Raw genomic sequence first — 56,137 nt, 5'->3', positions numbered from 1 at the left:
GAGGACCATCCCGGCCACCCCGGCGAGGGCCGAGACGAACTGGCCGACGGTGAGTTCGGCGGTTCCGTACCCGATCACCGCCTCCACCCCGGCGAGCAGTGCCATCACCCCGACCAGGGTGCTGGCGGCGACGAAGCCGCCCAGCCAGGGTGAGCGCCGGTGCGGGGCCGGTCCCGCCGAGCGGAGCCCGTGCGCGAGTGCCGCGGCATACTCGGCCGGCTCGCCGAACGCCTCAACCGGATCCGCCGCCGCCTCGGCCGGATCCGCGGTTGCCTCGGCCGGATCCGCGCCCGGCTCGGCGCAGTACGCGTCGACCTCGGCCAGCGCCGCGCGGATCTCCGCGCCGGGTACCCCGCGCCGCCGCGCCTCGGCCGCGAACGCCGTACGCCAGTCGTCCGGCGCGGAACTCCCGGGCATGGTCGGGCTCAGCCGGCCAGGGCGTCGCGCAGCTCGCCGGCCCGCTGCCGGCCCATGCAGAGCGGGCCGGTCAGCTCCAGCCAGGAGCCGTCCCGGAAGGTGACCCGGAGCCGGGCGCCGTGCAGCCGGTGCCGGCGTCGGCGCGCGCCGCTCACCTCGGCCCGGGGCACCGACCAGAGGGGCTTCAGTCTCGCCGCCGCCACCGGCGGGGTCGGCTCGCCGAACGGCCGTATCTCGGTGGAGGGGGCGACCGAGAAGACCACCAGCCGCCGGTCGGTGACCACGGCCAGCAGCTTGGCGTCGGTCGGCACGGCCCGGACGTAGCCGGCGGCGACCGAGTCGAGCCGGCCCCGTGCGGCGCGGCCGAAGAAGAGCCGGATCAGCCAGTCGGTCGGACCCCCGCCGCCGATGTTGTCGATCGCCTCAAGCCCGCTGAGCGCCACGTTGGCCAGCCCCATGCCGGCCACCGCGGCACCGTCGCCCGGGGTCGGCTCCGGCGGTCGGGGCGGCGGGTCCGGCGCCAGCCCGTGCGGACGCTTCGCCTCGCTGAGCGCCAGGACCGCCTCGCCCGGTTCGAGCCTGCTGGTGACCGCGTCCGTGTAGAGGTGGCGGTAGTCGGTGGGCACGGCTCAGCCCAGCGGGTAGTCGTCGGCGGCGTTGCCCAGCACCTCCCGCATGGAGTCCTGCAACCGCCGGGTCGCCTCCCGCTGCGCCCGCCGGATCGTGCCGGTGATCTCCGCGCCGAGCTGGTCCGGGCTGTACCGCATGCCCCGGGAGGTGATGTCGACCCGGTCGACCCGGCCGCCGTGGTCGACCGCCACCCGTACGGCACCGCTCTCGCTCTCCAGCTCGACCGGCTGCGCCTGTAGCTCCTCGATCCGCCGGCTCATCTGGGATTGCAGCCCGTCCAGGCTGTTCGCGAGCTGCTCCAGCCGATCCAGCGCGGGGTATTCCGCCACGTCGTCCTCTCCTGCCCTCGTCCGCTTCGGTGCGTCGGTGACCGGTCCGCCCACCGGCCGGTCAGCCCACCGAGTCGATCAGATTCTGCACGCTCTTGGTGTACGGGCCGATGTCCTCCCGGTAGGTGCCGTCGGTCGCGTAGTTGCGGTCCTTCTGCCCGTCCGAGATGTCGTGCATGCCGACGGCGGTGTCCAGCACCGCACCGCCCTTGCCGCTCAGGTTGACCGGCGAGACCTGGTTGAAGACGAAGCGGGGTACGCCGACCTTGAGACTGTGCTCCGCCAGGATCGCCCGCCCCTGCGCGGTACGGCCCTGCTGCTTCCAGATGGCGTATTCCTTCTTCAGCTTGCGCAGCTCCATCACCCGCTTGCGGTACTGGGTCAGCAGCGTCTTGACGTCGTCCAGCTTGGTGGCGAGCTTCTGGAGGATCCGGACCAGCTTGCTGACGATCCGGGCGCCCCGGCCCAGCGTCATCGCCAGCCGGGCCAGCCAGCGTACGACGAAGGCGGCGATCGAGGCGCCGAAGCTGAGGAACGCCGCCGCGGCGGCGATGATCGCCTCGATCAGGAAGGCGGTCAGGAACTCGAAGATCAGCTCGCAGAGCAGGTTGAACGCGTCGACGGCCGCGTTCGCCGCCTCGACGAGTACCTCCTTGGCCGCGTTCAGGCCCTCGGCGAGCTGCCGGATGGTCTGCTCGACGTTGGTCAGCCCGGTCTGGAACGCCTCCTGTGCGCTGCCGCCCCAGGCCGGCGGCTGGAGCTGGGCCCGGTCGGTCTGCTGCTGGGCGGCGATCGCGAGCACGTCGTTCGACGCGGCGAGGCAGCGTTCCGCGCCCCGCATCAGGTCGTCGGGATCGCCGGCCACCTGTTCGAGGAGCTGCTCGAACGGTGACAACACCGTCCGGGTGAAGCCCTGGAGCGGCTCCGGTACGGAGCCGACGAACTGCTCGAAATAGGTCTTGCTGCGTTCGAGCGCGACGGTGGACACTGCGCCCTCCCCCTTCGTGGTCTTCGGTGTGCCGCGCCGGTCGGGTCGTCGCGGCGGTGCCTGGTCAGCCGCCGAACCGGGCCTGCGCGGCGGCGTCGCTGTTCACATACGAGTCCCGCTCGGCGGTGACCGCGTCGGCGATCACCTCCATCACCTCGGACCCGTCCGCCAGGGCCTGGAGGCACTCGTCGAGGCACGACTCGTACTGCTCGTAGAGGGTGAACGAGGCGGGCATGATGCCAAAGGAGGAGCGCCCGACGGCGCCGTCCCGGAGCCGGCCACGGATCTCGTCGAAGTCGTCCGCGCGGGCGTAGCTGGTCTTGGAGAAGCTCTCCAGCGCTGTCGGGTCTACCGTGAACCCGTCACCTGAACCGCCAGTCATGACAAGGCACCCTAATAGATCACTTCGGTGTCATCGGCCCGGCTGGGGCGGATCGGAGCAACAATTTGGACCGGCCCGGTCGACCGGTACGCCCCGGCGTCGAGCCGGCACCCGGCGTGGTCGAATCCGGCGGGACCGGGCCGAAGCACCGTCCATAGTCGACGAACGGGGCGGCCGGATGATCCGTCGCCGAGCTACCCTCGCCGACAGTGGGTTCGTCCGACCGGGGAGCGGCGATGGTCCGGATAGCGCTGATCGGTGACGTCGGTGGCCACGCCGACCAGTTGCGCGACGCCCTGCGGGCGCTCGGCGCGGACGACGACCGGCCGGGCCTGCCCGACGACGTCACGGTGGTGCAGGTCGGCGATCTCGTCGACCGGGGCCCGCACAGCGGCGCGGTGCTGGAGATCGTCCGCTGGTATCTCGACCACCAGCCGGAGCGGTGGATCCAGCTCGCCGGCAACCACGAGGCGCAGTACCTGCCCGGCGGGACGCCGTTCTGGCCGGACCGGCTCGCCGACGCCGACGCCGAGCTGCTCCGCTCCTGGTGGGCGGAGGGCCGGCTGCGGGTGGCCGTCGCGATCCGCACCGCCGACGGCGAGGACCTGCTGGCCTGCCACGCCGGGTTGACGGTCGGCGCCTGGCGGGAGCTGGGCGAGCCGCCGGGCGCCGCGCTCGCGGCCCGGCTGCTGAACGAGCGCCCGACGCCCCTGATCTTCCGGGGCGGGGAGTTCGGGGTGGACCGGGCGGCCGGGCCGTTCTGGGCCGAGGCGGGCTGGGAGCTGCACGAGCCGTGGCTGGCGTACTACGGCGGCGGCGGGTTCGTGCCCTTCGGCCAGGTGCACGGGCACTCCCAGGTCGTACGCTTCGCCGACGGCACCTGGCGGTGCCCCGGCCGGGTACGCCAGCGCGCCACCGCCGACTGGGCCGCCCGGCACGTCCGGGTGCGCATCGGCGGCCGGACGTTCACCGGGATCGATCCGAAGCACGGGCGTACCGGCGCGCCCGGCTGGCAGCCGCTGCTGCTCGACGGCGCCCGGCTCCTCACCGGCCAGGAACTCCCCGAGGGCGGGTGACCGGGCACCCCCACCGCCGCTCGGATCTCCGGCCCCACCCGGCCGGCCCGGACACCTCCGCCGCTGTCGATACCCGCCCGGAGAAGACCGGGATTGGGGAGTATGAGCGAAAGAGGCGAATCTGCCGGGACGATCGCGGGGGAACGATGAGCGGCGCGGTACACCACCGGAACACCACGGTCGACGGCCTGGACGTCTTCTACCGCGAGGCCGGCCCGCCGGACGCGCCGCCGCTGGTCCTGCTGCACGGCTTCCCGACCAGCTCGCACATGTTCCGGAACCTGATCCCGGCGCTGGCCGACGACTACCACGTGGTGGCGCCGGACCACATCGGCTTCGGCTACTCCGCGGTCCCGTCCCTGGGCGACTTCCCGTACACCTTCGACGCGCTCACCGACGTCACCATGGGGCTGTTGAACCAGCTCGACATCCGCCGGTACGCCGTCTACATGCAGGACTACGGCGCGCCGATCGCCCTGCGGCTGCTGCTGCGCCGGCCGGAGAGCATCTCGGCGATCGTCACCCAGAGCGGGAACGCCTACCGGGAGGGATTCGTCGAGAAGTTCTGGAAGCCGCTCTTCGGGTACGCGAAGGATCCCGGACCGGAGAACGAGGCCGCCGCCCGGCTGGCCTTCACCGAGCAGGAGGTCCGGGCCCAGTACGAGACCGGGGTGCCGGACGTCAGCCTGGTCAGCCCGGACGCCTGGCACCACGCGATGGAGGTGCTCGGCCGGCCGGGCAACCACGACAACCAACTCCAGCTCTTCCGGGACTACCAGACGAACCTCGACCTCTATCCCCGGGCCCAGGAGTGCTTCCGGCAGACCCGGGTACCGCTGCTCGCGGTCTGGGGCGCCAACGATCCGATCTTCGGCCCGGAGGGTGCCCGCGCCTTCCAGCGGGACCTGCCGGACGCCGAGATCCACCTCCTCGACACCGGCCACTTCGCGCTGGAGACGCACGTCGACGAGATCGCCGGCCACATCCGGGAGTTCCTCGGCCGGACCCAGCGGCAGCCGATGCCGGCCCGATGACGTCGGCGGCGCCCGGGGCGGCCGGCCCAGCGGCCCACCCCGGACGGCACCGCAACCGCGGCGACCTGTCGAACGGTCAGAGGTTCCTGGTCTGGTTGTAGAGGTTCAGCGCGGTGTTGTCGAAGAACGGCGAGATCATGATCGTCGGGTTCACGATCCGGTCGATCCGGCTGTTGACGCCGTACAGGAAGCCGAAGTTGCCGTCCCAGTTGAGCAGCCAGCCGCCGCCGCTGGAGCCCCGGGTCATGTCGCAGGGGATCCGGATGGTCTGGGTGGCACCGGCCGACTCCGGCTGCGAGTTGCCGGAGCAGCGCAGCAGGTTCCCGCCGTCGAAGGGCGCCTCCTGCGGATAGCCGAAGGCGTTGATCGGGACGTTCAGGCCCCGGTTGACGTCCAGGCCCTGGCCGCCGAGCCGGGCGACGATGTGCTGCCCGTTCAGGGTGTTCATGATCGCCACCGCCATGTCCTCGGCAAAGTTCGAGCTGGCGGTCCAGCCCGGCGCCGGGACGAGCCGGGACGCCGTCCAGGTGCCGAACGGCCGGGGATTGGCGAGGTCGTCGTCGAAGGCGGGCACGAAGGCCCAGTTGGTGGCCAGCGCGCCGCCCGGACCACCCGGGTGGGTGCAGTGCCCGGCGGTCCAGACCGTGTCCTGGCCCTCGGAGTTGACCACCGTTCCGGAGCAGACGAAGTTGCCGGTGGGCAGGGTGAAGAAGACCTTGCCACTGGTCCGCGCCGTCGGGTGGTTGGAGGCGAAGTTCGGGTTGAGTGCCGCCGGCACCGGACCGCGCTCCGGGGTACCCAGCTCACCGGCGGCCGGCGGGATCGTCAGCCGGGCGCCCCGGTCGACCGCCTGCCGGTTCGCCTGTCCACTGTCGACGTACCGCTTGACCGCCTGCCGGTAGGCGGGTGACTCCTCGACGGGCTGCGCCGCCCGCATCCGCTCCGGCGTCCAGTACGCCTCGATCGCCTGGTGCTCGCTGGCCCCCGGCCCGTACGCGGCCCGGCCAGCCGCCCACGCCTCGGCGGTGGCACCCGGGTCCAGGCCGGGTCCGGGTGCGGCACCCGCCGGCTGGCTCAGCGCCAGGGCCGGCGCCGCCAGCACCAGGGCGACCGCCGCTGATGTTGCCCAGTTGGCCCTCTTGGGTAGGACTCTCATGGACTGGCTCCTCCTCGGTAGGCATCTGCGCCGAACCCCCGCCGGCGCCGCTACTGAGCCGAGAGTCATCGATGTCCGACGGTGCCGCCGGGCATCCTGGACCCGGTTGGACAGGACTGGACAGCGGGGCGCTCCCGGACCGACCGGTCAGCCGCGCGGATGCCCCGGCGGCCGCGCCCCGGCCCGGACCTCCGGGCGGTACGCCCCGGAGACGTCGGAGCGGACGTCCCAGCCGAGGGCGCGGTAGAGGGCGCGGCCGTCGTCGGTGGCGACCAGGATTCCGGTACGCAGCCCGCCGGCCGCCGCCCGCGCGGCGAGGGTACGCATGACGACGCTGCCCAGCCCCCGCCGCCGGTGTGCCGGCTCGGTCTCGACCTGGTCGACGATGCCGAACTCCCCGGCGGGGGCGAGCCGCCCCGACGCGGCCCTGCCGCCGACGCTGTCGTGCACCGTCGCGACGACCACCCCGGTGCCGGGCTCGGTGTGCACCCGGACCGTGTAGCCGGCGGGCGGCGCGACCGGCTCCGCGCGGAACCGCACGCTCATCAGGTGTCCGGCGATGTCCATCGTCCACCCGTCGGGCAGCGCGGCCCGGAACCCGGCCGGATCTCCACTCACCTTGATCCAGTTGCCGGGGGCGGTCAGCTCCCGACCGAGCCGGCCGAGCAGCTCGGCGTCGTAGGTGTGCAGCACGTGGCGTACCCGATGGCCCGGCAGCCCGACGTCGACCCGGAAGCCGCCGGGGACCTCGACCGGCGCGGGCGTCCCCCGGGAAACCGCCCAGCCGCGCCCCCAGGCCATGATCAGCTCAGGGACGGCGGGGTCGACCGGGAACTCGACGGTGGAGCTGGTGTCGGCGCTGCGGGCAGAGCCGGTGAAGCCGTGCGGCATGGGTGTCCCCCCGGTTGCGGGATGGCCGGTGCACCGACCTTATTGCACACTCTTGGCAATAAGGTCGGAGTGTGACCGGCCTTGCTCCCGCCGGGCCGAGACCGCGCTGCGCCCGCCCTGCATCCCGGCTGCGTCCGGCGCCCACACCGCCGGCGGATGCGCACCTTCCGGTACCACCGCCGGCGGGGACGGTCCCCGACGGAATGTGACCCCGGCTCAGAGCTCCGGCGGGGTGAGCGTGCCGATCACCGACTCCAGCGCGGCGCCGACCCGGTACATCCGGTCGTCCGCCATCGTCGGCGCCATGATCTGCAAGCCCACCGGCAGCCCCTCCGACAGCCCGCACGGTACCGAGATGCCAGGCCCGCCGTAGAGGTTGGTCGGGATGGTGAAGAGGTCCGCCAGGTACATCTGGTAGGGATCCGCCGTCCGCGAGCCGAACGGGAACGCCACGAACGGCGTCGTCGGCGAGATCAGCACGTCGGCCTGCTCGAACGCGGCGGTGAAGTCGCGGGTGATCAGGGTACGCACCTTCTGCGCCTGCCCGTAGTAGGCGTCGTAGTAGCCGGACGAGAGCGCGTACGTGCCGAGCATGATCCGCCGCTTGACCTCGGGGCCGAAGCCGGCGTCCCGGGTCAGCGACATCACCTCCTCCAGCGAGTGCACGCCGTCGTCGCCGACCCGCAGCCCGAACCGCACCCCGTCGAACCGGGCCAGGTTCGAGGAGCACTCGCTCGGCGCGATCAGGTAGTAGGCCGGCAGCGCGTACTGGAAGTGCGGGCAGGAGACCTCGACGACCTCGGCACCGAGCTTGGTCAGCGCGTCGACGGCGTCCCGGAATGCGGCCGTCACCCCCGGCTCGGCACCCTCGCCGGAGAACTCGGTGACCAGGCCCAGCCGGACCCCGGTCAGGTCACCGGAGGCGCCGGCCCGGGCGGCGGCGACCACGTCCGGCACCGGCGCCGGGATCGAGGTGGAGTCGCGCGGGTCGTGCCCGCCGATCACCTCGTGCAGCAGCGCCGCGTCCAGCACCGTACGCGCACACGGGCCGGGGGTGTCCAGCGACGAGGAGAAGGCGACCAGGCCGTATCGCGAGGTGCCGCCGTAGGTCGGCTTCGCCCCGACGGTGCCGGTCACCGCACCCGGCTGCCGGATCGAGCCGCCGGTGTCGGAGCCGATCGCCAGCGGCGCCTCGTACGCGGCCAGCGCGGCCGAGCTGCCGCCGCCGGAGCCGCCCGGGATCCGCCCCAGGTCCCACGGGTTCCCCGTCGGCCCGTACGCCGAGTATTCCGTCGACGAGCCCATCGCGAACTCGTCCATGTTGGTCTTGCCCAGCATCACCGTGCCGGCCTCGCGCAGCCGGCGCACGATCGTCGAGTCGTACGGCGGCCGCCAGCCCTGGAGGATCTTGGACCCGACGGTCGTCGGCACGCCCTTGGTGGTGAGTACGTCCTTGACCGCCACCGGCACCCCGGCCAGCGGGCCCAGCTTCTCCCCGGCGGCCCGCTTCGCGTCGACCGCGCGGGCCGCCTCCAGCGCACCGTCGGTGTCGACGTGCAGGAAGGCGTGCACCCGGTCGTCGACCGCGGCGATCCGGTCCAGGTGCGCCTGGGTCACCTCGACCGCGGACGCCTCGCCACCGGCGATGAGGGCCGCGATCTCGGTCGCGGTCATCCTGGTCACGTCAGCCATGGTGGTCACGCGTTCCCTTCCGCCGGGCCCTCACCACGGGGGCTGGGCGGCTCGTCCTCGTCCAGGATGCGCGGCACCCGGAACCGGTCCTCCTCGCTGTCCGGCGCCCCGGAGAGCGCCTCCGCCCGGGTCAGGCCGGGCACCACCACGTCGTCGCGCAGCACGTTGGTCAGCGGCACGGAGTGCGAGGTGGGCGGGATGTCCGCGGCGGCCACCTCGCCGACCCGCGCGACGGCCTGGAGGATCACGTCGAGCTGGCCGGCGAAGGTGTCCAGCTCCTCCTCGGTGACGGCGAGCCGCGACAGTCGCGCCAGGTGCGCGACCTCCTCGCGGGAGATGGCGGACATCGGTGCCCCCTTCATGCCTTGACGTCTACGCGGCTTCCGCCGTCGACTTTCCCGGCGCAGCGTGGCACGCGCGCCGCGACCCCAGCGAGTCTATTTGGCACCCCGAGCGTCGCCGCCCCCGACTCCCCCGGGCCCCGGGCCGTCCCCGGGCGCCTCCGACTTCCCCGGCCCCGGCCGTCCCCGGCGGCACCCTGCGGCCGCCGGTTCACTCCACGCTCGGATGCAGCCGGGCCGCCGCCTCCGCCTTCGCCGGCCCGCCGCTCGCCGTCACCGGCGTGCCCGGCTCGACCGGCTCGGCCAGCACGTCCCGCTCAATCGTCGGCCCGGCCACCCCGGCCGGCCGGTCCGGCCGCTCGCCGAGCTGCGCCGCCCCGTCGCCGTTGCGCACCGCCCGCTCGCCGAGCGGTGCCGCCCGGCCGTCGTCCCGCCCGGCCCGGACGCCCGAGCCGGTCCGCTCCGCGCCGGTCGGGGCGGGGCCGCCGGCGCCGACCCGGGTGGCGGGGCTGATCGGCCGGTACCGGGAGAGCCAGGTGACCAGCTCCTCCGCCGGCATCGGCCGGGCGAAGAACCAGCCCTGCGCGACCTCGCAGCCGGCCTCGTGCAGCAGCCGCCAGGTGCGCTCGTCCTCCACCCCCTCGGCGACGACCCGCAACCCCAGGGCACCGGCCAGCTCGATCACCGACCGGACGATCGCCGCGTCGTCGGCGTCGGCGACCATCCCGAGTACGAAGGAGCGGTCGACCTTCACCTCGGCCAGCGGCAGCCGGCGCAGGTGCTGCATCGAGGAGTAGCCGGTGCCGAAGTCGTCCATCGAGATCGCCACCCCGATCCGGTCCAGCCGGGTGATGGTGGCCAGCACCCGGCGCGGGTCGGCCATCAGCGCGCCCTCGGTCATCTCCAGCTGGATCCGCGACGGCGGTACGCCGTACCGGGCGAGCCGCTCCGCGATCTGGTCGGCGATCTCCCCGGTGTGCAGGTCACGGACGCTGACGTTGACCGCCGCCCGCAGTTCCAGCCCGGCGGCGGACCACTTCGCGAGCTGCTCCACCACGTCGTCGACGACCCGACGGGTCAGCAGCCGCATCACCGCGCTCTGCTCGGCGACCCGGATCAGCTCCTCCGGGTCGACCATGCCGCGCCGGGGGTGCCGCCAGCGCAGCAGCGCCTCCACCCCGACCACCTCGCCGGTGGCGATCGCGATCTGCGGCTGGTAGTAGAGGGTGATCTCACCGGCGTCGTCGGCCCCGGTCTCCAACACCCGGCGCAGGTCGGCCAGCAGGCTCAGCCGCTCCGCCGAGTTGTGGTCGGACTCGGCGGCGTAGACCGCCACCGGGTCGCCCCGGTGCTTCGCGTCGTACATCGCCACGTCGGCGTGGCGCATCAGGGTGGCGAAGTCGGCGCCGTGCTCCGGATAGAGCGCTATCCCGATCGAGCCGCCGACGTCCAGCGGCAGCCCGTCCAGCGGTACCGGGTCGGTCAGCTCCCCGACCACCCGGTCGGCGACCCGCCGGGCGTCGGCCACCCCGTCGAGCCGGGTGGCGAGGATGGCGAACTCGTCCCCGCCGAGCCGGGCGATCAGGTCCGGCGGGCGTACGGCCGTGGTCAGCCGGGCGGCGACCTCGACCAGCAGCCGGTCCCCGACGGCGTGCCCGAGGGCGTCGTTGACGTGCTTGAAGCGGTCCAGGTCGAGCAGGAGCAGCGCGAGCTGCCCGCCGGGGGCCTGCTTGCCGGCCAGCTCGGCGTGCACCGCCACCTGCTCGGTCACCTCGACCCGCAGCGCCTCCCGGTTGGCCAGCCCGGTCAGCGGGTCCTGCCGGGCGAGCTGCTCCCGTTCGGCGGAGAGCCGGGCCATCCGGGAGACGGCGTAGAGCGGCAGCACCATCATCGGGACCAGCGCCGGGCTGGTCCGGGCGGCGGCGACCAGCACCGGGGCGAGCAGCAGCAGCGAGCCGGTGGCGAGCAGCTCGAAGCCGAGCCCCTGGCGGATCCGGGTCCACCACCGCCCGCCGAAACGCAGCCGGACGGCGGTGGCGACCAGGCCGTGGTTGACGGTCAGCCAGGCGCCCGCCGCGCCGACCGCGACGAGCACGTCGAGCGGCCGGAGCCGGTCGGTCCCGCCGAACCCGTCACCGGGTACCAGCCGGACGACCGCGTCGGCGGCGACGAGTGCGCAGGCGTACTGGGCGATGTTGAAGATCGTGCGCCAGGGCGCGTACCGCATCCGCCAGCCGGAGACCAGCACGGCGGCGGCCTGTACCGCGATGGCCGGCCCCGGCCCCCACTCCAGGGCGACGGCGAAGGTGAAGCAGATCGACGGGAAGACCGACATGCTGCGCCGCTCGGCGTGCGGGCTGAACGGGCGGGCGTCGAAGGTGACCGCGAGGGCCGCCATCAGCCAGAACGCCAGCGGCAGCCGGGGCAGCTCGCCGGGGAGGGCGAGCAGCGACACGGCGGAGACCCCGACGGCCAGGCCGACGACAGCCCAGACGAAGCCGAAGAACGGCGCCGTCCGATCTGGAGGGACGGAGTTCCGCAGCGCGGCGGCCTCCATGTGACCTCCCGAACCTCTCGGTCTGGGCGCGGCGGCTGCCGCGCGACGTGCCTCCCATGAAACGCCCTGACCCGCGCCCGGCGGGAGGCGACAGACGCGAATCGGGCCTAGTCGTGACTAACTTGAAATACTGCGCATCTTGCCCAGGAAGTTCTGTTACGGAGTGCTGATCGACCCATTACTAATCGTCACTGAGTACGAGCCTACCCGCGGCCTCCGGACCCTCCGTGAGCAGCGCCGCGAAACCGGCCTCGTCGAGCATAGGCACCTTCAGCGCCGCCGCCTTCTCCGCCTTGGAGCCCGGGTTGTCACCGACCACCACGAAGTCGGTCTTCTTCGAGACGGAGCCGCTGACCTTGGCGCCCCGCAGCCGCAGCTCCTCGGCCGCCCGGTCCCGGGTGTACCCGGACAGCGTCCCGGTCACCACCACGGTCAACCCCTCCAGCGGGCGCGGCCCCTCCTCGACCCGCTCCTCGGCCATCCGTACGCCCGCCTCGGCCCACTTGCGCAGCACCTCGCGGTGCCAGTCCACCTCGAACCACTCCCGCAGGCTGACCGCGATCGTCGGCCCGACACCGTCCACCGCCGACAGTTCCGGCTCACCGGCCGCCTCGATCGCCGCGATCGAGCCGAACTCCCGGGCCAGCGCCTCGGCGGCGGTCGGACCCACGTGCCGGACGGAGAGCGCCACCAGCACCCGGGCCAGCGGCCGGTCCTTCGCGGCGGCGAGACTCTCCAGCAGCTTCTGCGCGTTGCGGCCCAGCGTGCCGTCCTTGCGTACGAAGAACGGCACCCGGGCCAGCCGCTCCTCGTCCAGATAGAAGAGATCGCCCTCGTCGGTGATCACTCCCGCGTCGAGCAGCGCGCCGACCGCCTTGAAGCCGAGCACCTCGATGTCCAGCGCCTCCCGGCTGGCCAGATAGAAGATCCGCTCGCGCAGCTGCGCCGGGCAGGTACGCGCGTTCGGGCAGCGGATGTCGACGTCACCCTCCCGGGACGGCGCCAGGGCGGTGCCGCAGGCCGGGCAGCGGGTCGGCATCTCGAACCGGCGGGCGTCCGGCGGGCGCAGCTCCACGATCGGCCCGAGCACCTCCGGGATCACGTCACCGGCCTTGCGGATCACCACCGTGTCGCCGATCAGCACACCCTTGCGCTCCACCTCGTGCGCGTTGTGCAGGGTGGCCCGGGCCACCGTCGAACCGGCCACCTTCACCGGCTTCAACTCGGCGAACGGCGTCACCCGGCCGGTCCGGCCGACGTTCACCTCGATGTCGAGCAGCTCGGTGGTGACCTCCTCCGGCGGGTACTTGAAGGCGATCGCCCAGCGGGGTGCCCGGCTGGTCGAGCCGAGCCGGCCCTGGATGGCCACCGGGTCGACCTTGACCACCACCCCGTCGATCTCGTGCTCGACGTCGTGCCGGTGCTCGGCGTAGTACTCGACGTAGTCGGTGATGCCGGCCAGGTCCGGCACCACCCGCCAGCGGTCGCTGGTCGGCAGCCCCCAGCCGCGCAGCGCCGCGTACGCCTCGGACTGGGCGGCCGGCGCGAACCCCTGCCGCGCCCCCAGGCCGTGCACGACCAGCCGCAGCGGCCGGCTCGCCGTGATCCGGGGATCCTTCTGCCGCAGGCTGCCCGCCGCCGCGTTGCGCGGGTTGGCGAAGGGCGGCTTCCCCTGCTCGACCAGCCCCGCGTTCAGGTCGGCGAAGGCGGCCACCGGAAAGTAGATCTCGCCCCGCACCTCCAGCAGCTCCGGGACGGGTTCGGTGCCGTCGGTCAGCCGCTCCGGCACCTCCTTCAGGGTCCGTACGTTCGCGGTGACGTCCTCGCCGATCCGGGTGTCGCCCCGGGTCGCGGCCCGGACCAGCCGACCCTTCTCGTAGGTGAGGTTGATCGCCAGCCCGTCCACCTTCAGCTCGCAGAGGTAGTCCACCGGACCGCCGGCATCCCGTTCGATCCGCTCCACCCAACCCGCCAACTGTTCCGGGGTGAAGGCGTTGTCCAGCGACATCATCCGCTCGATGTGCGGCACCGGGGTGAAGAGCGTGGAGAAGGTGCCGCCGACCCGCTGGGTCGGCGACTCCGGGGTACGCAGCGCCGGATAGCGCTCCTCCAGCGCCTCCAGCTCGCGCAGCAGCGTGTCGAACTCGGCGTCCGAGACGATCGGCGCGTCGAGCACGTAGTACCGGTACTGGTGGTCGGTGATCTCGGTGCTCAGCTCGGCGTGCCGGTCCCGTGCCCCGGCGGTCGGCTCCTCGCCGGCCGCCGCCTCCTGCTCCGGCCCGACCTGCTGCGGGATCGCTTCCTCGGACACCTCGACCTCCTCCGACCTCACCGCAAACCTAGCCGCCCTCCCCGGCACGCACAGTCGGACCGGCCTGGCCGGGCCGGGCGCCGCCGCCGGAACCCCGGCGGTACGCGGCGGCGGTCAGTCCCAGGCGGCGCCGAGGGTGCCGAGCTGGTCGGCGTACTCGATCCGGTCGGGCCAGTCGGCGGGCCAGGCCGCCATCCCGTACGCCGCGCCGACGAACGCCCCGGCCAGGCAGGCGATCGAGTCCGAGTCGCCGGAGGTGGTGGCGCCCCGAGCCAGCGCCGACACCGGGTCGTCGGCGTGCCGGATCGCGCAGTACAGGGCGGTGCCGAGCGCCTCCTCGGCGATCCAGCCCGCCCCGGTGGCCGCGCACGCGTCGGTGCCGTCGTCCGGTGACGCCAGCGCCGCGTCCAACGCGTCGAGCACCCCGAGGCACTCGTCCCAGCCCCGGGAGATGAAGGTGACCGGGTCGTCGACGGCGGGCCGCTGCCACAGGTCGCCGAGCCAGTCGGTCCGGTAGACGGCGCGCTGCCGTACGGCCCGGTCCCGCAGCAGGCCGGGCAGCTCGGCCAGGGCGGCGCCGTCGCGCAGCACCCGGACCGCGTACGCGGTCAGCTCGCTCGCGGCGAGCCCGGTCGGGTGGCCGTGGGTCAGCCCGGCCTGCAACTGGGCGACCCCGGCCAGCGTCTCCAGGTCGTAGCCGGGGACCAGCCCGACCGGGGTGACCCGCATGTTGGCGCCGCAGCCCTTCGAGTCGGCCATTGTCGCCGCCTGCCAGCGCAGCCCCTCGGCCAGGCCGCCGCAGGCGCGCAGGCAGGTCATCCCGGGGGCGCGATTGTTCTCCGGACTCTGCGCCCAGGCCACGAAGCGCTGCCGGAGCAGCGGCTCCAGCGCCTCGGGGGTGGGCGCCGGGCCGGCCTCGTGCAACGCCCAGCCGACCGCCAGCCCCATCTGGGTGTCGTCGGTGACCCGGGCCGGATCGCCGACCAGCTCGCGGGGGCCGGCCGGGCCGTACCGGCGGTGGATCTCGACGACCGGCAGGAACTCGGTCGGCGCCCCGAGCGCGTCACCGTAGGCCAGCCCGAAGAGCGAGCCGGAGGCGCGGGCGAGGCGTGGCGAGGCGGTGACCGGATCAGGCATGGCGGCCATCTTCCCGGAGTCGTTCCGGCGCCGCCACCCGCCCGCTCGGCCTGCCCAGTCGTCCCAGCGGAGCCTGGTCAGTTGCCCAGTCGTCCCGGCGGAGCCGGGTGAGTCGGCCCAGTCGTCCCAGCGGAGCCGGGTGAGTCGGCCCAGTCGTCCCGGCAGGGCCCGGTCGGTTGGCTCAGTCGTCCCAGCAGAGGCAGAACGGGTGGCCGGCGGGATCGGCGTAGACCCGCCAGCCCTGGCCCTCGCCGGGCAGCCGGGTCGCACCGAGCGCCAGCGCCTGGGCCTCGGCCTGCTCGATGTCCTCGACGGTGACGTCCAGGTGGAACTGCTGCGGCCGGTGCGGGTCGGGCCAGCGCGGCTCCCGGAGGTTGACCGCCTTCTGGAAGGCGAGCCGGGGATGCTGCCCCGGCTCGCCGCCGAGCACGACCCAGCCATCGTCGTCGTCGGCCCCCCGATCGTCGACGGGCAGCCCGAGCAGCTCCGAATAGAAGCCGGCCAGGGCGCGCGGATCGGGGCAGTCGATGACGACGGAACGGAGGTGACCGATCATGCCCCCATCCTGCCCGTCGGATGTGACAGGAAAACCTACTCCTCGGCGAGTCGGCGACCCGCGTCCCGGCAGGCGGTGAGGAGGGTCCGGGCGTACTCGCCGGTGGCGCCGGCCAGCCCGCAGGCGGGGGTCACCACCACCTGCTCGGCGAGCCGGGCGCGGGGGAAGCCGAGCCGGTCCCAGAGTTGGCGTACCCGATCGGCGACCTGGGCCGACGACGGCCCGCGCCCGCCCTGCGGCGGCAGCGTCGGTGCCGCCCCGGCGAAGAGTCCCAGCCCGGCGTCGATCGCCTCGCCGACCGGGTCGAGCCGGTCCACCAGGGCCAGGTCGAGCGCGACCGCGACCGCGCCGGTCGACCGGACCAGGTCCAGCGGTACGTCCGGGGCACAGCAGTGCAGCACCACCGGCGCGTCGACGGTCGACACCACGGTACGGAGCAGCCCAGTCGCCGTCCCCGACTCGACCGGCCGGTACGCCCCCAGCCCGCTCTCGGTCGGAATCCGCCCGGCCAGTACGGCGGGCAGCGCCGGCTCGTCCAGTTGCAGCAGCACCGTGGCCCGGGGCAGCCGGCGGCGGACCTGCGCCACGTACCCGCGCAGCCCGTCGGCGAGCGACTCGGTCAGGTCCCGGACCGCCCCGGGGTCGCGGAGCATCCAGCCGCCGACCGGAAGCTCGACGTTGGCGGCCAGGGTGAGCGGTCCGGCCGCCTGCACCTTGAAGGTGCCGGTGAACTCGCCGGCCTGCTCGGTCATCTGGTCCAGGTCACGTTCCAGCAGGTCGAGGGCCTGACGCAGGTCCCGCCCCGGACGCCCGGCGATCCGCCACCGGGCGGCGTAGAGCTCGACCGGCAGGTCCACCAGCAGCCCGGCGCTCCGGCCGACCAGGTCGGCACCGGGTCCCCTGGCGGGGAGTTCGGGCAGGTGCGGCACGGGAAGCTCGCCGAGCACGATCCGCTGGGCCTCGGCGATGTCGGTGCCGGGCATCGAGCCGATGCCGGAGGCCGCCCCGGCCGGCCACGGCCACGCCGGCCCGGTCGCCGCCGTCGAGTCGGCCGGTTGGTCGGGCAGCTGCTGTTGATCGGTCACGTCGGCAGGTTATCCCGGCACCGGCAGTCCACCCGGCACCGGCGGTCCATCCGGCACTGCCCGGCCATCCGGCACTGCCCGGCCACCCGGCACCGACGGTCCATTCGGGCACTGCCGGGCATGCGGCACCGGAGCGACGCTCTCAGGCGGCGGCGCTGATGGTGGCCGAGCCGAGCACGACATCGCCGCCCGGATCGGGCCGGTAGACCACGATCGCCTGCCCGGCCGCCACCCCACGGACCGGCTCGCGCAGCTCGGCGCGCAGCGCCGCCCCGTCGAGCCGGACGGTGGCCGGCACCACCTGGCCGTGTGCCCGCAACTGCACCTCGCAGTCGAAGGCGTCGGTCGGCACCGGTCCACCGGTCCAGACCGGCCGCTCGCCGCTCACCGTGCGGACCTCCAGCGCCTCGGCCGGGCCCACCGTCACGGTGTTGGTCTTCGGGGTGATCGAGAGCACGTACCGGGGCTTCCCGTCCGGGGCCGGCACGCCGAGCGCCAACCCCTTGCGCTGCCCCACCGTGTAGGCGTACGCGCCGCTGTGCGCGCCGACCACCGCACCGGTGCGGGCGTCGACGATCTCGCCGGGCGCCTCGCCCAGCCGGTCGGCGAGGAACCCCCGGGTGTCGCCGTCGGCGATGAAGCAGATGTCGTGCGAGTCGGGCTTGTCGGCGACCGCCAGGCCCCGGTCGGCCGCCTCGGCGCGTACCTGTGCCTTGGTCGAGTCGCCGAGCGGGAAGATCGACCGGTCGAGCTGCTCCCGGGTCAGCACCGCCAGCACGTACGACTGGTCCTTGCCGAGGTCGACGCTGCGCCGGAGCAGCCCGTCCGGGCCGAGCCGGGCGTGGTGACCGGTGACCACGGAGTCGAAGCCGAGCGCCACCGCCCGGTCCAGTACGGCGGCGAACTTGATCTTCTCGTTGCACCGCAGGCACGGGTTCGGGGTACGCCCCGCCGCGTACTCCGCGACGAAGGTCTCCACCACGTCTTCGTGGAACCGGTCGGCCAGATCCCACACGTAGAACGGGATGCCGAGCACGTCCGCCGCCCGCCGGGCGTCCCGGGAGTCCTCCAGGGTGCAGCAGCCCCGGGCACCGGTCCGGTAGGTCTGCGGATTGCGCGCCAGCGCCAGGTGTACCCCGGTGACGTCGTGTCCGGCCTCCACCGCCCGCGCGGCGGCGACCGCCGAGTCGACCCCGCCGGACATCGCTGCCAGTACCCTCACCGGTCCATCCCCTCCACCTGACGAGCCTAACCGGTGCGGAAGGGCCCCTTCATATCGCCTTTTCGCGGGTGCGGGGCCCTCCTGACACCTGAAGGGTGTCAGCTCCGGGCCGACTTGACCGCGCCGGCCCGGCGGGCCCGCTCGACCACTCCGGGCAGCGCGGCGACCAGCGCGTCGACGTCGGCGGCGGTCGAGGTGTGCCCGAGCGAGAACCGCAGCGACGACCGGGCCCGGTCGTCGTCGGCACCCATCGCCAGCAGCACGTGCGAGGGCTGCGCCACCCCCGCCGAGCAGGCCGACCCGGTCGAGCAGGCGATCCCCTGCGCGTCCAGGAGCATGAGCAGGGCGTCCCCCTCGCAGCCGGGGAAGGAGAAGTGCGCGTTTCCGGGCAGCCGCTCGGTCGGGTCGCCGTTGTAGAGCGCCTCCGGCACCGCCTGCCGGACCCGGGCCACCAGGTCGTCGCGGAGCGCGGCGACCCGCGTCGCGTACTCCTGCTGGGCCTTGACCGCCGCCTCGACCGCGACGGCGAAGGCGACGATCCCGGCCGCGTCCAGGGTGCCCGAGCGGACGTCCCGCTCCTGCCCGCCGCCGTGCAGCACCGGGGTGCAGCCGACGTCCCGGCCGAGCAGCAGCGCACCCACCCCGACCGGTCCGCCGAGCTTGTGCCCGGTGACGGTCAGCGCGGCCACCCCGCTGGCGGCGAAGTCGACCGGTACCTGGCCGACCGCCTGCACCGCGTCGGTGTGGAACGGGATGCCGTACGCGGCGGCCACCTCGGCGAGCGCGGCGATCGGCTGGACGCTGCCCACCTCGTTGTTCGCCCACATGGCGGTGACCAGGGCGACCTCGTCGGCGTGCGCGTCGAGTTCCGCCGCCAGCCGGTCGGGGTCGAGTCGACCGGTCTGGTCGACCGGCAGCCAGTTCGCGGCCGCACCCTCGCGGGCGGCCAGCCACTCGACCGAGTCCAGCACCGCGTGGTGCTCCACCGCGCTGGCCACCACCCGGATCCGCCCCGGGTCGGCGGCCCGGCGTGCCCAGAAGATGCCCTTGACCGCGAGGTTGTCGCTCTCGGTCCCGCCACCGGTGAAGACCACCTCGGAGGGTCGGGCGCCCAGGGCGGCGGCGACCCGCTCGCGGGACTCCTCCACCCGGCGTCGGGCCACCCGGCCGGCGGCGTGCAGTGACGACGGGTTGCCGACCTCGCGAGCGGTCGCGACGTACGCCTCCAACGCCTCTTCGAGCATCGGAGTGGTGGCCGCGTGATCAAGGTAAGTCATCAACGTCCAGCCTAGTGCCAGGGTCCGGACCGCCCACCCGGCCGCCCGGCCGTGCGTCACCGGCCCGGCGGCACCGCCCCGAGCGCGGATCACACCCCTGGCCAGCGACGAAACCCGGCCGGATGCCCTGGGGGCGCCCGGCCGGGTATCGCACGTCACACCGCCGTCGGCGGGTGGTGACCCGCCGAGGGCATACTTCCGGCTATCGCCGCTTGCGGATTTCTTCAGCCGCCTGCGGTACGACCTTGAACAGGTCGCCGACCACGCCGAAGTCGGCCAGCTCGAAGATCGGTGCCTCGGCGTCCTTGTTCACCGCGACGATCGTCTTCGAGGTCTGCATGCCGGCCCGATGCTGGATCGCACCGGAGATGCCGAGCGCCACGTAGAGCTGCGGCGAGACGGTCTTGCCGGTCTGCCCCACCTGGAACTGGTGCGGATAGAAGCCGGAGTCGACGGCGGCCCGGGAGGCGCCCACCGCGCCGCCGAGCAGGTCGGCCAGCTCCTCTACCAGCTTGAAGTTGTCGGCGTTGCCGACGCCGCGACCGCCGGAGACCACCACCGACGCCTCGGTCAGCTCCGGCCGGCTGCCCTTCTGCTCGGCGACCCGCTCGACCACCCGGGCGAGCTTGTCGGTCTCGCCGAGCGTGACGTCGAGCTGCTCGACGGCGGGGGTGGCGGCGGCCGGGCTCGGGGTGACCGAGTTCGGCCGCAGGGTCACCAGCGGCAGGCCGCGGGTCACCTTCGAGGTGACGATGGTCGAGCCCGCGAAGGCGACCTGGGTGGCGGTGCCGTCGGCGGCGAGTCCGACCACGTCGGTGAGGATGCCGTTGTCCAGCTTGACCGCCAGCCGGGCGGCGATCTCCTTCCCCTCCTGGCTGGAGGCGAGCAGCACGGCGGCCGGCTGCACCCGACGGACCAGCTCGGCCAGTACGGTCGCCTTCGGCGCCACCAGGTGGCCGTCGATCTCCTCGTGCTCGGCCGCGTAGATCTTCTCCGCGCCGTACTCGCCCAGCCTGTCGCCGAGCGCGGCGGCGGCGCCGGGTCCGCCGAGCACCACCGCTGCCGGCGTACCCAGCTCGCGGGCGAGGGTGAGCAGTTCGAGCGTGACCTTCTTGACGCCGAACTCGCGGGTCGCCTCGACGACGACGAGAACCTCGGTCATGACTTCTCCTCCTGATTCCCGGTCGCGCTCAGACGAACTTCTCGGTGGCGAGGAACTCGACCAGCTTCGTGCCGCCGGTGCCGTCGTCGGTGATCCGCTCGCCGCCGGACCGCTCGGGGCGGCGGCTGTGGTCGAGCACCGTACTGGTGGCGCCGGCGAAGCCGACCTCGTCGGCGGCGATGCCCAGGTCGGCCAGGGAGAGCGTCTGCACGGGCTTCTTCTTGGCCGCCATGATGCCCTTGAAGGAGGGGTAGCGCGGCTCGTTGATGGTGTCCCAGACCGAGACCACGGCCGGGGTCGCGGCGGCGACCACCTCGTAGCCCTCCTCGGTCTGCCGCTCCACCGTGAGGTTGCCGCCCTCCACGGTCAGCTTGCGGGCGCCGGTCAGCGCGGCGATGCCGAGCCGCTCGGCGAGCATGTGCGGCATCACCTGCACCCGGCCGTCGGTGGACTCGGCACCGCAGAGCACCAGGTCGGCGCCGAGCTGGCCGAGGGCGGCGGCGAGCACCTTGGAGGTGGCCACCGCGCAGGAGCCGTGCAGGGCGTCGTCGAGGACGTGCACGGCCTTGTCCGGTCCCATCGACAGCGCCTTGCGGATCGACTCGGCGGCCTTCTCCGGACCCATGGTCAGCACGGTCACCTCGCCGCCCTGCGCCTCCTTGATCCGCAACGCCTCCTCGATGGCGTACTCGTCCATCTCGTTGATGACGTTGTTTGCCGACCCCCGGTCGACGGTGTTGTCGTCACTGCGCAGGTTGCGGTCCGCGCCCGAGTCGGGCACCTGCTTGACGAGTACGACGATGTTCATCGCGCTTCGACGACCCTCCTGTGAATGCCGATCCCCGCTGATCGTGGCGATCCCGCCGGGTTGCTCGGGAGCAGCCTCCCGCGTTCCTTAACGATCGGTCAACCGAAGACCGACGGGCCGGCGCGGGAGAAGGTGTGGCGTTACTTACGGCTAATGTTACCCGCAAGTAGCATACGGCTCGGGCCGCTCCGGAGTGAGCCGGCTCACCGTCACCCGCCCGACCATCGCGTCCGGCCGGGCGCGCCGGCTCAGCCCGCCGCGTCCAGCGCCTCCCGCACGGTGGCCATTGCCGCCGCCTCACCCGGGCTGATCCCCTCGTGCGCCCGGGCGACCTGCTCGGTGGCGCGCAACACCGCCGAGCGGTAACTCGCCACCTCGTCGGGCGCCTTCGACCTGAGGATCTCCACCGACCGGCGCAGCGCCGGCAGCACCGCCGCCGGCACCTCGGCCGGCGACCCGCCGGGCAGCCGGGGCAGCGCGCCGGTGGTGAGCAGTTCCCGGACCAGCCCGGTGGTACCGGCGAAGGCATCCGACGCGGCCAGACTCTCCTTGATCATGGAGAACGCGCCCGGTTCGGCGCTCGACACCAGATAGACCGCACCGAACGCGGCACCCTTCAGGGTCGCCCGCTCCTCCTCGGTCAGCGGTTGCGTCACGGGTTCGGAGTGTAGACGTACGGCGTGGTGGTGGTGACCGGGACGAAGCCGAGCCGCTGGAGAATTGGCCGGCTCTCCTCCGAGGCGTCCACCTGCAACAGGCTGAAACCCCGGGCGTCGGCCAGCCGGGCCCGGTGGGCCAGCAGCGACCGGTAGATGCCCCGGCGACGCCAGTGCGGCAGGGTCGCCCCACCCCACAGGGTGGCGAACCGGGTGCCGGAGACGAACCGGACCCAGGCGGCGCTGACCAGCTCGTCGTCGGTCTCGGCCACCACGATGGCCAGCGGCGGCTGGTCCAGCTCCGCACCGGCGGCCAGCTCCCGCTCCAACCCGTCGGCCAGCCAGCTCCCGTCGTCGTCGCCACCCCAGACCCGCGTCTTCAGCTCCGCGATCCGGTCCAGGTCGGCACGCTCGGTCACCTCACGCAGGCGTACCCCTTCGGGCGGCACCGGCAGCGTCGCCGCCAGTGACGCGACCGGGCCGATCACCACGGTCTCCCGCTCCTCCGGCACGAAACCGGCGGCCACCAACCGGTCCGGCAGGTCCGCCGGCAGGTCGTGGCCGTGCAACTTCCACTCCACCGGCTGGCCCAGCCCGCCGAAGAAGTTCCGCTGCCGCACGATCAACTCGTCCAGCGCCGCCCCGGTCAGGCCAGCCAGATCCCGGTACGTCACGAAGCCGCCCCGGTCCAGCCCCTGGATCCGCAGCAGCGGACCGTCCCGGTCCACCGTCACACCCGCCGGCACCGGCTCCGGCGGGCGGGCCCGCAACTGGTTGTCGTAGGCCGTCCGCAGCAGCTCGGCGTCGAGGTCGCTCACCCGCCCAGGCTACGGGCGATGTCCACCCGATAATCTCCGAACGTGTACCAGGCGGTCCGGCGGTGGTTCGACCCGCGCGAGCTGCGGGAGGTCGGCGAGACGCCGGACTACCGCTTCTCGCTGGCCAACGAACGCACCTTCCTGGCCTGGCTGCGTACCGGGCTGGCGCTGATCGCCGGTGGACTCGCCGTCGCCCAGTTCCTCCCCCCGATGCCGGTACCGCACCTGCGCGAGGCGCTCGCCGTGGCGCTGCTGCTGCTCGGCGGCGCGGTGGCGGTCCGGGCGGTGGACCACTGGGCCCGTACCGAGCGGGCGATCCGGCTCGGCGACGAGCTTCCCACCTCCCGGTTCCCCGCCGTACTCGCCCTGCTGGTCGGGCTCGGTGCGGTACTCCTCGTGGTGGCGGTGCTGGTGCAGGGCGGCCGGGAGCCGTGAGCCTGGAACGGGGCGGTCCCCGGCACCCGCCACCGGGGCGGGACGCCGGGCTGGCCGGCGAGCGGACCCGGCTCGCGTGGCGGCGCACCGTACTCGCGGTCGGCGTGGTGGCGGTGCTCGCCGCCCGGCTGGCCCTGTCGAACGGTACGGTCGGGGCGCTGGTCACCGCGCTGGCCGGGCTGGGCTGGCTCGGCGTGCTGCTGGTGACCTTTCCGCGGATCGCCGGCCGGCGACTCCGCCCCGGTCCGGCGCTACCGGTGACCGCCCTGGTCACCGCCGGTTTCGCCGTACTCGGCCTGCTGCTGGTGCTGGCGTCGGTGCACTGACCCCGACCGGTACGTCATCATGGCCAGATGGTCCGCCTCTACGCGCTCCTCGCCATCGGACAGCTCATCCTGGCCGTCGTCGCTCTGATCAGCTGCCTGTCGGCCGAGGACGACGAGATCCGCGCCCTCCCCCGGTTCGCCTGGGTCCTGATCATCCTCTTCTTCCCGCTGGTCGGCTCGATCGCCTGGTTCGTCGCCGGCCGGCCGGCCCGCACCGAACGGCCGGCCGCCGGTGGGCGTCCCGCCGGTGGGCGTCCGGGCGGTGGTCGGGACCGCCGGCCGCCGCTCGCCCCGGACGACGACCCGGAGTTCCTCCGTTCCCTGGACGACGAGCGGTCGAAGCGCGACCGCGAACTCTTCGACAACTGGGAGCGGGACCTCCGGCGCCGGGAGGAGGAACTGCGGCGCCGGGACAGCGAGCCGCCCCGCGAAGAGGACAAGCCGGACGTCTGACCGATCCCCCGGTCCGGTACCGCAGAACCCGCTGCCGGCGCTCGACCGCCCGGTGGCGGGCCACCGACGGAGTCCGCCGTTCCGGGGACCCGTGACCCTGCCCGGCCGTAGCATGGCCGAGATCGGTGCCCACCACCCCTCGCACCGCTGATTGGCGCGGCCGCGCCCGGGGCGAAGGACGACAGGCATGGCACACGGGGTGGTGACCGGGCCGGCATGGCCGGCGGACGGTTCGGCGGAGCCCGACGACCGCCGGCCCCGCCGACCGGGGTGGCTCGGGGACTCACCGACCAGGCTCGGCGTGCTGACCTTCGGGCTGGCCCAGGCGGTACTGCTGTTCTGGTGGGCCGCCCGCTATCCCGGCCTGTTCAGCCCGGACTCGCTCGACCACGTCTGGCAGGCCACCACCGGCAACTGGAACACCCACCACCCGGTCAGCTACACCGCACTGGTCTGGCTGTCGGTGCGACTCACCGGCGGAATCGGCGCGCTGACCCTGGCCCAGACCGCCGCGCTGGCCGCCGGCCTGGCGTACGCGGTCACCGGGCTGCGCCGGATCGGCGGCCCGGCCTGGGCCTGGGCCAGCGCCGCGGTGGTGCTCGTCGCGCTGCCTCCGGTCGGCACCTTCACGGTCTGCGTCTGGAAGGACGTGCCGTACGTCGTCTGCCACGTCTTCCTGCTCGGCACGGTGGCCCGGCTGCTCGCCGTACGCCGGCCGGACCGCACCGGCACCCCGGCGCAGCCGAACGGTCGCGGTCCGGCAGCCGGCGGCAACGCCTTCGGTACGGTCGTCCGGCACGCCGCCCCGGCACCGTGGGCGGCCGGACGTCCGGCCGGAGAGAGCCGGCGACCGTCCTGGGGGCTGCTCGGCGCCCTCGTCGCCGAACTGACCCTGAGCTGCCTGTTCCGGCAGAACGGCTTCGTGGTGGCGGCGATCGTCACCGTGCTGCTGGCGCTGCTGCTGCGCGGGTTGGCGCTGCGGGTGCTGCTCGCCGGGGTGGTGGCCGCCACGGTCGCGCTGCTGACGAACTGGACCCTGCTGCCCGCCCTCGGGGTACGGGACAGCGAGTCCATCGTGGCCTACGAGGCGTTCCTCGCCGACCTGGCGATCGGGTACGCCGAACGGCCGGCCGACTTCCCCGCCGCCGATCTGGCCCTGCTGACGAAGGTGGCGCCGCTGACACACTGGCGCCAGTCGGCGGACTGCTACACCGTCGACTCCACGGTCTACCACCCCGACTTCGACCGCCGGGCCGCCGCGGCGCACCACGACGAACTGCTGTCGGCCTGGTGGCGCCTGGTACGCCGTTCGCCGGAGACGGTGCTCGCCGCCCGGACGTGTCGGGGTTCCATCGCCTGGCGCCCCACCCCGGCCGGCGGGTTGCGGGCCAACCCGACCGCCTGGGCGCTGCCGATCTATCTCGAACGGGATCCGAGGTTCCAGCGGCCGGAGGTGCTGGCCGTCGCATACAGCCGGCCGCTCGGCGAGCCGGTCAGCGAGGCGGCGGACGTGCTCGCCAGCCGGGTCGGCCAGCCCGAGTGGCTGCTGTGGCGCGGTGCCACCTGGGCCTACCTGGCGTACCTGACGGTCGGGCTGCTGGCCTGGCGCCGACGGGACCGCGCGTTGCTGGCCCTGGCCACGCTGAGCCTCGGCAACCAGCTCTCGGTACTGGTCGTCAACAACGCGCAGGCCGCCCGCTACATGGCCGCACCGTTCGTCCTCGGCGTACTGCTGCTGCCGCTGCTCGCGGCCCGCGACCCCGACGCGGCCGGGCCGGGCGGGCGGGACGCGCACCGGGCCTGGTGGAGCGGCGGGTCGCGCCGGGCGGGCGCGGAGCCGCCGCTGCGGGTCACCGACCTGACCGTGGTCGCCGGGCCGGGCATCCCCGCACCGACCGAACAGCTCGACCCGGCACACGCCGGCTCGGGCCGATCGCCGACGACCGACGCGACCCAGCCGGCACACCAGGTCGAGGCGGCGGACGAGTCCGAGTTCCGGGCTCCGCCGATCGGCCCGGCCGAGTGGTGGACCGACCCCGCCGACCGGTCCCGCTGACCGGCCGATCCCGTCACGGTCAGGCCCGGCAGCCGGGCGGCCGGGACTGGTCGGGCAGGGTCAGGCGAGGTTGGAGGAGCGTGGGTAGGCGTCGGCCGGGTCGGTCAGCACGTTGACCAGGTACGGCACGCCGGCGTCGAAGGCCCGCTCCAGCGCCGGCCCCAGGTCGGCCGCCTTCGCCACCGTCTCGCCCGCACCGCCGAGCGCGGTCACCACCTGGTCGTACCGCAGCTCGGGCTGGAGGTCGGCGGCGACGTCGTAGCCGTACATGCCGCGCATCGGGTGCTTCTCCAGGCCCCAGATGCCGTTGTTGCCGACCACGATCACCACGGGCAGCTTCTGCCGGACCAGCGACTCGACGTCCATCAGCGAGAAGCCGGCCGCACCGTCGCCCATCAGTACGCAGATCTGCCGGTCGGGGTGGCTGACCCTGGCCCCCATCGCGTAGCCCATGCCGGTGCCGAGGCAGCCGTACGGGCCGGGGTCGAGCCAGGTGCCGGGCTGGGCCGGCTCCAGGTAGCGGCCGGCGTACGAGACGAAGTCGCCGCCGTCGCCGATGGTGACCGCGTCCGGGGCGAGTGCCCGGCGCAGCTCGCCGTAGACCCGGGCCGGCTTGATCGGGTCGGTCTCGGCCGCCATCGCCGCCGCGTCCCTGGCCCGGGCGGCCTCCTCGGCGGTACGCAGCCCGTCGATCCACGACTCGTGGTCGGCCCGGTCACCGGGGTGCTCGGCGAAGGCGGTCAGGATCAGCCGCAGGTCGCCGGCCGGGCTGACGGTCGGCTCGACGTGCTGGGCCCGCTGGCTCGGCGCGTCGACCACGTGCACCACCGTGGCATCGCCGAAGTCGCCGAAGCCGAGCCGGAAGTCCAGCGGGGTGCCGACCACCACGACCAGGTCGGCGCCGCCGAGCGCGGCCCGGCGGGCCTTGGCGAAGCTGAGCGGATGGCCGGGCGGCAGGGCGCCCCGGCCCATCCCGTTGGTGAAGACGGGTACCCGGAGCGCCTCGGCGGCGGCCCGCAGCGCCTCGACGGCGTCCCCCGCGTAGACGTCGGAGCCGGCGATGATCACCGGCCGCTCGGCCTCGGCGATCAACCGGGCGGCCTTCGCCACCTCCTCCGGGTCCGGCTCGACGGGCGCGATCGCCGGCCCGGCCGGCACCGCCACGTCACCGGTGGAGAAGATCACCTCCAGCGGCAGGTCCAGGAAGACCGGCCCCCGGTGCGGGGTCAGCGCGGTGGTCAGCGCCTCGGCGACCGCACCCGGTACGTCGTCGGTCGACCAGACCGTGCCGGCGTGCTTGGTCACCGGGGCGACCAGCGGTACGTGGTCGATCTCCTGGAGGCTGCCCGAACCCCAGCGGAAGGCCGGCGCCCTGCCGCCGAGCACCAGCACCGGGGAGGCGTTGAAGAAGGCACTGGTCAGCCCGGAGATCCCGTTGGTGACGCCGGGGCCGGCGGTGAGCACGGCCAGTCCCGGCCGGCGCTGCAACTTGGCGACCGCCTCGGCGGCGAAGACGGCCGACTGCTCGTGCCGGACGTCGTAGATCGGAAAGCCGGTACGGTGCGCCGCGTCGTACAGCGGGAAGACGTGGCCGCCGGAGAGGGTGAACATCTCCCGCACGCCGTACGCCCGCAGGGCCGCGAGGGCCAGGTCGCCGCCGTGTCCTTCGATCCGATCCGTCATCGCCGCTCCTGTCGTCCGCCGTGCTCGTCGTCCGCCGTGCCCGCCGCCCGTCCGGCCGGGTTCCTGCGAGGTTACCGGTCGGCTGGAAAGAACGTGAGAGACACTCGCCTATCCGCCCGGCCGGGGGTCACCGGCCGGTGAAGTCGGGGCGGCGCTTCTCGACGAAGGCGGCCATCCCCTCCCGGCGGTCGTCGGTGGCGAAGAGCGCGGCGAAGAGCTGACTCTCCCAGGCCAGCGCGGAGGCGAGATCCATCTCCAGTCCGCCGTCCACCGCCTGCTTGGCCGCCCGCAGCGCCTGGGCCGGACCGGTCAGGTACGGCCGGACCAGCGCCACCGCCTCGGCGTAGACCCGATCGGCCGGGGCCACCCGGTCGGCGAGACCGATCCGGAGCGCCTCGGCGGCGTCGACCATCCGACCCGACATGATCAGATCCTTGGCCCGGGCCGGGCCGACCAGCCGGGCCAGCCGCTGCGTGCCGCCCGCACCGGGGATGATGCCGAGCTTGATCTCCGGCTGACCGAGCTTCGCGTCGTCGGCGACCACCCGCCAGTCACAGGCCAGCGCGAGTTCGCAGCCGCCGCCGAGGGCGTACCCGGTGATCGCCGCGACCACCGGCTTCGGGATCCGGGCCAGGGCACCGAGCGCGCTGGAGAGATCGGCGGCCCGCTCCGCCATGTCGACGTACGACATGTCGGCCATCTCCTTGATGTCCGCGCCGGCCGCGAAGACCTTCTCCCCGCCGTACACGATGACCGCGCGGACGTCCGGATCGGCGGAGACCGCGGTGGCGGCGGCGCGCAACTCCTCCTGCACCTGCGTGTTCAGCGCGTTCATCGGCGGGCGGTCCAACCGGATCGTGCCGATGCCCTCGTTGATGTCCACCCGGACCAAGTCGCCCACAGCCCACCTCCACGTCGAAGTCGCGAGGCTCACCCTAACGGGCGTTCGGCCAGCCCCCGCAGGTCGGTGTGGATTCGGGGCGGCACCTGCTGGGTAACGTTTCCGGATACGCTGAGCACGTCGGACTCACCGAGCGGAACGGCGATGACCACCTACTACGACGACCGCACCATACGGATCACCTCCGAGGCGATCCGCGTCGACGGCCGGGCCTATCCGCTGGCCGAGGTGGCCCGGGTCTGGCACGTCCGGGGCGCCCGCTCCTGGGGCACCCTCGCCGGCCGGGGCGCGCTGCTGGCCGGGCTCGTCGGCCCGCTGGTCGCCGCCGCCATCGGCATCGTGATCGCGGTACGCCTGCACACCTCGCTCACCGCCACCATCGCGATCGTCGGCGGTTCCGTCCTGGTGGGGCTGGCCGCCGCTCCGGTCGCCGACTTCCTGCTGGAGCACGTCGACCGCAGTTACGCCCGGGGCGCGCACCGGCTGGAGATCTGGGCACAGTGGCGCGGGCTGCCGGTCCGGTTGCTCAGCACCGGCGACGCGCTGCGGTTCGGCCAGGTCTACCGGGCCCTGGAGCGGGCCGTCGAACAGGCCGCGACCGCCACTCCGAGCCGCAACCGCTGACCGGCGAAGCGCTCCGACGCCCGCCCGCGTCGCCATCACCGCAAGTGTCGTACCGCTCTCCTAACGTACCCGCCATGCCGAGTGCCGAGCACGAGTCCCCGGTCGCCCTGGCCAAGCTCGACCCGAGCCTGGTGGCCTGGCTGCTGACGCACGTGTTCGACGTGAAGGTTCCGGACTACCACCACGCCCGTCCGCACGCCACCGACGTACGGGTACTGGTCCCGCGCACCTACCACGCGGACAGCATGCTGCTCTTCTGCGACCCGGCCGACCGGCCACTGCTGGCGGCCGTACTGGAGATCCAGCGCCGCTGGGACGCCACGAAGCGACGCACCTGGAAGCTCTACGTGGCCCAACTCGAAGCCGAGTTGGATGTCGATACGGCGTTGCTGGTCTACTGCCCGGACCTCCGGACCGCCCGCCGCTACCGGGGGCTGTTCGAGTTCGACGGGTTGAGCCTGTCGCTGCGACCGCTCATCTTCACCCCGAACGACGTGCCGCTGGTCGTGGACGTGGACCTGGCCCGAACCAACCCGGCGCTGGCCGTCCTCTCGGCCATCTGTCACGGCCAGAACGCCCAGGTGGAAGCCACCTTTCCGGCGCTGATGGAGGCGCTTCGCTCGGTCGGTCCGAAAACGGCAATCTTGTATTATGACGTCGTACTGGCCGGACTGCCGGCGGCGGTCCGGACTCGTTGGGAGGCCTTCATGACCACCATGGCGGACTACGAATTTCGCAGCGATCTGCTGCGTGAGCTTGCCGCCCGATACGAGAAGCAGGGCGAGGCCCGAGGGGAGGCCCGGGCGATCCTGACGGTGCTCGAAGGGCGTGGCGTCGCCGTACCCGACGAGGCCCGCGAGCAGATCCTCGGCTGCACCGACCTGGCCCAGCTCGACAGCTGGCTCCGCCGCGCCGTCAACGCCAGCACGGTCGACGACGTCCTCGGCGGGTAGGCCGGCGACGACCGGCGACGACAGCTCGCCGGTCGCTTTCGGGTTCCGCGCGCCGGTCGATCCGGCATCAATTGATCTAAGTCCTTGACCCTCCTCCGCCAACCCTCCTACTGTTGCCGGCAGGTTTCGTGCGCGGATCGGCTGCTGCGAATCGGTGGTCGACCCCACCCGCAGCGGCGCGAGGAGACACGATGGCGACTTTCCCGTCCGGCCCGTCCGTTCCGCCCGCGACCTCCCGCCCCGCGTCCGGCCCCGCACCGGGCATGCTCGACCGGCGGCGTCTGCTCGGTGGCGTCGCCGTCACGGCCGGTGCCCTGGCCCTGCCGGCGGGGCTGGCCGGCTGCGAGAAGCCGACCGAGGGCGGCAGCGGCGGCGGGACGGTGACCTTCGGCTCGAACTACTCCGACGAGGTGCCGAAGAAGGCGATCGCCGAGGTGCTCGCCGGCTCAGGTCTCGACGTGAAGATCAACACCGTCGACCACAACACCTTCCAGGAGAACATCACCCGCTACCTCCAGGCGACTCCGGACGACGTCTTCACCTGGTTCTCCGGCTTCCGGATGCAGTATTTCGCCGCGCAGGGGCTGGCCACCGACATCTCCGACATCTGGCAGTCGGTCGGTGGCGACTTCTCGGCCGCGATGAAGCAGGCCTCCACCGGTACCGACGGCAAGCAGTACTTCGTGCCGTTCTACTACTACCCGTGGGCGATGTTCTATCGGAAGAGCGTCTTCCAGGAGCGGGGTTACCAGGTCCCGAAGACCTGGGACGACCTCAAGGCGCTCGCCGCGAAGATGCGCTCGGACGGGCTGATCCCGATCGCGATGGCCGACAAGGACGGCTGGCCCGCGATGGGCACCTTCGACTACATCAACATGCGCAGCAACGGGTACGACTTCCACGTCAACCTGATGGCCGGCAAGGAGTCCTGGGAGGACAGTCGGGTCAAGCAGGTCTTCACGCTCTGGCGGGAGCTGCTGCCGTACTGCCAGCCGGGGGCGAACGGGCGCACCTGGCAGGAGGCGGCGCAGTCGCTGGGCCAGAAGCAGACCGGGATGTACCTGCTCGGGATGTTCGTCGGCCAGCAGTTCCAGGGCGAGGTCGCCGCCGACATGGACTTCTTCCCGTTCCCGCAGATCGTCGAGGCGCACGGGCAGGACGCGGTCGAGGCGCCGATCGACGGCTTCATGATCTCCAGCAAGGTGAAGAACGTCGACGGAGCGAAGGAGCTGCTCCGCTATCTGGCCAGCGCCGAGGCGCAGAACGCGTACCTGAAGAGCGACCCGAACAACGTCGCCACGCACAACGGCGCCGACACCAGCGGGTACAGCGCGTTGCAGAAGAAGGCGGTCGAGCTGGTCAGCGGGGCGAAGCAGATCTCCCAGTTCCTCGACCGGGACACCCGGCCGGACTTCGCCTCCACGGTGATGATTCCCTCGTTGCAGAGCTTCCTGAACGCCCCGAACGACATCGACGGGCTGTGTAGGCGGATCGAGTCGCAGAAGAAGACCATCTTCGCCTCCTGAGCGGCGGTCGCCGGTGACACCGACTCCGACGGCACCGCCGGTCGAGGCTGGGCGGGCGGCCGACGTACCCGGAAGGCCGGCCCGGCGTCGGCGGCGCCGGATCGGCCGGTTCAGCCCTCGCGACATCGCGGTGATCGGGCTGCTGCTCGGCCTGCCGCTGCTGCTCGACCTGGCGCTGATCTGGGGGCCGGCGCTCGCCTCGATCGGGCTGTCGTTCACCTCCTGGGACGGGCTGGGCGAGATCCGGCCGGTCGGGCTGGACAACTACGTCAACATCGTCAGCAACTATCCGCCGTTCTGGCCGGCGGTCTGGCACAACCTGCTCTGGCTCGCCTTCCTCGGCCTGGTCGCCACCCCGTTCGGGCTGTTCCTGGCGGTGCTGCTGGACCGGGAGATGCGGTTCACCCGCTTCTACCAGACCGCCTTCTACCTGCCGGTGGTGCTCTCGCTGGCGGTGGTCGGCTTCCTCGCCCAGCTCATCTTCTCCCGCGACTACGGGGCCGCGAACGCGCTCCTGGGCCGGACCGACAACCCGGTCGACTGGCTCGGCGACCCGTCGATCAACCTCTGGTCGGTACTGCTGCTGGTCGGCTGGCGGCACGTCGGGTACGTCATGCTGCTCTACCTGGCCGGGCTGAAGGCCGTCGACCCGGCCCTGAAGGAGGCGGCGGCGATCGACGGGGCGAACGAGCCGCAGACCTTCTTCCGGGTGGTGTTCCCGACGCTGCGGCCGGTCAACGTGATCGTCCTGGTGATCACCGTCATCGAGGCGCTGCGGGCGTTCGACATCGTCTACGCGATCAACCGGGGGCGGAATGGGCTTGAGCTGCTCTCGGTGCTGGTCACCGACAACATCGTCGGGGAGGCCAGCCGGATCGGGTACGGGTCGGCGATCGCGGTGATCCTGCTGCTGATCTCCACCGGCTTCATCGCGGTCTACCTGGTGCAGGTCTTCCGGCGGGAGGACGAGGCATGAGTGTAGGTGTCGGGGAACGGGTCGCTGCTGGGGGCCGGTCGACGGTGGGTGGCAGTTCGCGCCGGAAGCGGCCGGTGAGCCCGTGGCGGGTGGTGATCCGGGTCTTCCTCTGGGCGATGGCGCTGGGCTGGCTCGTGCCACTACTGCTGCCGCTCTACGCCTCGCTGCGGCCGTACGCGGAGACCGCCGCCGAGGGGTACTTCTCGCTGCCGAAGACGCTGAACTTCGACTACTACGTGCAGGCGTGGCAGGGCGGCAACCTGCCCCGGCACTTCCTGAACACGCTGCTGGTCGCCGTACCGGCGGTGGTGTTGACGCTCTTCTTCGCCTCGTTCGTGGCGTTCCTGATCTCACGGCGCCGGCTGCCCGGCGGGCGCCTGCTGTTGATCCTCTTCACCGCCGGCAACCTGCTGCCGCAGCAGGTGGTGCTGACCCCGCTCTACCTGATGTACACCAAGCTGCCGCTGCCATGGTGGATGAGCTGGCCGTCCGAGCTGGTCTACGACTCGTACTGGGGGATCATCGCGATCCACGTCGCGTTCCAGACCGGATTCTGTGTCTTCGTGCTGAGCAACTACATGGACACCATCCCGCGCGAGCTGATCGAGGCGGCGACGGTGGACGGGGCCGGGGTGTGGCGGCAGTACTGGCGGGTGGTGCTGCCGCTGGTCCGCCCGGCGCTCGGCGCGCTCGGCACCCTGGAATTCGCCTGGATCTACAACGACTTCCTCTGGGCGGTGGTGCTGATGTCCACCGGCGACAAGCTGCCGGTGACCAGCGCGCTGAACAATCTGCGGTCGGTGTACTTCACCGACTACAACCTGCTGGCGGCCGGTTCGATCCTGGTCGCCCTGCCGACGCTGATCGTCTTCTTCGTGCTGCAACGGCAGTTCGTCGCCGGGCTGACGCTCGGCGCCAACAAGGGATGAGGCTTGGCGTCGAGAAGGGCTGACCCTGGGCGTCGACAAGGGCTGACCCGAATCCGACCGGGCGGGGTGGTGGCGCTCACACCGGCTGCCGCGCTTTGCTGGAACGGTGACGCTCTATTACCGGGACGACACGGTACGGGTAACCTCCGAGACCATCCACGTGAACGGGCGCACCGTGCCGGTCGCCGAGGTGTCGTACGTCTGGCATGCCAGGGGCCCGGGTACGGCCCGGACCCGGGGCCGGATCGCCGGTCGGGGCGTACTCATCTTTCTGCTGTCGATCCCGCCGCTGGTGGTGATCGTCTGCGTGCTGTCGCTGGCGTACTCGGCACAGGACCGGGGCGAGTGGAAGCTGGCGGCGATCGTCCTGGCGGTATTCGTCGTCGGTGCGTTGGCCCTCTTTCCGTTCCTGGAGGTCCCGCTGTACTGGCTCGACCGGTCGTACGAGCGCGGCGCGAAGGTGCAGGAGCTGTGGGTGCAGTACCGGGGCGAGGAGGCGATGCTGCTGCGCAGCTCGGACGCGCTGCGGTTCGGGCAGATCTACCGGGCGATCCAGCGCGCCATCGAACAGCACTCCCCTGAGGGATGACAGCCCACCGACACCCAGATGTGGGCGGTCCACCGCGATCTGATCCGACCACCGACCACCGACACCCGCTCGCGATCACGAGCCGGGCGGGTACCGCCGGGGATCACCAGGCAGCCGCGTACCGCTCGGCGAGGTCGAGCGTACGGCGGGCCGCCGCCACCATGGCCCGGTCGGCGAAGCGACCGTCCGGGAGTACCACCGTGCCGGAGTCCCGGGTCTGTGCCTCGGCGACCGCGTCGAGCAGCTCCCGGGCCCGGGACACCTCCTCGGCCGACGGCCGAAACGCCGCCACGATCACCGGCAACTGCCGGGGATGGATGGCGGTCCGGCCGACGAAACCCATCCGGCGGCCGGCCGCGCAGGACTCGGCCAGTCCGGCCAGGTCGGTGACGTTGGCGTACACCGGCAGGAGCGGGGGCGGCAGGCCGGCGGCGCGGGCGGCGACGACGATCCGGCCGCGTACCCAGGCGAGCCCGTCCTCGGCGGTCACCCCGAGGTCGGAGCGCAGGTCCGCCTCGCCGAGCCCGATCGAGGCGACCGCCGGATCTGCCCCGGCAATCTCGTACGCCCGCTCCACCCCGACCGCCGACTCGACCAGCGGATGCAGCGGCACCGGCACCCGCGCGGCGACCGTCCGCACCGCCTCCGACGATTCCACTTTGGGCAGTCGCAGCCCGGCCAGCCCCGGCGCACCGGCCAGCGCGTCGAGGTCGGCGGCGACATCCGGTCCGGCCAGCTCGTTGACCCGGACGAAGACCGGTACCCGATGGGAGGTGGCGACGAACTCGGCGGCGGCCTGTCGGGCGTACGCCTTGCGGGTCGCCACCACCGCGTCCTCCAGGTCCACGATCACCGCGTCGGCACCGGAGTCGACCGCCTTGCCGAACCGGTCCGGCCGGTCGCCGGGCACGTAGAGCAGGGTGAGCAGCATCAGATCGCTCCCGCCGCCCGCAACTGCGCGATCTCCTCGGCGGTGAGGCCGAGCGCGGTCAACACCTCGTCGGTGTCCTGACCGTGTGCCCGGCCGGTGTGCCGGATCCGTCCCGGCGTGCCGGACATCCGGAACGGCACGTTCTGCATCCGCACCGGCCCGAGGTCGGGGTCGGGCACCGAGACCGCCGTTCCCAGCGCCGTGTACTGCGGATCGGCGAGGATGTCGGGTACGTCGTAGATCGGCGCGACCGCCGCCTGCGCCTCCTCGAAGGCGGCCACCACCTCGTCCCGGTCCCGCGCCGCCACCCAGGTCCCGACGGCGGCGTCCAGCTCGTCGGCGTGTGCGGCCCGTCCGCTGCCGGTGCCGAACCACGGCTCGTCGATCAGTTCAGGGCGGCCGACCAGCCGGAGCACCCGCTCGGCGATGCTCTGCGCACTGGTCGACACCGCCACCCAGCGCCCGTCCGCGCACCGGTACGTGTTCCGGGGCGCGTTGTTGTTCGACCGGTTGCCGAGCCGGGGCTGGATGTAGCCGAGCTGGTCGTACCAGGTGATCTGCGGGCCGAGCATGGCCATGATCGGCTCGATGATCGCCAGGTCGACCACCTGACCGGCTCCGGTGACGTCCCGGGCGCGCAGCGCCAGCATCACCGCGTAGGCGGTGGCGAGCGCGGTCACCGAGTCGGCCAGCCCGAACGGCGGCAGCGTCGGCGGACCGTCCGGCTCGCCGGTCGCGGCGGCGAACCCGCTCATCGCCTCGGCGAGGGTGCCGAACCCGGGCCGCCGGGCGTACGGGCCGAACTGGCCGAAGCCGCTGATCCGGGCGATCACCAGCCGGGGGTTGACCGCGTGCAGCTCGGCCGGGCCGATCCCCCAGCGCTCCAGGGTGCCGGGCCGGAAGTTCTCCACCAGTACGTCGGCGTCGGCGACCAGTCGGCGGAGTACCTCGGCGCCGGCCGGGTCGGAGAGGTTGGCGGTGACGGTCCGCTTGTTGCGGCCGAGCACCTTCCACCACAACCCGATCCCGTCCTTCGCCGGCCCGTGTCCCCGGGACGGGTCGGGTTTCGCCGGATGCTCCACCTTGACCACCTCGGCGCCGAAGTCGCCGAGGAACGCGGTGGCGAGCGGCCCGGCGAACAGGGTGGCCAGCTCCACCACCTTCACCCCGGCCAGCGCGGTCGGAGCGGCGTCGCTCGTGGTCACGGCAGTCCTCCCGTCGGGTCGACCGACGACACGAAGACGTCGCCGTTGCCGAGCGCCGCGGCACCGGCCGGACTCCCCGTCGTCAAGCCGCTGACCAGCAGTTTTCCGTCGCCGGCCCGGGTGGCGTAGGCGTTTTCCTCGCCGAAGGCGTCCACCGCGTCGTCCCGGGCGGTGCCGTACTGCGCCGCCAGCACCTGCCTGCCGCGCCGGTCCAGCCGCAGGGTCAGCACGTCCGCCGCACCGGCCGGTACGCCCAGGGCAGTGCGGGTGAAGCCGACCACCGCGACCGCGCCGTCGGGCAGCGCCAGCACCTCGGCCAGACCGCCGAGCCGCCATGGTCTCCTCATCCGGTCCTCTCCCTCAGCTCCACGACATCGGCGGTCACACCGGGCGACGGCGCACGGTCACAGGTCGACGGCACAGCGGAAGCCGATCGACTCCGAGCGGGTGAGTCCGGCGCCGAGGGTCAGCAGCTTCACCGACGCCTCCGGCGGTTGCGGTCCGCCGTCGAGATACCAGTCCGAGCCGTCCGCCCGGTACGCGGCACCGCCCTTGAGGATCACGAACCGGGTACGCCCGTCGGTGTGCTCGCTCTCGGTCAGGTTCCAGACCAGCGGCTCGGCCCGGCGCAGCAGTCCCGCCTCGGCGGCGACCTGCCACTCGTCCTCGGTCGGCAGCCGCAGCCCCGCCCAGGCCGCGTACGCCCGGGCGTCGGCCAGCTCCACGTGCGTGGCCGGCGCGTCGGCCGGTCCCGGCAGCCCACCGTCCCCCCACGGCCAGCGCTCCGGCCGGAGCGGACGATAGCCGGTGACCCGGACGAACTCGGCGTACTCGGCGACGGTCACCTCCCGCTCGGCGATGGCGAACCGTCCAATTTCGACGGTGCGAAGCAGGGTCACCGGCTGGTGCAGCCGGGGCGGCAGTGGCTTCCACTCGTCGACGTACGGCGCCTCGCCGTAGAGCCCGGTCTCGCGCTGCCGGTACCGGACCAGCAACTCCCGCCGCCCGCCGTCGACCGCCCGCATCCCGTCGGGTACGTCGTCGCGGCGCACCACCGGCGCGGCCCGGCGGACCGCTGCCCGGGCCGGGAAGTTCGGGTCACCTCCGGCGGGGGCGTGCCGGGGCAGCGTCAACTCCTCGACCGTGGCGAGCACGGCGGCGATCCCACCCGCCGGCAGTGCCCCGCCGACGGCTACCCGACCGGGACCGGCCGGGGTGGCGGTCAGCTCGGCACCGGTGGTCAGCTCGTACCAGCGGTGGCCGGGGCGGTCCTCGGTGACCAGCCACGGCCCGTCGTACGCCCCGCCCCGGTTGACGACCGTCCACAGCGGAGTGTCGTCGTGCAGCCAGCGGGAGGCGTACACCTCGGTCCCGACGACGTGGTCGGCGAGCGGGGTCCAGTCCTCGGCGCGCAGCCAGGCGGCATGGCCGCGCTGGACCCGGCGCATCGCCCGCAGCAGCGCCCGGTCCCGTTCGTTCCAGCCGACCCAGACCCCGAAGACGCTCTCCCAGACCAGCACCCCGACCCCGTTGAGCCAGGCCGAGTGCAGCTCGTCGAGGTGGTCGCGGTGCCAGCGCCGGGTGTGGTGCAGCATGTGCCGCCGCTCGAACCACTTGGCCCGCAGCACCCCCGGCACCGGCGAGTCGGCGAACCACTGCGCCCAGGACATCGCGTGGTCGGCGATCCGGGCCAGCGGCACCCGCGACTCGCCCTCCAGCACCATCCCGGGCCGGACGGCGTCCAGGGTCTTCCGAAGCTCGCCCGCGCCCTCCTTGAGGGTGTCCAGGAAGACGCCGTCCACGCCCAGCCAGCCGGCGAGCGCGGCGACCTCGTCGGCGTCGGAGCGCTGCGCCCGACGGGTACCGACGTCCCACGGGTTGTAGTCGACGAAGACCCGGACGCCCCGCGCCTGGAACGCCCGGACCAGCTCGGGCAGCTCCGCCACCTGCCGGTAGAAGTCGAACTGGTTGCGGTCGTCCAGCCCGATCACCGGGTACGCGTGCCAGAGCACCACCCCGTCGAAGCCGCCGAAGTCGCGTTCCGCACGGTCGAGAAAGCCCTCGACGGTGAAGACGCCGCGCTCGGCGTCGTAGAGCGTCTCGTCCCAGAGCCAGACCAGGCAGACGGTGAAGCATTCCCCGGCGATCTCGGCGTAGTGCCCGCCGTCGTAGCCGAGCCGGGCCCGCGCCTCGGTCCGCCACCGGGTCAGCCGATCCCGCCAGGCCGGCCACCGGGCCGGATCCTCCGGGGCGGCGAAGATCTTCGCCTCGTCCAGCACCGACAGGTCGGCGTGCGCTGCCAAAGGCACCGCCGCGGGCAGGTCGATCGGCCTCGGGACATAGGGGTTGAAGGTCATGCCGGCTCCGGATAGCTCTGCGCGTAGAGGGCGTCGATCTCGTCCCGGGTGGGCAGCGCGGTGGAGGCGCCGGGCCGCCGCGCACAGGCGGCACCCGCCGCGCAGGCCCAGCGCAGCGCCGCCGTCACCGCCGCCGGCTCCACCGGCCCGCCCCGCTGCGCCCAGGCCACCGCCAGGGCACCGGTGAAGGCGTCCCCGGCCGCGGTGGTGTCGACCGCCTCGACCCTCGGCGCCTCGACCGCCAGCCGCAGGCCGAGCCGGTCGGCGTAGCGGGCGCCGTCGGCGCCGAGCGTGAGCACCACCCGGGGTACCAGGGCCAGTAGCGCGTCCAGCAGCGCCGCCACGCCGGTCTCGGTGGCGACGCCGGCCACCACGGCCGCCTCGACCTCGTTGACCACCAGCAGGTCGACGACGTCGAGCAGCTCCGCCGGCAGCGCGCGGGCCGGCGCGGCGTTCAACACCACGGTGGTACCGGCGCCCCGGCCCCACCGCGCGGCCTGGGCGACCGCCGTCAGCGGTACCTCCAACTGGCAGAGCAGCACGTCCGCCGCCTCCACCGTCGTCCGGTCGTCCGCGTCCAGGCTGGTCAGTTCGCCGTTCGCGCCCGGCGCCACCACGATCAGGTTTTCGGCCCGCGCGTCCACCGCGATCAGCGCCACCCCGGACGGACCCGGCACGGTACGCAGCCGGCGCAGGTCCACCCCCGCCTCCGCCAGGTTGCTCCGGAGCTGGTCGGCGAAGCCGTCCTGCCCGACCGCGCCGACGAAGTCGCACCTGGCCCCGGCCCGGGCGGCCGCCACCGCCTGGTTGGCGCCCTTGCCGCCGGGAACGGTCCGCAGCGCGTCGCCGAGCACCGTCTCGCCGGGCCGGGGCAGCGTCGGCGTCGACACCACCAGGTCCAGGTTGGCGCTGCCGACCACCACCACCCGGACCTCGCCGGATCCCACCGTCGTCATGATTCCTCTCCCAACCGCCCGGTCCGCTCGGCCAACTCCTCGAAGGTCACGCCGTCGAAGCCGGCGATGCTACTGCGCAGCCGCCCGCGCAGCGGTCCGGTCCACTCGACCGGCAGCCCGGCGGCACCGGTCAGCGCCCCGGTCACCGAGCCGACCGTCGCCCCGGTGGAGTCGGTGTCCCAGCCACCGCTGACCACCGCGCAGATCGACCGGACCAGGTCGCCCCGGCCGTACGCCAGGGCCGCCGCCACCAGGGCGGCGTTGTTGCGTACGTGCACCCAGTGCAGGTGGCCGTGCCGGGCGTGCAGGGTGTCCAGCACCGACTCCCAGTCGGTCGAGCCGGCCGCCGCCTCCGCGCCGAGGGCCCGAGCCTCGCGTACCGTCGCCGCGAACCGGCTCTGCGGCGGCAGCACCGACTCGCCCGCGTCGAGCACACTGTCCACATCGGAGGCCACCACGGCGGCCGAGGTCATCGCCGCCACCCAGAGCGCACCGTGCACCCCGCCCCGGACGTGGCTGACGACCGCGTCCCGGTGGGCCAGCTCGGCCGCCAGGTCCGGCCGGCCCGGGTGCACCCAGCCGTACACGTCGGTGCGGATCTGGGCGCCGATCCACTCCCGGAACGGGTTGTGCCGCAGCGCCGTCTCCGGTGGGGCCAGCCCGAGCAGCAGGTTCCGGTACGCCACCCGCTCGGCGGTGAAGACCCGTCCCCCGGGCAGCCAGTCCAGCCACGCCTGGGCCACGTCGGCGCTGCCGAACTCCGGGCCGTACGTCTCCAGGATCCGCAGCGCCAGCAGCGCGAAGTTGAGGTCGTCGTCCTCCGGCATCCCGTCGATGTTCTCGGCCAGGCTGGTCGGCGCGCTGCGCCGGTTCCACGGCCAGCGGGCCGCCACCTCGGCCGGCAGCCCGACCCCGGTGAAGTAGCCGGCCAGCGGCCACCGCCCGGTGGCGGTCAGGATCTCCCGGATGCCGTGCCGAGGAATCTTCTCCACCGGCTTGCCCAGCAGGCAGCCGACCGCCCGGCCCAGCCAGCCGCCGTGCAACCGGTCCGGCTCCGGCGCCCCGGTCGGCAGCCCGTACTCCGTCGGCCAGCTCGCCCGGATCGCGGCCAGCCCGGTCGGCTCGGCCGCCGAAGGGGCCGACGGCAGCGCGTCGCACTCGTCGAGCAGCTCCACGGCCAGTGCCCGCAACCGCGGGCCGGCGGGCTCGGCGGACGCCCCGCTGACCGGCGGCAGCACGGAACCACCGGCCGCCGTCCAGCGCCGCGCGACCGCCGAGACGTCCCGCCCCTCGTCGGCGCTGGCCGCCAGCTCGTGCGGCAGCAGATCCTCCGGCTGTACCCAGGTGAGTCTCATGACAGACCGGCGAACCGCTCGGCGCGCCGGGTGAACCGCTCGCGGTCCCGCGCGAAGACCTCCGCCGCCACCTCGGCCAGCTCCTTCGCCGGTGCGACCAGGTCGGTCCGGGACGCCTCGGCAACCGTCGCCGACCACTCGGCCGGGACCGCCGCCGCGCCGCCGAGCGCCCCGGCGATCGCCCCGGCCATGGTGGCGGTGGAGTCGGCGTCCCGGCCGTAGTTGACCGCGCCGAGCACCGCCTCGCGGAAGTCACCCCGGGCCACCACCAGCATGCCGAGGGCCACCGGCAACTCCTCGATCGCGTGCAGCCGGCTGGGTCGCCGCGCACCCAGCCCCGGGTTGCGGTACTCCTCGCCGACCGTGTCGTACGGGGCGACCGCGGCGCGCAGCGGTGCGATGGCGTCGCGCCAGTCGGCGTACCCCTCGGCCTCCTTCACCACGGCGGCGATCGCCGCCCGGGTGCCGTCCCGGGCCAGGTCGAGCACCGCGGCCAGCACGTCGTGCACGCCCGCGCCGGGGGCCATCGCCGCCGCCACCGCCGCGGCCAGCACCGCCGCCGCCTCCCGGCCGTAGCTGTGCTGGTGCGCCCCGGCGATCTCCACCGCCTCGGCGTACGCACCGGCCGGGTCGCCCGCGTTCACGATCCCCACCGGGGCCATGTACATCGCCGCACCGCAGTTGACGATGTTGCCGACGCCGCCCTCCCTCGGGTCGGCGTGCGCGTGGTGCAGGCGGGTGACCAGCCACCGCTCGGCGGCGGCGAGGCGGTGGAAGGTCACCCCCTCCCGCTCCAGGTCCGGGATGTAGACCACCCGCTCAAGCAGGTCGGGCACGAGCAGCTCCGCCACGTCGTACGCGTCGAGGTGGTCGCGCTTGCTCGCGTACGCCCGTACCAGCGCGTGGGTCATCAACGTGTCGTCGGTGATGTGCCCGTCGCCCTTGTGGTACGGCGCGAGTGGCCGCGCGGTGGCCCAGTCGACGTGGAACGGCGGTGCGACGCCCCGCACCCAGTCGCCGTACCGGGCCCGGATCTGCTCGGGCAGCGCCGTTTCGGTGGCCCCGCCGAGGGCGTCGCCCACCGCGGCGCCGACCAGGCAGCCGACCGATTTGTCGAGCAAGTGTTCCATGGTTACCTCAGGACCTGCTTCCCACCGTCGACGAGCTGCGTACCGAGCTGGTCGAGCGTGATCTTGTTGGCGAAGTACTGCTGGAGGGCCGGGGTGGCGTACTTCAGCTTCCACTCCGGATAGCCGTCGACCATCTGGAACGGCGCCACCGTCAGGTCCTTGGCGCTGTCCGCCGCGACGTCCCAGCCCTGCTTGCCGCCGGTCGCCTTGACCAGTTCCTCGTTCGCCTGCTTCCCCGTCGGCACCAGCCAGTCGCCCTTGGCCAGCGCGGCCATGTTGGTCGGGTTGAGGAAGTACTCCAGGAACTGCGCCGCCTGCTTCTGGTGCGCCGAGTCGGCCGCGACCGAGAGGGTCTGCGGGTTGGCGGCCTGGTTGGCCGAGACACCCTTCACCGGCGGGATCGTCACCCACTCGAAGCCGGCCGGCGCCTGCTCGACCATCTGCTGGCGCAGCGAGACCGAGCCGGGAATCATCGCGTACTTGCCGGCGAAGAAGCCGGGCAGGGTGTCGGCGCCGCTCATTCCCAGCGCCTCCGGCGAGGCGGTCCTACTGCTGTAAAGCATGTCGTGGATCCGCCGCGGCACCTCCTTCTCGGCCTCCCCGATCCGCACCTCGGTCCTGCCGCCGTCGGTGTAGAAGTACTTGCCGTCGAAGTTGAGCGCCAGGTTCATCACCCGGTTCGTCGGCGACTTCAGCGCCCAGGCGACGCCGTACCGGCCGGGGGCGGTCAGTTTCTGCGCGTTGGCCTGGAACTCGTCCCAGCTCCAGCCGCCGTCGGCGGGCGGCACCGCGACGCCGGCCGCGTCCAGCAGCTTCTTGTTGGCGATCACCACCTGCGACTCCAGCAGGAACGGGACGCCGGTCACCTTGCCGTCGAAGGTCGCGGTGTCCCAGATCCCCTTGTCGATCTGACCCTTGAAGTCGTCGGAGAGCAGGCCGGAGAGGTCCGCGAGGTAGCCCTGCTTGCTGAACTCGCCGATCGACGCCGCCTCGTAGTGCACGATGTCCGGGGCGTCGCCGCCCTCGAAGGCGGTCAGCAACTGGTCGTGTACCGAGTTCCAGTCGCCCTGGACGTACTCGACCTGGATGTCCGGGTGTTCGGCGTTCCACTTGGCGACCAGGTCCCGGTTGGCCTGGAGCGACTCCTTCTGCCAGGCCAGGCTGAGGAAGCGCAGCTTGGCCGGGCCGGAACTCTCGTCGTCTCCGCTCCCGCCGCCGCACGCGGCGAGCGCGCCGAGTCCGACGACGCCGGCCAGCGCGGCGGCGGCGACCCGCCGGGAAACTCTTCGTCGGAAAACTCTGTCGAGCACGGGGGCTACCTCCTGTGGTGGTTGTGTGCGTTATCCCTTGACGGCTCCGGCGAGCGACCCGGAGGCCAGCCGGCGCTGCATGACGGCGAAGAAGACCAGGCTGGGGAGGGTGGCCAGCAGCGAACCGGCCGCCAGCGGCCCGAGCCGGGCGGTGCCCTCGATGCCGACGAACCGGGCCAGCGCGACCGGCAGGGTCGCCAGCTCCGGAGTCTTGATCAGCACCAGGGCGAAGAAGAACTCGTTCCAGGCGGAGATGAACGCGAACAGCGCGGTGGCGACCAGGCCCGGGGTGAGCAACGGGAAGATCACCCGGCGCAGCGTCTGGAGCCGGTTGGCGCCGTCGACCGAGGCCGCCTCCTCCAGCTCACGCGGAATGTTGCGGACGAAGCCCTGGAGCATCCAGAGCGCGAACGGCAGCGCCCAGACCACGTAGATCAGCACCAGCCCGGCGTGCGTGTTGGCCAGTCCGGCCTGCCGGAGTACCAGGAAGATCGGGATGATCAGCAGGACGAACGGGAAGAGCTGGGAGAGGAGTACCCAGCCCAGCGCGACGGTGCCCAGCCGGGTCCGGAAACGCGCCAGCGCGTACGACGCCGGGGTCGCGATCAGCACGGTGAGCAGGGCCGAGGCGAGCGACACCTGGATGCTGTTCCAGGCCGCCCGGCCCAGTTCCTGTTCGGTGAACGCCTGCACGAAGTTGGCCAGCGTCGGGCTCTCCGGTATCAGCGTCGGGTGCAGCCTGACCAGTTCACGGGGTGGCTTGAACGAGGTGGAGAGGAGCCACACCAGCGGGAACGCCAGGAAGACCAGGTACGCCGAGAGGGCCAGGTATTGCAGTCCCCGGCCGACCCGGGTACGCCGCCTGGCGGCCGTGTTGTTCCGGGCCATCGTCAGTTCGCCTCCCGTAGCCGGCGCCGCAGGTACACCGCGAGCAACGCCACGACGATCACCACCATCACGTTGCCGAGCGCCGCCGCGTAGCCGTAGTTGCCGTACCGGAACGCCTCCTCGTAGGCGAAGAGCATCGGCAGCATGGTGCGGCCGCCCGGACCACCGGCGGTGAGCACGTAGACCAGGCCGAACGAGTTGAAGTTCCAGATGAAGTCCAGCGAGGTGATCGCCACGATCACCGGCATCAGCGAGGGGAGCGTGACGTTGCGGAACCGCTGCCACGCGCCGGCTCCGTCCATCGCGGCCGCCTCGTGCAGCTCGCGCGGCACGCCCTGCAACGCCGCCAGGAGTACGACGGTGGTCTGCGGCATGCCGGCCCAGACCCCGACGATGATCACCGCTGGCAGGGCGGTGTTGAAGTCGCCGAGCCAGGTGGTCCGGAGCCCGTCCACGCCGATCCGGTGCAGGAACTCGTTGAGCAGCCCGGCATCCGGGTGGTAGACCAGCCGCCACAGGATGCCGACCACCACCGGTGGCATCGCCCAGGGCACGACGGCGAGCACCCGGGCCACGCCCCGGAACCGCAGCCGCTGGTCGAGCAGCAGGGCCAGCCCGAGGGCGAGCAGGAACTGGAGCACCGTCACCGCGAACGCCCAGAGCAGGCCGATCCGGAACGAACTCCAGAACAGGCTGTCGCCGAGCAGTTCCCGGTAGTTCGCCAGGCCGGTGAAGCTGACCTCGACGTTCCGGCCGGCCCGGGCGTCGGTGAAGCCGAGGTAGATGCCGCGCAGCAGCGGGAAGACCGACAGCACCAGTACCGGCAGCAGGGACGGGAGCAGTAGCAGGTAGACGGTGGTCCGGTCGGAGCGGCGGCGCCCGGAGCGGTTGCCCTGTCCGGTCCGCTCGACGTCGGGTCGCTCGGCCAGCGTGGTCACGGGGTCACTTCCAGGGTGCCGTCGGCCGGAGCCGTCGAGAGGCGGCTCGCCGGGGCGGTCGCGGGCCTCGGGGCCGGCGGCGGGCCGCTTCGGGCCGGGCCGCCGACGGTACTGGAGGCGCGTACCGCCAGGCTCGGGGCGACGTGTTCGCGCCGGGGCGGCAGGCTGGGGTCGGCGACCCGCTCCAGCAGGAGTTCGGCCGCCCGCCGTCCCCGGTCGGCGGAGCCCAGCGAGACGCTGGAGAGCTGCGGAAAGGCCATCTGCGCCAGTTCGGTGTCGTCCATGCCGACCAGCGCCACGTCCTCGGGCACCCGGCGTCCTGCGGTGAGCAGCGCGTGCAGCGCACCGACCGCGATCAGGTCGTTGGCGCAGAGCAGCGCGTCGGGCTCGGCCCGGGCGAAGAGCCGGGTCGCGGCCTCCCGGCCGGCGGCGTACTGGAAGTCGCCGACCTCGATCAGCCGCTCGTCGACCGGGATGCCGTGGCTGGCCAGCGCGGCGCGGAAGCCGGCGTCCCGGGCCGCGCCCGGCACCGTGTCCAGCGGGCCGTTGACGAAGCCGATCCGCTGCCGCCCGGCCGCGACCAGGTGGTCGACGGCGAGCGCCACGCCGGCCCGCGAGTCGGTCCGGACGTTGTCCACCGGCGCGTCGTCGGGCAACTGTCCGACCACGACGACCGGGACCGGGCTGACCACGATCGCGTCGAGGTGGCGGTCGGTGATCCGGATCGGGGACATGATCATGCCGTCCACGTAGCGGTTGGCGAGCCGGCGCAGCAGGTCGGTCTCGCTGTCGATCTCGCCACCGGTGGCGTGCACCAGGAGTTGCCGGCCGGAGGAGGCGACGACGGCCTCGATGGCCCGCATCATCGCCACGTAGACCGGGTTGCCGATGTCCGCGACGGCGAGCGCGACCAGGCCGGTGCGCTGGGCCTGGAGGGACCGGGCGATGGCGTTCGGCACGTAGCCGACCTCGGCCGCCGCCTCGCGGACCCGGCGGACCGTCTCGGCGCTGCCGCCGACGCCGTTCAGGACGCGCGAGGCCGAGGCGATCGAGACGCCGGCCCGGGCCGCCACGGTGTGCACGGTCGGCCGGCCGTCGGCGGCGGGCTGTAAACGTTTACGACCCATGCACCGAACCTCCGCTCCTGCCTTGTAAACGTTTCCGGGAAGTTTGCTCCGCTCCCCCCGACCCGTCAAGACCCCGTTACGAAAACGTTTCGTCCCTGCTCACGCGGCAGTACGGGCACCGTTCGGGCGAATTTCCCGGACGAGGGTGTCGATCCGGCCGACCGCCGTTCGTGTAGAGGTGGAGAGGCCGCCGGCACCGTGCCGGCGGCGCGAGGAGGAGGTCGCGGACCATGCAGCAGTACCTGCTCAGCATCTACCAGGGCGACGGCGAGCCCCCGGGCCCGGAGATCCTGGACCCGATCATGGAGAACCTGGCCGCCCTGAACCAGGAGATGAAGGCCGCCGGAGCCTGGGTCTTCGCCGCCGGACTGCACCCGGCGAGCACCGCGACCGTGCTCCGGCACCACGACGGCGAGGTGCTGATGACCGACGGGCCGTACACCGAGGGCAAGGAGCACCTCGGCGGGTTCACCGTCATCCAGGCCCCGGACCTCGACGCCGCACTGGAGTGGGGCGGCAAGCTGGCCCGGGCGATCGGTCTGCTGCCGATCGAGGTACGGCCACTGGCCGACGAGGCCGAGAGCTGCGATCCGCCCCGTGCCTGAACCGCCGCAACCGGCACGGACACCTCGGCGGAAGCGGAGCGCCGGGTCGGGCCAGGCGCCCCACCCGGAGCACCGGCCCGGCCGCGCCCCGGCGACCGTCGCCGACGTCGAGCGGGCGTTCCGGGCCGAGTACGGCCGGGCGGTCTCCGTCCTGATCCGCGTCCTCGGCGACATCGACGCCGCCGAGGACGCGGTGCAGGACGCCTTCGCCACCGCGATCCGGCGGTGGCCGGTCGAGGGCACCCCGCCGAGCCCGGCCGGCTGGATCATCACCACCGCCCGGAACCGGGCGATCGACCAGCTCCGCCGCGAGTCCACCCGGGCCGACCGGCACGCCCAGGCCGCCCTGTTGCACAGGTTGCACACCACCGACGAACCGGCCCCGTACGCCGGGAGCGGGCCGGACGAGGAGGGACCCGTGCGGGACGAGCGGCTACGCCTGATCTTCACCTGCTGCCACCCGGCACTCGCCCCCGCCGCCCGGGTCGCCCTGACCCTGCGCCTGCTGGGTGGACTGAGCACCGCGCAGATCGCGCACGCCTTCCTGGTCCCCGAGCCGACCATGGCGCAACGCCTGGTACGCGCCAAGGGCAAGATCCGGGCCGCCCGCATCCCGTACCGGGTGCCGGCCGAGGCCGACCTGCCGGACCGGCTCCAGGCCGTACTCGCCGTGCTGTACCTGGTCTTCAACGAGGGCCACACCGCCAGCTCCGGCGACCGGCTCGACCGCCCGGACCTCGCCGTCGAGGCGATCCGCCTCGGCCGGCTGCTCGCCGAACTCATGCCCGACGAGCCGGAGGTACTCGGGCTGCTCGCCCTGATGCTGCTGGTCGAGTCGCGGCGGCCGAGCAGGACCGGTCCGGACGGCGGGCTGGTACGCCTGGCCGAGCAGGACCGCAGCCGCTGGGACCGGCGGCTCGTGGCCGAGGGGCAGGCGCTGGTCCGGCGCTGCCTACGCCGCGACCGACCGGGGCCGTACCAGATCCAGGCGGCGATCAACGCGGTGCACAGCGACGCGGCGACCGCCGCCGAGACGGACTGGGCGCAGATCCTCCAGCTCTACGACCACCTGCTGGCGATCGCCCCGAGCCCGGTCGTGGCGCTGAACCGCGCGGTCGCGCTCGCCGAGGTCGCCGGGCCGGCCGCCGCGCTGCCCCTGGTCGACGACCTGGACCTCGGCGGCTACCACGTGTTCCACGCCGTCCGGGCCGACCTGCTGCGCCGGCTCGGCCGTACCGCCGAGGCCGCCCTCGCCTACGACGCCGCCGCAGCGCTGACCCGCAACGCGGTCGAGCAGGACTTCCTGCGCCGCAGCCGCCGGGCGCTGCCCGGCACCGCCTGACTTCGCCCAGCGCCCGGTACGGGGCCCCGGGGTCAGCCGGCCGGGGTCAGGCTGCCGGGACCGACGTCGCCGCCGGGCGTCGGAGGTCGTCGACCTCCACCACCTCCCGGCCGAGCGGCCAGAACGCCGCCGGGACCAGCTTGAAGTTGGCGATGCCGAACGGGATGCCGATGATCGTCACGCAGAGCGCGATCCCGGCGACGATGTGCGCCAGCGCCAGCCACCAGCCGGCCAGCACCATCCAGAGCACGTTGGCCAGCCCCGACCCGAGCCCGGCGCCGGGCTTCGCCACCAGGGTCCGGCCGAACGGCCAGAGCGAGTAGTACGCCAGCCGCAGCGCGGCGACGCCGAACGGGATGGTCACGACCAGCACGAAGCAGATCAGGGCCGCGATCCCGTACCCGATGGCGAGGGCGATGCCGCTACCGAAGATCAGCCAGAGCAGGTTGAGGACGAATCGCACCATGCCTCCATGGTGCGCCCCCGGATCAACCCGCGGGGACGTACAGGGCGTCGATCTCGGCCCGCAGCGGCAACGCGACCGAGGCACCGAGCCGGCGCGCACAGGCGGCACCGGCGGCGCTCGCCCAGCGCACCGCGTCGACCAGCTCCCGGCCCTCGCCCCAGGCCACCGCCAGGGCGCCGGTGAAGGCGTCACCGGCGGCCGTGGAGTCGACCAGGTCCACCTTGACCGCGGGTACGTGCACGGCGGTGCCGTCGCGGTCGCCGTACCAGGCACCGTGCCGGCCGAGGGTGAGCACCGCCCGGGGCACCACGTCGAGCAGCGCCGCCGGATTCTCCTGCCCGCACCCGGTGATCGCCCGCGCCTCGGCCTCGTTGACCACCAGCAGGTCGACGGCGTCCAGCAGCTCGACCGGTACCGGCTGGGCGGGTGCCGCGTTCAGCACCACCCGGGTACCGGCGGACCGGGCCGCCCGGGCCGCCTCGGTCACCGTGCCGACCGGGATCTCCAACTGCGCGACCAGCACGTCCGCCTCGCGTACGGCGGTCAGCTCGCTCTCGGTCAGTCCGACGAACGCCGAGTTGGCGGCCGGGGTGACCACGATCGTGTTCTCACCCTCGGCGTCCACGGTGACGACCGCCACCCCGGAGGCGCCGTAGACCACCCGGACCCGTTCGGTGTCCACCCCGGCAGCCGAGATCCGGGCCTTGAGCGTCACGCCGAACGAATCCGAGCCGATCGCGCCGAGCAGCGCCCCGTCGGCGCCGGCCCGGGTGGCCGCGATCGCCTGGTTGGCGCCCTTGCCCCCGGCCACCATCACGAAGTCGGTGCCGAAGACGGTCTCGCCGGGCTTCGGCAACGCGCCGGTGGTGACCACCAGATCCATGTTGGCGCTGCCCATGACTACGACCCGTGGCCGGCTCACCGGCGGCACCTCCCGTTTCGGCGACCGCCTGAGTCTAGGCCGCGCCGTCGTCGGTGTCGTCTGGCAGGCTGCCAGACATGGGACAGATGCCGATCGGAGTGATGTACCGCTGTGACACCGCCCCGGAGCAGCTTCCGGCGTACGCCCGGCTGGTGGAGCGGCTGGGCTACGACGAGCTGTGGGTGGTCGAGGACTGCTTCTTCGGCGGAGCCGTCTCCAGCGCCGCCGTCGCCGCGGCGGTGACCGACCGACTCAGGATCGGCATCGGGATCCTGCCGGCGGCGTTCCGCAACCCCGCGCTGGCCGCGATGGAGCTGGCCAACCTCGCCCGGCTCTTTCCCGGCCGGATCCTGCCCGGGTTCGGGCACGGGATGCCGGAGTGGGTCCGGCAGGTCGGTGCCGACCACCCGTCGCCGCTGGCGGTGCTCGGCGAGACCGTGGCGGCGGTACGCGCCCTGCTGGCCGGGGAACGGGTCACCGTCGCCGGCCGGCACGCCCGGCTGCACGAGGTCGAGTTGGAGTTCCCGCCGGAGCAGCCGCCCCCGATCTCGACCGGCGTACGCGCCGAGAAGTCGCTGCGGCTCTCCGGCCGGGTGGCGGACGGCACGATCCTGGCCGAGGGCGCCAGTCCGGCGTACGTGCGCTGGGCCCGGGGGCTGATCGACGAGGGGCGCCGGGAGGCCGGCCGTACCGACGACCACCGGCTCACCGTCTACGCCCACCTGGACTTCGACGAGGGCCGGGCCAGCGCGCGCCGCGAGTTCGCCGCCCAGCTCGCCGGCGGCTGGGTGCTGCCACCGGCCGACGCGGACCTGGCCGACGAGATCACCGCCATGCTGGCCGGGTCGTCCGGCGTCGAAACGCTGGCGGCGGCCCTGCCCGAGCACTATCTCGACCGGTTCACCTCGGCCGGCAGCGCCGAGCAGTGCGCGACGGCGGTGACCCGGCTGCGGAAGGCGAGCGCCGACGCGGTGGTCTTCGTGCCACCCCGGGACGCCCAGTCGGCGGTCGCCCAGATCACCCTGGCGGCCGAGACGCTGCTGCCGATGCTCCGCGCCGCGACCACGACCGCGACCACGACCGCGACCACCGCCGAGGCTCGCACCCGCTGACGTCTGCGGGGCGGCGGTCGGTCAGGCGGCGCGGGCGGTGAAGCGGTCGCCGGAGCGCTCGACCACCAGCGGCAGCCCGAAGGTCTTGGAGAGGTATTCGCCGGTGACCGTCTCGGTGAGCGGACCCTGCGCCACGACGCCACCCTCGCGGAGCAGCAGGGCGTGGCTGAAGCCGGGCGGGATCTCCTCCACGTGGTGCGTGACCAGCACCAGCGCCGGAGCGTCCGGGTCGTGGGCCAGGCCGGCGAGCCGGGCCACCAGGTCCTCCCGGCCGCCGAGGTCGAGCCCGGCCGCCGGCTCGTCGAGCAGCAGCAGCTCCGGGTCGGTCATCAGCGCGCGGGCGATCTGGGTCCGCTTCCGCTCGCCCTCGGAGAGGGTCCCGTACGTGCGGTCGGCCAGGGCCAGCACGCCGAGCTGGGCGAGCAGGGCGTTGGCCCGCGCCTCGTCCATCTCGTCGTACTGCTCGCGCCAGCGGCCCACCACCGACCAGGCGGCGGTCAGCACGACGTCGCGGACCCGCTCCTCCGCCGGGACCCGTTCGGCCAGCGCCGCCGTGGTCAGCCCGATCCGGGTACGCAGCTCGGCCAGGTCGGTGCGCCCGATCCGCTCGCCGAGCGCGTGCACCAGGCCGGTGGTCGGGTGCAGCCGCCCGGCCGCCAGGTTGAGCAGGGTGGTCTTGCCCGCGCCGTTGGGCCCGAGCACCACCCAGCGCTCGTCCGGCCACACCCGCCAGGTCACGTCACGCAAGAGTGGAGTGCCGGAGCGCAGTACGCCGACGCCGTGGAAGTCGATCACCACGTCCGGGGGTACCGGTGCCGGGGAGCCGGCGTCGGCGGGGACGGAAACCGGATCATCACGCACCCGACCATCCAACCACGCAGCGCCGTTCCCCCCGCGAGCAGCGTCCGGGCCGTAGGGTGATGCGCCGTGTCGTATGTCACGTTGCCGGGAGGTGGGACGTGCCGGCGGTGATCGAGATAGCCGGTCTGCGCAAGACGTTCACGAGTCTGCGCCGGGGTCGTCGGGTCGCGCTGGACGGGTTCGACATGCGCGTCGAGCCGGGCCAGGTGCACGGTTTCCTCGGCCCGAACGGCTCCGGCAAGACGACCACCCTGCGTACGCTGCTCGGCCTGGTCCGCCCGGACGGCGGCCGGATGGCCCTGTTCGGCGAGCCGACGCCCGGGCGGCTGCCCGCCGTGGTCCACCGGTTCGGGGCGATCGTGGAGAGCCCGCAGTTCTTCGGCAACTTCAGTGGCCGCCGCACGCTGCGGCTGCTCGCCGTCGCCGGTGGGGTGCCGGACGGCCGGGTCGACGCGGTACTGGAGCAGGTGGGGTTGCGGGACCGCGCCGACGAGCAGGTCCGGGCGTACTCGCTGGGCATGCGGCAGCGGCTGGCGGTCGCCTCCGCCCTGCTCAAGGAGCCGGAGCTGCTGATCCTGGACGAGCCGGCCAACGGCCTGGACCCGGCGGGGATCCGCCAGATGCGGGACCTGATGCGCGACCTCGCGGCCACCGGGGTCACGGTGCTGGTCTCCAGCCACCTGCTCGCCGAGATCCAGCAGATCTGCGACCACGTGACGATCATCTCCCGGGGTCGGCGGGTCGCCGCCGGTCCGGTCGAGGCGGTGCTGGCCGGCTTCGACCACCGGGAGTTCCGGATCCGGGTCGCCGACGACCAGCCCCGGGCGGTCGAGCTGGTCCAGGCGGCCGGGCTGCCGGTCGCGGTGCACCCCGACCACCTGGTCGTCTCCGGGGTCGACGATCCGGCCCGGATCAGCCGGATCCTCGGTGAGCAGGGTCTCTGGCTCCGCGAACTCGTCCCGCTCACCCCCGACCTGGAGAGCGTCTTCCTGGAGCTCACCGGCACCCGGCCGCGCCCCGGGGTGCCGCGCCAGGTCGACGAGTCGGTGCTGCCGGGCGCCCCGACGAGTGACCCGGCGGAGATCACCGTCAGCAGCGACGACCCGAGGGCGGAGCCGTGAACCTGGTACGCGCCGAGATCGGCCGGCTGGCCGCGCGTCGCTTCGTACAGCTCATGCTGGTGCTGCTGGTCACGGCCTTCGGGGTCACCGTCGCCACCACGCTGGCCGGCTCACACCAGCCGACCGCCGCCGAGATCAGCGTGGCCGAGGCCCGGGCCGAGCAGCAGCGGGTGGACGCCCGGCAGTGGTACGCCGACTGCCTGCGTGCTGAACGCGCCGGTGCGCCCGAGCTGGGGGTGCGGTACCAGGGCAACTGCGCGGAGCTGCACCCGGACCGGATCGACGCCTCCGACTTCCTGACCGGGGTCTTCGTCTTCGACCGGCAGATCCTCGACCTGACGTACTTCCTGATCGCCTTTCTCTGCCTCTTCGGTTTCCTGGTCGGCGCCTCCTACATCGGCGCGGACCTCACCTCCGGCGGGATGACCAACCTGCTGCTGTGGCGGCCACGCCGGATGGTGGTACTCGGCACCAAGCTCGGCACCCTGCTCGCCGGCGTACTGGGGGTGTCGGTGGTCGCCTCGGCGGTCTACCTCGGCGCGTTCCGGCTCATCGCGGAGGTACGCGGCCTGCCCGGCAGTCCGGGCGCGGCGTTCTGGACCGATCTGGCCGGCACCGTCACCCGGGGGCTGCTGCTGGTGCTGATGGTCACCGCGCTGGGTTTCGCCACGGCGACGCTGGGCCGGCACACCTCGGCGGCGCTCGGCGTCGCTGCCGCGTACGGCGTGGTGTGGGAGGTGGGCGGCCGGATCGTGATGGGACTCGTGGACGTCGCCCGGCCGGACCAGTTGATGCTGAGCAGTTACGTGATCGCCTGGGTCGGTGGCCGGATCAGGCTCTGGGCGCTGGCCGGTGACTGCGCCCCGGCGGCCGGGTCGGGTTACTGCGACCTGTCGTACTCGATTCTCTGGCCGGCCGGGCTCGTCGTGCTGCTCGGGCTGACCCTGCTGGCCCTCGGCGGCGCGTTCGCCGCCTTCCACCGCCGCGACCTGGCCTGACCGTCCGGGGTGCGGTGCGGGGTCGCGGTCGCGACCCCGCACCGCCGGCGGGCGTCAGACCCGGCTGACCCGGATGGCGTCCGCGATGACCAGGCCGGTGCCGCCGGTCCACCGGCTCACCGCCACCCTGTTCGCGTCACCGGCGGGCAGCGTGAAGGTGCCCAGGGTGCGCCAGCCGCCACCGCCGGAGCGCTGGTCGACGTAGACGGTCTGGTTGCCGGTGCTGGTGGCGATGATGTACGGCGCCGAGCTGTTGTAGCCGGGGTCGGCCGGATACCAGGCTTCCACCCGGTAGCTGCCGGTCTCCGGGATGTTCACCTTGTACCAGGCCGGGTCGCTCGACTCGACCGGGTCGGCGAACCGGTAGTCCGCGCCCTGCTTCTGCGACGAGTACGACGAGGTGCCCCAGTTCGCCCCTGCGGTGAACCGGCCGGCGGTGGAGTTGTCGACCGTCTGCGACCAGCCGGGCGGCGGGGTCGAGCCGGTGACGAGCTGCATGTAGTAGGTCCAGTTCCAGTGCGGCCCGGGGTCGGTGTGGGTGGCGCCGGGGACCTGGTTGTGCCCGATGATCCGGGACCGGTCCTTCGGAATGCCGTACCGGTCGCAGAGGTGCCGGGTCAGCGCGGCCGAGGAGCGGTACATGGCGTCGGTGAACCAGGAGGGCTGGGTGACGTACCCCTCGTGCTCGATGCCGATCGACTGGGTGTTGTAGGTCCAGTTGCCGGCGTGCCAGGCGACGTCCTTCTCCCGCACCGACTGGGTCACCGCGCCGTCCGAGGAGCGGATCGTGTAGTGGGCGCTGACCTGCGAGGCCGGGTTCTGGAACCAGCTGATCGAGCCGGCGTACGACCCCTGGGTCACGTGGATCACCACGTAGTTGATCGGGTACGTCGACTCGCGGTTCGCGACCGTGTAGTTGGCCGAGTGCGCCGGGGCCCAGGCCGCCGGCCCGTAGTCGGTGCTCATGATGCCCATCCCGTCGGGGCTGCCGAGCGGGGCCACGTCGCGCAGGGCTCCCCGGTCCGGGGCGACCTTGCGGGCGGGTACCCGTACCGGCCCCTCGGCGGTGCTGGCGTCGAGGCCGGAGCCGAGCAGGTCGTAGACGGTGTCGGCGTAGAGCCGGGCGACGGCCGGGGTGCTGGCACCGCCGTACCGGACGACCTGGCCGTACCAGCGGTCGACGTCGCGGCGCTGCGCGGCGGTGAGCCCGGCGGCGTCGGCGTACGACCGCAGTACGGCCGCCGCCCCGGTGACGTTGGCGGCGGAGTCGGTGCGCAGGGTGTCCCGGCCGAGGCCGGTGAGCGCGGTCGCCTCGTCCAGGGTGCGCAGCTTGGGGTTGCTGGTCAGGTGCATGACGCCGTAGCCGCCGGAGGCGCTGGGCGCTCCGGCGTGCCCGTCGAGGTGCGTTTCGGCGTAGCCGAGCGCCACGAGCAGGTCACGGGGCACGTCGTACCTGGTGGATGCCTTGTCGAAGGCGGCGGCCAGCGGTCCGGTCACGGTGGCCGGGCCGGGTGCGGCCGGCTGGTCGGGCCCGGGTCGGCCGGCCAGTGCGGGCTGGCCGGTGAGGCCGATGGCGAGGGACGCGATCAGGGTGGCGCCGAGCAGGTGGCTCGCACGCGGTTGGGGGTTCCGTTCGGTCACCGTCACTCCTCCCCGAGGGTGGACGTCCCGGGGGGTCGGGACGCCGGGTGGCCGTACGGTATAGCCTCACATCCGTCTATGTCGAGACCTTGCATCCAACTCGTCGGTAGCGAAAGATATTTACATGCCAGCCCGACGGGTGCCCCCGGCCGGCACCCTGTGGTGCGGCGGATCAGCCGAGCGTGGAGCCGAACACCTCGTCGCGGACGGCGTCCAGCGCCACCCGGAGGGCACCGCGCAGCACCGGCTCGTCGGTCAGCTCGGTGGGCACCACCCGGGGTGTGACCAGGGTGATCGCGGCGACCTCGTGCTGCACCCGCTCGGCCAGCGCGGTGCCGCCGGCCTGGCCGACCTCGCCGGCCAGCACCACCAGCGGCGGGTCGAGCACCACGCAACTGCTCGCCACGCCGAGCGCCAGCCGCCGGGCCACCTCGTCGAGCACCGGCCCGCCCTCGGTGCCGGCCGCGATGGCGGCCCGGATCGCGTCCGCCGCCGAGCCGGCCCGGAAGCCGTGCTCCCGGGCCACCGCGCGGACCGCGTCGGAGCCGGCGAGCTGGCCGAACGCCGGCTTCGCCCGCCGGGAGGCGTCCCGGGGAATGGGAGCGCCGGGCACCGGCAGATAGCCGATCTCGCCGGCCGCGCCGGTGCTGCCGTGGTGCAGCCGCCCGTTCAGCACGATGGCCAGGCCGACGCCGACGCCGAGCCAGACCAGCACGAAGTCGTCCACCCCACGCGCCGCGCCGGACTCCGCCTCGGCGACCGCGGCCAGGTTGACGTCGTTCTCGAAGACCACCGGGGTGTCCAGGTCCTCGCGGAGCGCGGCGAGCAGTCCCCGGTGCCAGCGGGGCAGGTTGAAGGCGAAGGTGATATCGCCGGTGGCCGGGTCGACCAGGCCG

Annotated in this window: 55 protein-coding genes (2 of these 55 cut by a window edge); 17 read left to right on the top strand and 38 right to left on the bottom strand. The window is 73.2% G+C overall.

The window, feature by feature from the left end; all coding sequences use genetic code 11:
- From C6W10_RS13220 to C6W10_RS13200, 5 genes are all read right to left on the bottom strand, one after another.
- Positions 1-417, bottom strand: the 5' portion of a protein-coding gene (locus C6W10_RS13220) for a hypothetical protein (protein WP_107258332.1). The gene continues 357 nt to the left of window position 1, outside the view; 417 of the gene's 774 nt are visible here — the first part of the coding sequence; it begins with the start codon at positions 415-417; its stop codon lies off the left edge, out of view.
- 8 nt (positions 418-425) lie between these two features.
- A complete protein-coding gene (locus tag C6W10_RS13215; protein WP_107258331.1) occupies positions 426-1,043 on the bottom strand; it encodes a hypothetical protein in 618 nt (205 codons plus the stop codon).
- Positions 1,044-1,046: 3 nt separating this feature from the next.
- Positions 1,047-1,376 (bottom strand): YbaB/EbfC family nucleoid-associated protein, encoded by a 330-nt coding sequence (locus tag C6W10_RS13210; RefSeq protein WP_159079474.1) that lies wholly within the window; start codon positions 1,374-1,376, stop codon positions 1,047-1,049.
- Between the two features lie 61 nt (positions 1,377-1,437).
- Entirely contained in the window at positions 1,438-2,364 is a 927-nt protein-coding gene (locus tag C6W10_RS13205) for a WXG100 family type VII secretion target (RefSeq protein ID WP_107258329.1), read from the bottom strand.
- A gap of 64 nt (positions 2,365-2,428) precedes the next feature.
- Positions 2,429-2,746 carry a hypothetical protein gene (locus C6W10_RS13200; protein ID WP_107258328.1) on the bottom strand — a complete coding sequence of 106 codons (318 nt, stop codon included), beginning with the start codon at positions 2,744-2,746 and terminating at the stop codon, positions 2,429-2,431.
- A 209-nt stretch (positions 2,747-2,955) separates the two neighbouring features.
- Here C6W10_RS13200 and C6W10_RS13195 point away from each other — a divergent pair, with 209 nt between their 5' ends.
- Entirely contained in the window at positions 2,956-3,822 is an 867-nt protein-coding gene (locus C6W10_RS13195; RefSeq protein WP_234361736.1) for a metallophosphoesterase, read from the top strand.
- Positions 3,823-3,968: 146 nt separating this feature from the next.
- Positions 3,969-4,856: an alpha/beta fold hydrolase gene (locus tag C6W10_RS13190; RefSeq protein WP_107258326.1), complete on the top strand. Its 888-nt coding sequence runs from the start codon at positions 3,969-3,971 to the stop codon at positions 4,854-4,856.
- 76 nt (positions 4,857-4,932) lie between these two features.
- On the opposite strand, the gene C6W10_RS13185 is transcribed toward C6W10_RS13190, so the two are convergent.
- From C6W10_RS13185 to C6W10_RS13115, 15 genes are all read right to left on the bottom strand, one after another.
- A complete protein-coding gene (locus tag C6W10_RS13185; RefSeq protein ID WP_159104568.1) occupies positions 4,933-6,012 on the bottom strand; it encodes a serine protease in 1,080 nt (359 codons plus the stop codon).
- Positions 6,013-6,159: 147 nt separating this feature from the next.
- The gene (locus C6W10_RS13180; protein WP_199853926.1) at positions 6,160-6,903 is read right to left on the bottom strand and encodes a GNAT family N-acetyltransferase; all 744 of its coding nucleotides are present in this window, start codon (positions 6,901-6,903) and stop codon (positions 6,160-6,162) included.
- Positions 6,904-7,119: 216 nt separating this feature from the next.
- Complete coding sequence (gatA, locus tag C6W10_RS13175) at positions 7,120-8,595, bottom strand: Asp-tRNA(Asn)/Glu-tRNA(Gln) amidotransferase subunit GatA (RefSeq protein ID WP_107263909.1); 1,476 nt, start codon at positions 8,593-8,595, stop codon at positions 7,120-7,122.
- A gap of 5 nt (positions 8,596-8,600) precedes the next feature.
- Complete coding sequence (gatC, locus tag C6W10_RS13170) at positions 8,601-8,942, bottom strand: Asp-tRNA(Asn)/Glu-tRNA(Gln) amidotransferase subunit GatC (protein WP_101371937.1); 342 nt, start codon at positions 8,940-8,942, stop codon at positions 8,601-8,603.
- 205 nt (positions 8,943-9,147) lie between these two features.
- Entirely contained in the window at positions 9,148-11,493 is a 2,346-nt protein-coding gene (locus C6W10_RS13165; protein WP_199853925.1) for a bifunctional diguanylate cyclase/phosphodiesterase, read from the bottom strand.
- 181 nt (positions 11,494-11,674) lie between these two features.
- Entirely contained in the window at positions 11,675-13,804 is a 2,130-nt protein-coding gene (ligA, locus tag C6W10_RS13160) for an NAD-dependent DNA ligase LigA (protein WP_107263908.1), read from the bottom strand.
- Between the two features lie 114 nt (positions 13,805-13,918).
- Complete coding sequence (locus tag C6W10_RS13155; protein WP_234361735.1) at positions 13,919-14,941, bottom strand: ADP-ribosylglycohydrolase family protein; 1,023 nt, start codon at positions 14,939-14,941, stop codon at positions 13,919-13,921.
- A 181-nt stretch (positions 14,942-15,122) separates the two neighbouring features.
- Complete coding sequence (locus tag C6W10_RS13150) at positions 15,123-15,497, bottom strand: VOC family protein (RefSeq protein WP_107258323.1); 375 nt, start codon at positions 15,495-15,497, stop codon at positions 15,123-15,125.
- A 35-nt stretch (positions 15,498-15,532) separates the two neighbouring features.
- A complete protein-coding gene (locus tag C6W10_RS13145; RefSeq protein ID WP_107263907.1) occupies positions 15,533-16,480 on the bottom strand; it encodes a methionine synthase in 948 nt (315 codons plus the stop codon).
- Between the two features lie 244 nt (positions 16,481-16,724).
- On the bottom strand, positions 16,725-17,804 hold the full coding sequence (mnmA, locus tag C6W10_RS13140; protein WP_199853924.1) for a tRNA 2-thiouridine(34) synthase MnmA: 1,080 nt from the start codon (positions 17,802-17,804) through the stop codon (positions 16,725-16,727).
- Positions 17,805-17,902: 98 nt separating this feature from the next.
- On the bottom strand, positions 17,903-19,081 hold the full coding sequence (locus tag C6W10_RS13135) for a cysteine desulfurase family protein (protein WP_107263906.1): 1,179 nt from the start codon (positions 19,079-19,081) through the stop codon (positions 17,903-17,905).
- Between the two features lie 202 nt (positions 19,082-19,283).
- Complete coding sequence (locus C6W10_RS13130; protein ID WP_107258321.1) at positions 19,284-20,243, bottom strand: electron transfer flavoprotein subunit alpha/FixB family protein; 960 nt, start codon at positions 20,241-20,243, stop codon at positions 19,284-19,286.
- A gap of 28 nt (positions 20,244-20,271) precedes the next feature.
- Positions 20,272-21,051 (bottom strand): electron transfer flavoprotein subunit beta/FixA family protein, encoded by a 780-nt coding sequence (locus C6W10_RS13125; RefSeq protein ID WP_107258320.1) that lies wholly within the window; start codon positions 21,049-21,051, stop codon positions 20,272-20,274.
- Positions 21,052-21,299: 248 nt separating this feature from the next.
- On the bottom strand, positions 21,300-21,707 hold the full coding sequence (locus C6W10_RS13120; RefSeq protein WP_107258319.1) for a hypothetical protein: 408 nt from the start codon (positions 21,705-21,707) through the stop codon (positions 21,300-21,302).
- On the bottom strand, positions 21,704-22,525 hold the full coding sequence (locus C6W10_RS13115; protein WP_107258318.1) for a GNAT family N-acetyltransferase: 822 nt from the start codon (positions 22,523-22,525) through the stop codon (positions 21,704-21,706). The genes C6W10_RS13120 and C6W10_RS13115 overlap by 4 nt, the downstream gene beginning before the upstream one ends.
- A gap of 42 nt (positions 22,526-22,567) precedes the next feature.
- On the opposite strand from C6W10_RS13115, the gene C6W10_RS13110 reads away from it, so the two are divergent.
- From C6W10_RS13110 to C6W10_RS13095, 4 genes are all read left to right on the top strand, one after another.
- Positions 22,568-22,960, top strand: a complete 393-nt coding sequence (locus tag C6W10_RS13110) for a YidH family protein (protein ID WP_107258317.1) — start codon at positions 22,568-22,570, stop codon at positions 22,958-22,960.
- Positions 22,957-23,286 carry a DUF202 domain-containing protein gene (locus tag C6W10_RS13105; RefSeq protein ID WP_107258316.1) on the top strand — a complete coding sequence of 110 codons (330 nt, stop codon included), beginning with the start codon at positions 22,957-22,959 and terminating at the stop codon, positions 23,284-23,286. Before C6W10_RS13110 ends, C6W10_RS13105 begins: the two co-directional genes overlap by 4 nt.
- Positions 23,287-23,313: 27 nt before the next feature.
- Positions 23,314-23,739 carry a PLD nuclease N-terminal domain-containing protein gene (locus C6W10_RS13100; RefSeq protein ID WP_107258315.1) on the top strand — a complete coding sequence of 142 codons (426 nt, stop codon included), beginning with the start codon at positions 23,314-23,316 and terminating at the stop codon, positions 23,737-23,739.
- A gap of 187 nt (positions 23,740-23,926) precedes the next feature.
- Positions 23,927-25,795 (top strand): hypothetical protein, encoded by a 1,869-nt coding sequence (locus tag C6W10_RS13095; protein WP_107258314.1) that lies wholly within the window; start codon positions 23,927-23,929, stop codon positions 25,793-25,795.
- A 60-nt stretch (positions 25,796-25,855) separates the two neighbouring features.
- On the opposite strand, the gene C6W10_RS13090 is transcribed toward C6W10_RS13095, so the two are convergent.
- Both C6W10_RS13090 and C6W10_RS13085 read right to left on the bottom strand, forming a co-directional pair.
- Positions 25,856-27,478, bottom strand: coding sequence for an acetolactate synthase (locus C6W10_RS13090; protein WP_107258313.1), 1,623 nt, complete (start codon positions 27,476-27,478; stop codon positions 25,856-25,858).
- A gap of 127 nt (positions 27,479-27,605) precedes the next feature.
- A complete protein-coding gene (locus C6W10_RS13085; protein WP_107258312.1) occupies positions 27,606-28,379 on the bottom strand; it encodes an enoyl-CoA hydratase-related protein in 774 nt (257 codons plus the stop codon).
- Positions 28,380-28,523: 144 nt separating this feature from the next.
- On the opposite strand from C6W10_RS13085, the gene C6W10_RS13080 reads away from it, so the two are divergent.
- The 6 genes from C6W10_RS13080 (at position 28,524) to C6W10_RS13055 (ending at position 33,976) form a co-directional block, all read left to right on the top strand.
- A complete protein-coding gene (locus C6W10_RS13080) occupies positions 28,524-29,003 on the top strand; it encodes a DUF6232 family protein (protein ID WP_107258311.1) in 480 nt (159 codons plus the stop codon).
- Positions 29,004-29,077: 74 nt separating this feature from the next.
- Complete coding sequence (locus C6W10_RS13075; protein WP_107258310.1) at positions 29,078-29,956, top strand: hypothetical protein; 879 nt, start codon at positions 29,078-29,080, stop codon at positions 29,954-29,956.
- Between the two features lie 191 nt (positions 29,957-30,147).
- Entirely contained in the window at positions 30,148-31,482 is a 1,335-nt protein-coding gene (locus C6W10_RS13070) for an ABC transporter substrate-binding protein (RefSeq protein ID WP_107258309.1), read from the top strand.
- A 13-nt stretch (positions 31,483-31,495) separates the two neighbouring features.
- A complete protein-coding gene (locus C6W10_RS13065) occupies positions 31,496-32,458 on the top strand; it encodes a carbohydrate ABC transporter permease (protein WP_107258308.1) in 963 nt (320 codons plus the stop codon).
- Positions 32,459-32,532: 74 nt separating this feature from the next.
- Positions 32,533-33,387 carry a carbohydrate ABC transporter permease gene (locus C6W10_RS13060; RefSeq protein ID WP_234361734.1) on the top strand — a complete coding sequence of 285 codons (855 nt, stop codon included), beginning with the start codon at positions 32,533-32,535 and terminating at the stop codon, positions 33,385-33,387.
- A 106-nt stretch (positions 33,388-33,493) separates the two neighbouring features.
- Positions 33,494-33,976, top strand: a complete 483-nt coding sequence (locus C6W10_RS13055) for a DUF6232 family protein (RefSeq protein WP_107258306.1) — start codon at positions 33,494-33,496, stop codon at positions 33,974-33,976.
- A gap of 103 nt (positions 33,977-34,079) precedes the next feature.
- Here C6W10_RS13055 and C6W10_RS13050 read toward each other — a convergent pair whose 3' ends face one another.
- The 11 genes from C6W10_RS13050 to C6W10_RS13000 are packed head-to-tail and all read right to left on the bottom strand — an operon-like array spanning position 34,080 to position 46,173.
- Positions 34,080-34,907 carry a CoA ester lyase gene (locus tag C6W10_RS13050; protein ID WP_107258305.1) on the bottom strand — a complete coding sequence of 276 codons (828 nt, stop codon included), beginning with the start codon at positions 34,905-34,907 and terminating at the stop codon, positions 34,080-34,082.
- Positions 34,907-36,112, bottom strand: a complete 1,206-nt coding sequence (locus C6W10_RS13045) for a CaiB/BaiF CoA-transferase family protein (protein ID WP_107258304.1) — start codon at positions 36,110-36,112, stop codon at positions 34,907-34,909. The genes C6W10_RS13050 and C6W10_RS13045 overlap by 1 nt, the downstream gene beginning before the upstream one ends.
- Complete coding sequence (locus C6W10_RS13040) at positions 36,109-36,459, bottom strand: hypothetical protein (protein WP_107258303.1); 351 nt, start codon at positions 36,457-36,459, stop codon at positions 36,109-36,111. Before C6W10_RS13040 ends, C6W10_RS13045 begins: the two co-directional genes overlap by 4 nt.
- A gap of 57 nt (positions 36,460-36,516) precedes the next feature.
- Entirely contained in the window at positions 36,517-38,469 is a 1,953-nt protein-coding gene (locus tag C6W10_RS13035; protein ID WP_107258302.1) for an SUMF1/EgtB/PvdO family nonheme iron enzyme, read from the bottom strand.
- Positions 38,466-39,425: a ribokinase gene (locus tag C6W10_RS13030; protein WP_107258301.1), complete on the bottom strand. Its 960-nt coding sequence runs from the start codon at positions 39,423-39,425 to the stop codon at positions 38,466-38,468. The genes C6W10_RS13035 and C6W10_RS13030 overlap by 4 nt, the downstream gene beginning before the upstream one ends.
- Positions 39,422-40,780, bottom strand: coding sequence for an ADP-ribosylglycohydrolase family protein (locus tag C6W10_RS13025; RefSeq protein WP_107258300.1), 1,359 nt, complete (start codon positions 40,778-40,780; stop codon positions 39,422-39,424). The genes C6W10_RS13030 and C6W10_RS13025 overlap by 4 nt, the downstream gene beginning before the upstream one ends.
- On the bottom strand, positions 40,777-41,910 hold the full coding sequence (locus tag C6W10_RS13020) for an ADP-ribosylglycohydrolase family protein (protein ID WP_107258299.1): 1,134 nt from the start codon (positions 41,908-41,910) through the stop codon (positions 40,777-40,779). The genes C6W10_RS13025 and C6W10_RS13020 overlap by 4 nt, the downstream gene beginning before the upstream one ends.
- 2 nt (positions 41,911-41,912) lie before the next feature.
- The gene (locus C6W10_RS13015; protein ID WP_107258298.1) at positions 41,913-43,220 is read right to left on the bottom strand and encodes a sugar ABC transporter substrate-binding protein; all 1,308 of its coding nucleotides are present in this window, start codon (positions 43,218-43,220) and stop codon (positions 41,913-41,915) included.
- Positions 43,221-43,250: 30 nt separating this feature from the next.
- Positions 43,251-44,108 (bottom strand): carbohydrate ABC transporter permease, encoded by an 858-nt coding sequence (locus tag C6W10_RS13010; protein WP_107258297.1) that lies wholly within the window; start codon positions 44,106-44,108, stop codon positions 43,251-43,253.
- 2 nt (positions 44,109-44,110) lie between these two features.
- On the bottom strand, positions 44,111-45,046 hold the full coding sequence (locus C6W10_RS13005; RefSeq protein ID WP_234361733.1) for a carbohydrate ABC transporter permease: 936 nt from the start codon (positions 45,044-45,046) through the stop codon (positions 44,111-44,113).
- Positions 45,043-46,173 carry a LacI family DNA-binding transcriptional regulator gene (locus tag C6W10_RS13000; protein ID WP_107258296.1) on the bottom strand — a complete coding sequence of 377 codons (1,131 nt, stop codon included), beginning with the start codon at positions 46,171-46,173 and terminating at the stop codon, positions 45,043-45,045. Before C6W10_RS13000 ends, C6W10_RS13005 begins: the two co-directional genes overlap by 4 nt.
- A 230-nt stretch (positions 46,174-46,403) precedes the next feature.
- Here C6W10_RS13000 and C6W10_RS12995 point away from each other — a divergent pair, with 230 nt between their 5' ends.
- Both C6W10_RS12995 and C6W10_RS12990 read left to right on the top strand, forming a co-directional pair.
- The gene (locus tag C6W10_RS12995; protein ID WP_107258295.1) at positions 46,404-46,778 is read left to right on the top strand and encodes a YciI family protein; all 375 of its coding nucleotides are present in this window, start codon (positions 46,404-46,406) and stop codon (positions 46,776-46,778) included.
- A gap of 151 nt (positions 46,779-46,929) precedes the next feature.
- Positions 46,930-48,120, top strand: coding sequence for an RNA polymerase sigma factor (locus tag C6W10_RS12990; protein WP_234361899.1), 1,191 nt, complete (start codon positions 46,930-46,932; stop codon positions 48,118-48,120).
- Positions 48,121-48,166: 46 nt separating this feature from the next.
- On the opposite strand, the gene C6W10_RS12985 is transcribed toward C6W10_RS12990, so the two are convergent.
- Positions 48,167-48,586: a YccF domain-containing protein gene (locus C6W10_RS12985; protein WP_107258293.1), complete on the bottom strand. Its 420-nt coding sequence runs from the start codon at positions 48,584-48,586 to the stop codon at positions 48,167-48,169.
- A gap of 22 nt (positions 48,587-48,608) precedes the next feature.
- Entirely contained in the window at positions 48,609-49,508 is a 900-nt protein-coding gene (locus C6W10_RS12980) for a ribokinase (RefSeq protein ID WP_107263904.1), read from the bottom strand.
- A 77-nt stretch (positions 49,509-49,585) separates the two neighbouring features.
- Here C6W10_RS12980 and C6W10_RS12975 point away from each other — a divergent pair, with 77 nt between their 5' ends.
- Positions 49,586-50,620, top strand: coding sequence for an LLM class flavin-dependent oxidoreductase (locus tag C6W10_RS12975; RefSeq protein WP_107258292.1), 1,035 nt, complete (start codon positions 49,586-49,588; stop codon positions 50,618-50,620).
- 21 nt (positions 50,621-50,641) lie between these two features.
- Here the strand turns inward: C6W10_RS12975 and C6W10_RS12970 are convergent, their stop codons facing one another.
- A complete protein-coding gene (locus C6W10_RS12970) occupies positions 50,642-51,481 on the bottom strand; it encodes an ABC transporter ATP-binding protein (protein ID WP_107258291.1) in 840 nt (279 codons plus the stop codon).
- 98 nt (positions 51,482-51,579) lie between these two features.
- Between C6W10_RS12970 and C6W10_RS12965 the strand changes: the two genes are divergently transcribed.
- Both C6W10_RS12965 and C6W10_RS12960 read left to right on the top strand, forming a co-directional pair.
- The gene (locus tag C6W10_RS12965) at positions 51,580-52,602 is read left to right on the top strand and encodes an ATP-binding cassette domain-containing protein (RefSeq protein ID WP_107258290.1); all 1,023 of its coding nucleotides are present in this window, start codon (positions 51,580-51,582) and stop codon (positions 52,600-52,602) included.
- Positions 52,599-53,600 carry an ABC transporter permease subunit gene (locus tag C6W10_RS12960; protein WP_107258289.1) on the top strand — a complete coding sequence of 334 codons (1,002 nt, stop codon included), beginning with the start codon at positions 52,599-52,601 and terminating at the stop codon, positions 53,598-53,600. Before C6W10_RS12965 ends, C6W10_RS12960 begins: the two co-directional genes overlap by 4 nt.
- A gap of 54 nt (positions 53,601-53,654) precedes the next feature.
- On the opposite strand, the gene C6W10_RS39700 is transcribed toward C6W10_RS12960, so the two are convergent.
- A complete protein-coding gene (locus C6W10_RS39700; protein ID WP_107263903.1) occupies positions 53,655-55,241 on the bottom strand; it encodes an N-acetylmuramoyl-L-alanine amidase in 1,587 nt (528 codons plus the stop codon).
- A gap of 172 nt (positions 55,242-55,413) precedes the next feature.
- On the bottom strand, positions 55,414-56,137 hold the 3' portion of the coding sequence (locus C6W10_RS12950; RefSeq protein ID WP_107258288.1) for an ROK family transcriptional regulator. The gene runs 452 nt beyond the window's last position; only the last 724 of its 1,176 coding nucleotides appear in the window; the start codon falls outside the window, past its right edge; its stop codon occupies positions 55,414-55,416.

It is taken from the genome of Plantactinospora sp. BB1 (assembly GCF_003030385.1).
Taxonomy (GTDB): domain Bacteria; phylum Actinomycetota; class Actinomycetes; order Mycobacteriales; family Micromonosporaceae; genus Plantactinospora.
The sequence above is the reverse complement of the archived record's forward strand: the minus strand, read 5'-3'. Positions and strand labels throughout refer to the sequence as shown.

What these genes read in the sequence shown, in the direction of transcription:
- C6W10_RS12985 (WP_107258293.1), bottom strand. Translation starts at nt 48,586, where the DNA reads ATGGTGCGATTCGTCCTCAACCTGCTCTGGCTGATCTTCGGTAGCGGC.
- C6W10_RS13080 (WP_107258311.1), top strand. Translation starts at nt 28,524, where the DNA reads ATGACCACCTACTACGACGACCGCACCATACGGATCACCTCCGAGGCG.
- C6W10_RS13010 (WP_107258297.1), bottom strand. Translation starts at nt 44,108, where the DNA reads ATGGCCCGGAACAACACGGCCGCCAGGCGGCGTACCCGGGTCGGCCGG.
- gatC (WP_101371937.1), bottom strand. Translation starts at nt 8,942, where the DNA reads ATGTCCGCCATCTCCCGCGAGGAGGTCGCGCACCTGGCGCGACTGTCG.
- C6W10_RS13100 (WP_107258315.1), top strand. Translation starts at nt 23,314, where the DNA reads ATGGTCCGCCTCTACGCGCTCCTCGCCATCGGACAGCTCATCCTGGCC.
- C6W10_RS13035 (WP_107258302.1), bottom strand. Translation starts at nt 38,469, where the DNA reads ATGACCTTCAACCCCTATGTCCCGAGGCCGATCGACCTGCCCGCGGCG.
- C6W10_RS13150 (WP_107258323.1), bottom strand. Translation starts at nt 15,497, where the DNA reads ATGATCGGTCACCTCCGTTCCGTCGTCATCGACTGCCCCGATCCGCGC.
- C6W10_RS13190 (WP_107258326.1), top strand. Translation starts at nt 3,969, where the DNA reads ATGAGCGGCGCGGTACACCACCGGAACACCACGGTCGACGGCCTGGAC.
- C6W10_RS13000 (WP_107258296.1), bottom strand. Translation starts at nt 46,173, where the DNA reads ATGGGTCGTAAACGTTTACAGCCCGCCGCCGACGGCCGGCCGACCGTG.
- C6W10_RS13165 (WP_199853925.1), bottom strand. Translation starts at nt 11,493, where the DNA reads ATGGAGGCCGCCGCGCTGCGGAACTCCGTCCCTCCAGATCGGACGGCG.
- C6W10_RS13050 (WP_107258305.1), bottom strand. Translation starts at nt 34,907, where the DNA reads ATGCTGCTCACCCTGCTCTACGTGCCCGGCGACCGGCCGGACCGGTTC.
- C6W10_RS13070 (WP_107258309.1), top strand. Translation starts at nt 30,148, where the DNA reads ATGGCGACTTTCCCGTCCGGCCCGTCCGTTCCGCCCGCGACCTCCCGC.
- C6W10_RS13200 (WP_107258328.1), bottom strand. Translation starts at nt 2,746, where the DNA reads ATGACTGGCGGTTCAGGTGACGGGTTCACGGTAGACCCGACAGCGCTG.
- C6W10_RS13075 (WP_107258310.1), top strand. Translation starts at nt 29,078, where the DNA reads ATGCCGAGTGCCGAGCACGAGTCCCCGGTCGCCCTGGCCAAGCTCGAC.
- C6W10_RS13130 (WP_107258321.1), bottom strand. Translation starts at nt 20,243, where the DNA reads ATGACCGAGGTTCTCGTCGTCGTCGAGGCGACCCGCGAGTTCGGCGTC.
- C6W10_RS13125 (WP_107258320.1), bottom strand. Translation starts at nt 21,051, where the DNA reads ATGAACATCGTCGTACTCGTCAAGCAGGTGCCCGACTCGGGCGCGGAC.
- C6W10_RS13135 (WP_107263906.1), bottom strand. Translation starts at nt 19,081, where the DNA reads ATGACTTACCTTGATCACGCGGCCACCACTCCGATGCTCGAAGAGGCG.
- C6W10_RS13095 (WP_107258314.1), top strand. Translation starts at nt 23,927, where the DNA reads ATGGCACACGGGGTGGTGACCGGGCCGGCATGGCCGGCGGACGGTTCG.
- C6W10_RS13025 (WP_107258300.1), bottom strand. Translation starts at nt 40,780, where the DNA reads ATGAGACTCACCTGGGTACAGCCGGAGGATCTGCTGCCGCACGAGCTG.
- gatA (WP_107263909.1), bottom strand. Translation starts at nt 8,595, where the DNA reads ATGGCTGACGTGACCAGGATGACCGCGACCGAGATCGCGGCCCTCATC.
- C6W10_RS12975 (WP_107258292.1), top strand. Translation starts at nt 49,586, where the DNA reads ATGGGACAGATGCCGATCGGAGTGATGTACCGCTGTGACACCGCCCCG.
- C6W10_RS13145 (WP_107263907.1), bottom strand. Translation starts at nt 16,480, where the DNA reads ATGCCCGGCACCGACATCGCCGAGGCCCAGCGGATCGTGCTCGGCGAG.
- C6W10_RS13155 (WP_234361735.1), bottom strand. Translation starts at nt 14,941, where the DNA reads ATGCCTGATCCGGTCACCGCCTCGCCACGCCTCGCCCGCGCCTCCGGC.
- C6W10_RS13090 (WP_107258313.1), bottom strand. Translation starts at nt 27,478, where the DNA reads ATGACGGATCGGATCGAAGGACACGGCGGCGACCTGGCCCTCGCGGCC.
- C6W10_RS13020 (WP_107258299.1), bottom strand. Translation starts at nt 41,910, where the DNA reads ATGGAACACTTGCTCGACAAATCGGTCGGCTGCCTGGTCGGCGCCGCG.
- C6W10_RS12995 (WP_107258295.1), top strand. Translation starts at nt 46,404, where the DNA reads ATGCAGCAGTACCTGCTCAGCATCTACCAGGGCGACGGCGAGCCCCCG.
- C6W10_RS13185 (WP_159104568.1), bottom strand. Translation starts at nt 6,012, where the DNA reads ATGAGAGTCCTACCCAAGAGGGCCAACTGGGCAACATCAGCGGCGGTC.
- C6W10_RS13180 (WP_199853926.1), bottom strand. Translation starts at nt 6,903, where the DNA reads ATGCCGCACGGCTTCACCGGCTCTGCCCGCAGCGCCGACACCAGCTCC.
- C6W10_RS13040 (WP_107258303.1), bottom strand. Translation starts at nt 36,459, where the DNA reads ATGAGGAGACCATGGCGGCTCGGCGGTCTGGCCGAGGTGCTGGCGCTG.
- C6W10_RS13030 (WP_107258301.1), bottom strand. Translation starts at nt 39,425, where the DNA reads ATGACGACGGTGGGATCCGGCGAGGTCCGGGTGGTGGTGGTCGGCAGC.